Source organism: Isoptericola sp. NPDC055881 (genome assembly GCF_053615895.1).
In genome coordinates this window covers 1-57,671 of sequence record NZ_JBSHCR010000021.1, presented here as the reverse complement: position 1 = coordinate 57,671, position 57,671 = coordinate 1, and the positions used below count along the sequence as shown (strand labels likewise).

The 57,671-nt window shown below is 73.5% G+C and carries 38 protein-coding genes (1 of these 38 running past the window's edge); 26 read left to right on the top strand and 12 right to left on the bottom strand.

The features are described 5' to 3' along the window. The 5 genes from cysN to ACWGKI_RS08825 all read left to right on the top strand — a co-directional run. Positions 1-1,258, top strand: the 3' portion of a protein-coding gene (gene cysN, locus ACWGKI_RS08845; RefSeq protein ID WP_452186317.1) for a sulfate adenylyltransferase subunit CysN. The gene continues 83 nt to the left of window position 1, outside the view; 1,258 of the gene's 1,341 nt are visible here — the last part of the coding sequence; its start codon lies off the left edge, out of view; it ends in the stop codon at positions 1,256-1,258. Positions 1,259-1,278: 20 nt separating this feature from the next. Next, on the top strand, positions 1,279-1,995 hold the full coding sequence (locus tag ACWGKI_RS08840) for a sulfotransferase family 2 domain-containing protein (RefSeq protein ID WP_452186315.1): 717 nt from the start codon (positions 1,279-1,281) through the stop codon (positions 1,993-1,995). Positions 1,996-2,060: 65 nt separating this feature from the next. After that, positions 2,061-5,573 carry a CDP-glycerol glycerophosphotransferase family protein gene (locus ACWGKI_RS08835; RefSeq protein ID WP_452186313.1) on the top strand — a complete coding sequence of 1,171 codons (3,513 nt, stop codon included), beginning with the start codon at positions 2,061-2,063 and terminating at the stop codon, positions 5,571-5,573. A 26-nt stretch (positions 5,574-5,599) separates the two neighbouring features. Continuing rightward, entirely contained in the window at positions 5,600-7,981 is a 2,382-nt protein-coding gene (locus tag ACWGKI_RS08830; RefSeq protein WP_452186311.1) for a polysaccharide pyruvyl transferase family protein, read from the top strand. 124 nt (positions 7,982-8,105) lie between these two features. Further along, positions 8,106-10,484, top strand: coding sequence for a LicD family protein (locus ACWGKI_RS08825; RefSeq protein WP_452186309.1), 2,379 nt, complete (start codon positions 8,106-8,108; stop codon positions 10,482-10,484). A gap of 58 nt (positions 10,485-10,542) precedes the next feature. On the opposite strand, the gene ACWGKI_RS08820 is transcribed toward ACWGKI_RS08825, so the two are convergent. Continuing rightward, on the bottom strand, positions 10,543-12,639 hold the full coding sequence (locus ACWGKI_RS08820; RefSeq protein ID WP_452186307.1) for an acyltransferase family protein: 2,097 nt from the start codon (positions 12,637-12,639) through the stop codon (positions 10,543-10,545). A 241-nt stretch (positions 12,640-12,880) separates the two neighbouring features. On the opposite strand from ACWGKI_RS08820, the gene ACWGKI_RS08815 reads away from it, so the two are divergent. The 6 genes from ACWGKI_RS08815 (at position 12,881) to ACWGKI_RS08790 (ending at position 22,051) form a co-directional block, all read left to right on the top strand. Then, positions 12,881-13,891, top strand: coding sequence for a GT-D fold domain-containing glycosyltransferase (locus ACWGKI_RS08815; protein ID WP_380243523.1), 1,011 nt, complete (start codon positions 12,881-12,883; stop codon positions 13,889-13,891). A gap of 137 nt (positions 13,892-14,028) precedes the next feature. After that, positions 14,029-15,360, top strand: coding sequence for a polysaccharide pyruvyl transferase family protein (locus tag ACWGKI_RS08810; RefSeq protein WP_452186305.1), 1,332 nt, complete (start codon positions 14,029-14,031; stop codon positions 15,358-15,360). 99 nt (positions 15,361-15,459) lie between these two features. Continuing rightward, complete coding sequence (locus ACWGKI_RS08805; protein WP_452186303.1) at positions 15,460-17,520, top strand: acyltransferase family protein; 2,061 nt, start codon at positions 15,460-15,462, stop codon at positions 17,518-17,520. 98 nt (positions 17,521-17,618) lie between these two features. Then, positions 17,619-19,292, top strand: coding sequence for a glycosyltransferase family 61 protein (locus ACWGKI_RS08800; protein WP_452186301.1), 1,674 nt, complete (start codon positions 17,619-17,621; stop codon positions 19,290-19,292). A gap of 111 nt (positions 19,293-19,403) precedes the next feature. After that, complete coding sequence (locus ACWGKI_RS08795; RefSeq protein ID WP_452186299.1) at positions 19,404-20,915, top strand: S8 family peptidase; 1,512 nt, start codon at positions 19,404-19,406, stop codon at positions 20,913-20,915. 161 nt (positions 20,916-21,076) lie between these two features. Beyond that, the gene (locus ACWGKI_RS08790; protein WP_452186297.1) at positions 21,077-22,051 is read left to right on the top strand and encodes a polysaccharide pyruvyl transferase family protein; all 975 of its coding nucleotides are present in this window, start codon (positions 21,077-21,079) and stop codon (positions 22,049-22,051) included. A gap of 9 nt (positions 22,052-22,060) precedes the next feature. On the opposite strand, the gene ACWGKI_RS08785 is transcribed toward ACWGKI_RS08790, so the two are convergent. From ACWGKI_RS08785 to ACWGKI_RS08765, 5 genes are all read right to left on the bottom strand, one after another. Further along, positions 22,061-23,998, bottom strand: coding sequence for a gamma-glutamyltransferase family protein (locus ACWGKI_RS08785; protein ID WP_452186295.1), 1,938 nt, complete (start codon positions 23,996-23,998; stop codon positions 22,061-22,063). Continuing rightward, the gene (locus ACWGKI_RS08780) at positions 23,995-24,687 is read right to left on the bottom strand and encodes a YoaK family protein (protein ID WP_380245510.1); all 693 of its coding nucleotides are present in this window, start codon (positions 24,685-24,687) and stop codon (positions 23,995-23,997) included. Before ACWGKI_RS08780 ends, ACWGKI_RS08785 begins: the two co-directional genes overlap by 4 nt. A 357-nt stretch (positions 24,688-25,044) precedes the next feature. Beyond that, on the bottom strand, positions 25,045-25,968 hold the full coding sequence (locus tag ACWGKI_RS08775) for a glycine betaine ABC transporter substrate-binding protein (RefSeq protein WP_452186293.1): 924 nt from the start codon (positions 25,966-25,968) through the stop codon (positions 25,045-25,047). 62 nt (positions 25,969-26,030) lie between these two features. Further along, positions 26,031-26,912 carry an ABC transporter permease gene (locus ACWGKI_RS08770; protein WP_452186291.1) on the bottom strand — a complete coding sequence of 294 codons (882 nt, stop codon included), beginning with the start codon at positions 26,910-26,912 and terminating at the stop codon, positions 26,031-26,033. After that, complete coding sequence (locus ACWGKI_RS08765; RefSeq protein WP_380244613.1) at positions 26,909-28,237, bottom strand: quaternary amine ABC transporter ATP-binding protein; 1,329 nt, start codon at positions 28,235-28,237, stop codon at positions 26,909-26,911. Before ACWGKI_RS08765 ends, ACWGKI_RS08770 begins: the two co-directional genes overlap by 4 nt. 651 nt (positions 28,238-28,888) lie before the next feature. Here ACWGKI_RS08765 and ACWGKI_RS08760 point away from each other — a divergent pair. The 6 genes from ACWGKI_RS08760 to ACWGKI_RS08735 all read left to right on the top strand — a co-directional run bounded on the left by ACWGKI_RS08760 (position 28,889) and on the right by ACWGKI_RS08735 (position 37,489). After that, positions 28,889-31,186 carry a hypothetical protein gene (locus tag ACWGKI_RS08760; protein WP_452186289.1) on the top strand — a complete coding sequence of 766 codons (2,298 nt, stop codon included), beginning with the start codon at positions 28,889-28,891 and terminating at the stop codon, positions 31,184-31,186. A gap of 241 nt (positions 31,187-31,427) precedes the next feature. Continuing rightward, the gene (locus ACWGKI_RS08755) at positions 31,428-32,057 is read left to right on the top strand and encodes a sunset domain-containing protein (protein WP_380244615.1); all 630 of its coding nucleotides are present in this window, start codon (positions 31,428-31,430) and stop codon (positions 32,055-32,057) included. A gap of 178 nt (positions 32,058-32,235) precedes the next feature. Then, a complete protein-coding gene (gene ahcY, locus ACWGKI_RS08750; protein ID WP_380244616.1) occupies positions 32,236-33,786 on the top strand; it encodes an adenosylhomocysteinase in 1,551 nt (516 codons plus the stop codon). A 91-nt stretch (positions 33,787-33,877) separates the two neighbouring features. Continuing rightward, the gene (locus ACWGKI_RS08745; protein ID WP_380244617.1) at positions 33,878-35,326 is read left to right on the top strand and encodes a sensor histidine kinase; all 1,449 of its coding nucleotides are present in this window, start codon (positions 33,878-33,880) and stop codon (positions 35,324-35,326) included. Then, entirely contained in the window at positions 35,323-36,024 is a 702-nt protein-coding gene (locus ACWGKI_RS08740) for a response regulator transcription factor (RefSeq protein ID WP_452186286.1), read from the top strand. The genes ACWGKI_RS08745 and ACWGKI_RS08740 overlap by 4 nt, the downstream gene beginning before the upstream one ends. Positions 36,025-36,268: 244 nt before the next feature. Then, on the top strand, positions 36,269-37,489 hold the full coding sequence (locus tag ACWGKI_RS08735) for an acyltransferase family protein (protein ID WP_452186284.1): 1,221 nt from the start codon (positions 36,269-36,271) through the stop codon (positions 37,487-37,489). Positions 37,490-37,564: 75 nt separating this feature from the next. Here the strand turns inward: ACWGKI_RS08735 and ACWGKI_RS08730 are convergent, their stop codons facing one another. Next, positions 37,565-38,383: an RDD family protein gene (locus ACWGKI_RS08730; RefSeq protein ID WP_452186325.1), complete on the bottom strand. Its 819-nt coding sequence runs from the start codon at positions 38,381-38,383 to the stop codon at positions 37,565-37,567. Between the two features lie 48 nt (positions 38,384-38,431). On the opposite strand from ACWGKI_RS08730, the gene ACWGKI_RS08725 reads away from it, so the two are divergent. Further along, positions 38,432-39,421: a stage II sporulation protein M gene (locus ACWGKI_RS08725; RefSeq protein WP_380244334.1), complete on the top strand. Its 990-nt coding sequence runs from the start codon at positions 38,432-38,434 to the stop codon at positions 39,419-39,421. 15 nt (positions 39,422-39,436) lie between these two features. On the opposite strand, the gene ACWGKI_RS08720 is transcribed toward ACWGKI_RS08725, so the two are convergent. The 5 genes from ACWGKI_RS08720 to ACWGKI_RS08700 are packed head-to-tail and all read right to left on the bottom strand — an operon-like array spanning position 39,437 to position 45,122. Further along, positions 39,437-40,849 carry a DUF58 domain-containing protein gene (locus ACWGKI_RS08720; protein ID WP_452186282.1) on the bottom strand — a complete coding sequence of 471 codons (1,413 nt, stop codon included), beginning with the start codon at positions 40,847-40,849 and terminating at the stop codon, positions 39,437-39,439. Between the two features lie 13 nt (positions 40,850-40,862). Next, positions 40,863-41,981, bottom strand: coding sequence for an AAA family ATPase (locus ACWGKI_RS08715; RefSeq protein ID WP_452186280.1), 1,119 nt, complete (start codon positions 41,979-41,981; stop codon positions 40,863-40,865). Then, positions 41,978-43,237, bottom strand: a complete 1,260-nt coding sequence (locus ACWGKI_RS08710) for a DUF4350 domain-containing protein (protein ID WP_452186278.1) — start codon at positions 43,235-43,237, stop codon at positions 41,978-41,980. The genes ACWGKI_RS08715 and ACWGKI_RS08710 overlap by 4 nt, the downstream gene beginning before the upstream one ends. After that, positions 43,234-43,920: a DUF4129 domain-containing protein gene (locus tag ACWGKI_RS08705; protein ID WP_380244337.1), complete on the bottom strand. Its 687-nt coding sequence runs from the start codon at positions 43,918-43,920 to the stop codon at positions 43,234-43,236. Before ACWGKI_RS08705 ends, ACWGKI_RS08710 begins: the two co-directional genes overlap by 4 nt. Continuing rightward, positions 43,917-45,122 carry a glycerophosphoryl diester phosphodiesterase membrane domain-containing protein gene (locus ACWGKI_RS08700; protein WP_452186276.1) on the bottom strand — a complete coding sequence of 402 codons (1,206 nt, stop codon included), beginning with the start codon at positions 45,120-45,122 and terminating at the stop codon, positions 43,917-43,919. Before ACWGKI_RS08700 ends, ACWGKI_RS08705 begins: the two co-directional genes overlap by 4 nt. A 178-nt stretch (positions 45,123-45,300) precedes the next feature. Between ACWGKI_RS08700 and mtrA the strand changes: the two genes are divergently transcribed. The 8 genes from mtrA (at position 45,301) to secA (ending at position 57,626) form a co-directional block, all read left to right on the top strand. Then, positions 45,301-45,981 carry an MtrAB system response regulator MtrA gene (gene mtrA, locus ACWGKI_RS08695; RefSeq protein WP_380244339.1) on the top strand — a complete coding sequence of 227 codons (681 nt, stop codon included), beginning with the start codon at positions 45,301-45,303 and terminating at the stop codon, positions 45,979-45,981. Further along, positions 45,968-47,749 carry an MtrAB system histidine kinase MtrB gene (mtrB, locus tag ACWGKI_RS08690; RefSeq protein ID WP_452186273.1) on the top strand — a complete coding sequence of 594 codons (1,782 nt, stop codon included), beginning with the start codon at positions 45,968-45,970 and terminating at the stop codon, positions 47,747-47,749. The genes mtrA and mtrB overlap by 14 nt, the downstream gene beginning before the upstream one ends. Then, positions 47,746-49,473, top strand: a complete 1,728-nt coding sequence (locus tag ACWGKI_RS08685; protein ID WP_452186271.1) for an LpqB family beta-propeller domain-containing protein — start codon at positions 47,746-47,748, stop codon at positions 49,471-49,473. The genes mtrB and ACWGKI_RS08685 overlap by 4 nt, the downstream gene beginning before the upstream one ends. A gap of 111 nt (positions 49,474-49,584) precedes the next feature. Further along, entirely contained in the window at positions 49,585-50,424 is an 840-nt protein-coding gene (locus tag ACWGKI_RS08680) for a ComF family protein (RefSeq protein WP_452186269.1), read from the top strand. A gap of 191 nt (positions 50,425-50,615) precedes the next feature. Beyond that, positions 50,616-51,278 carry a ribosome hibernation-promoting factor, HPF/YfiA family gene (gene hpf, locus ACWGKI_RS08675; RefSeq protein WP_452186268.1) on the top strand — a complete coding sequence of 221 codons (663 nt, stop codon included), beginning with the start codon at positions 50,616-50,618 and terminating at the stop codon, positions 51,276-51,278. A 209-nt stretch (positions 51,279-51,487) separates the two neighbouring features. After that, on the top strand, positions 51,488-52,738 hold the full coding sequence (locus ACWGKI_RS08670; RefSeq protein ID WP_452186266.1) for a winged helix-turn-helix domain-containing protein: 1,251 nt from the start codon (positions 51,488-51,490) through the stop codon (positions 52,736-52,738). A 105-nt stretch (positions 52,739-52,843) separates the two neighbouring features. After that, positions 52,844-54,448: a cation:proton antiporter domain-containing protein gene (locus ACWGKI_RS08665; protein ID WP_452186264.1), complete on the top strand. Its 1,605-nt coding sequence runs from the start codon at positions 52,844-52,846 to the stop codon at positions 54,446-54,448. Positions 54,449-54,692: 244 nt separating this feature from the next. Continuing rightward, positions 54,693-57,626 (top strand): preprotein translocase subunit SecA, encoded by a 2,934-nt coding sequence (gene secA, locus ACWGKI_RS08660; protein ID WP_452186262.1) that lies wholly within the window; start codon positions 54,693-54,695, stop codon positions 57,624-57,626. The last annotated feature ends 45 nt before the right edge of the window (positions 57,627-57,671 follow it).

Here is a 57,671-nt window from a genome sequence, read left to right as displayed (position 1 = left end):
CCTGCTGCGCTTCGCGACCGCGGGTTCCGTGGACGACGGCAAGAGCACCCTCATCGGGCGCCTGCTGTTCGACTCCAAGACGATCTTCGAGGACCAGCTCGAGTCGGTGGAGCAGGTGAGCAAGGACCGCGGGAACGACTACACGGACCTCGCGCTGCTCACCGACGGCCTGCGGGCCGAGCGCGAGCAGGGCATCACGATCGACGTGGCGTACCGCTACTTCGCGACCCCGAAGCGCAAGTTCATCATCGCGGACACCCCGGGCCACATCCAGTACACGCGGAACATGGTCACGGGTGCGTCGACGGCAGACGTCGCCCTGATCCTCGTGGACGCGCGCAAGGGCGTCATCGAGCAGAGCCGCCGGCACACGTTCCTCGCGACGCTGCTGGGCGTGCCGCACATCGTGGTCTGCGTGAACAAGATGGACCTCGTGGACTACTCCGAGGAGGTGTTCGAGAACATCCGCCGCGAGTTCACGGACTTCGCCTCGCGCCTGAACGTGCCCGACCTGACGTTCATCCCGATCTCCGCGCTCGTCGGGGACAACGTCGTGAACCGCAGCGAGAACACGCCATGGTTCGACGGCCGCCCGCTCCTGAGCCACCTCGAGTCCCTGCACGTGGCGAGCGACCGCAACCTCCAGGACGTCCGGTTCCCGGTGCAGTACGTGATCCGGCCCCAGTCCCACGAGGCGCGCGACTACCGCGGCTACGCGGGCACCGTCGCGAGCGGCGTCCTCAAGGCCGGCGACACCGTGCGCGTCCTGCCGTCGGGGCTCGAGACCACCATCGCGGGCATCGACACCGCTGACGGCCCCGTCGAGGAGGCGTACCCGCCCATGTCGGTGACGGTGCGGCTCACCGACGAGATCGACATCTCGCGCGGCGACATGATCTGCCGGCCGAACAACACCCCGGCCGCGCTGCAGGACATCGACGCCCAGATCTGCTGGATGGACGAGTCCGCGCCGCTGGTGCAGGGCAAGAAGTACGCGATCAAGCACACGACCCGGTGGGCGCGTGCCATGGTCAAGGACGTCAAGTACCGCGTGGACGTGAACACGCTGCACCGGGACGAGGAGGCGACCGAGATCCGCCTCAACGAGATCGGCCGGATCCAGCTGCGCGTCACCCAGCCCCTGTTCGTCGACCCCTACCGCCAGAACCGCAGCACGGGCGCGTTCATCCTCGTGGACGAGGCGTCGAACAAGACGGTCGCCGCGGGGATGGTCGGCACCCTGCCGCACTCCTCCTGACGGATCGCGGAGCACGCATCATGCCCGTGTTCACCAAGGACGGCCGCAACGTCCTGTTCATCCACGTGCCGAAGACCGGCGGGTCGTCGGTGGAGGACCACTTCGTCGCGGCCGGCTGGAAGATGTCGTACCACGACGGCCGCATGCAGCGCGGGGCGCCCAACTACCTGCGCCGCTGCACGCCGCAGCACATGCACGGCGAGCTGCTGGCCGAGGTGTTCCGGCTGCACCGGTTCGACGCGGTCTTCGCGGTCGTGCGGGAGCCGGTGGCGCGCTTCCGCTCCGAGTACGTGATGCGGCACAAGCAGGAGCTGTCCACGGACGCGGAGGCCGTCGAGGCGTGGGCCGTCGAGCGGTTCGAGAAGTTCGCGACGAACCCGTACGTCCACGACAACCACATCCGCCCGCAGGCCGAGTTCCTCGTCCCGGGCGCGCAGGTCTACCGGCTCGAGGACGGCCTCACGGCGGCGCTGGAGGACCTCAACGCGCGCCACGACCTCGGCGTGCCCACCGAGGTGCCGCGCGTGCGCACCAGCGAGCGGACGCGCGGGATCGCCAGCCGTGACGTCGAGGTGTCCGCGTCGCTCCGGGCACGCCTGGAGAGGTTCTACGCCGCCGACTTCTGGACGTTCGGGTACGAGGGGACCTCGGTCCCGCCCGACCGGCGGCGCACCCTCGTGCGCCGTGTGGCGTCGCGTGCGTCGCGAGACCTCGCACGCTGGTCCGAGCGCGTCTGACCCTTAGAGTGAGCTGACGCACTGCCGCCCCCGGCGGCGTCCCCGATTCCCGGAACCGTCCTTCCGTGCCCGAACGCGAGCTGATGTCTACCGTGCTGATGAACTTCCTGCGGTCCACCTACCGTCGCCTGCCGGTCTCCTGGCGGGAGCGCGTCACCGAGCTGCGACGCCCGGGCCGCCGGACCCTCGTGTCCGTCGTGGTGCCGGTGTACAACGTCGAGCGGTACGTGGGCGAGTGCCTCGAGTCGATCCTCGCGCAGACGCACCGGCGGCTCGAGGTCGTCGTCGTCGACGACGGCTCGCCCGACGACTCGATCTCGGTGGTGCAGGCGATCGCCGCACGCGACCGGCGGGTGCGGGTGGTGCGCCAGGAGAACGGCGGGCTGGGCGCGGCACGCAACACGGGCGTGCGGCACGCCCGCGGCGCGATGCTGTGCTTCGTCGACTCGGACGACACCGTGCCGCCGAACGCCGTCGAGGCCATGGTGACGTCCCTGACGCGCAGCGGTTCCGACTTCGCGGTCGGCTCCCTGCTGCGCGACACGTCGGGCGGCCGGTACATGCCGCCGTGGGCGCGCAAGCTGCACGACCGCACCCGCACGAGCGTGACGATCGCCGACGAGCCCGACGTGCTCAAGAACGTCTTCGCCTGGACCAAGCTGTTCCGCACCGAGTACTTCCGGCGCGTCGTCGGCGGCTTCCCGGAGGGCCTCTACGAGGACCAGGTGCCGTCGGCGAAGGCGTACCTGCACGGCACGTTCGACGTGCTGGAGGACGTGGTCTGCCACTGGCGGATCCGCGACGACGAGTCGTCGATCACCCAGCAGAAGTCCACGATGCGCGACCTCACCGGCCGGTGGCGGATGCTCGACGAGCTGCACGAGGTGATGCGGGACGCGCCCGCCCCGGTGCGGCAGGCGTGGGAGGCGAAGGTCGTCGGCTTCGACATGCGCCCCTACTACGAGCAGGTGCCGCGCACGGACGACGAGTACTGGTCGTTCCTGCGCACCGAGGTCTGCGGGTTCCTGGACATGGCCGGCTACGAACGGCTCGCCGAGGTCCCGGTGCACGACCGCCTGCTCGCGGCGGCGACGTACCACGGCCTGCGGGACGACGTCACCGAGCTGGTGGCACGCCGTGAGTCGCAGACCTGGAAGGTCCACGGCGTCGTGCGTGACGGCCGTCCCGTCCTCGGTCCCGACTTCCTCGCCGGCCTGGAGCTCCGTCCGGACGGCGTGGTCGACGACCTCACCGTGGACGTCGAGGTCGTGGCGCGGGTGGCCGACGTCGTGCTCGACGACAGCGCGGTGACCGTCGAGGGCAGCGCCTACCTGGCCTTCGTCGACCTCACCGGGACCCGCAGCGAGATCACCGTGGCCGCCGTCTCGCAGCTCGGCCACCGGGTGGAGGCCCGCGTCGAGCGGTTCGCGGACGCGGCGATCGACATGCGCGCGGTGGACCCGTGGAACGACCACGAGGACTCCGGCTTCCGCGTGCGGTTCGACCTGGACGAGCTGCAGTCGCCCCCGTACCGCATCGAGGTGGGTGTCCGGGTGGACGGGGTCGAGCGCACCGCGCCGCTGCCGCTGCCCGACCCGCGGGCGGCGGGGCGCATCCCGACCTTCGGCCCGCTGGACGCCGGCGGCCGGTGGTACCTCGACGCGGCGCCGGAGACGGACGTCCTCGAGCTGCGGCGCATGACGTCGGCGCGCATCCCCGTCGAGGACGTGCGGGTCGTCGGGCGCCGGGTGGAGCTCGTCGTCGCGGGGAGCCTGCCCGCGGTGCGCGCGTGCGTGGCCCGCGCGGGGACGTGGACGGTGCCGGGGACGCGCCGGACCGAGGACGGGCGCGACGTCGTGGTCTTCACGCTGCCCGAGGCGCTCCCCACGGAGGGCCTGCGGACCTGGGGCTTCGCCGCGCGTCCCGCCGGGGGCGGTCGGGAGCAGCGCTTCTCCTGGGTGGAGCCGAGCCGGACGCTCGAGCCGCTCACCCGCGCGGGGGCGCTGGTCGGATCGACCCGGTACGGGAACGTCATGGTCCAGACCGGACCCCTCCTGGGAGAGGTCGAAGAGCTCGACCTGAGCCGCGACGGGCTGCGGGTGCGCGGCTGGGCCGCGGTGTCCAAGGACCTGCCCCGCGAGCGGCTCGCGCTCTCCCTCGTGCACGAGGTGGCGGCCGGGAGCACCGTGCCCCTGGAGCTCGACGCCGACGGCGGGTTCGACGTCGTGCTCCCCGTGGTCGACACCGTGGGCGGCACCCTGTCCAAGACGGTCAACTTCGTCCTGGCGCTCTCGGTCGACGACGTCGTCGCGCGTCCGCGGGCCGGCGTCGGGCTGGTGCGCACGCTGCCCCTCGACCGCACGGACGGCGTGGTGGCGGCGACGGTCACGGCGACCCCGAAGGTCGGGTCGGTGAGCGTGCGGCTGCGCACCGCGCTGGAGGACCGCGACCGCAGCCGGCGCGCGCAGCACCAGCTCTACCTGCGCTACCAGCGCGGGGAGCAGGAGCCGCTGGACGCCGTGCTCCTGGAGTCCTTCGGCGGCCGGTCGGTCGGCGACTCGCCGCTCGCCCTGAGCCGCGAGCTCCACCGGCGCGGCGACGCGCGGCCCCAGTACTGGTCGGTCGCGTGCCTGTCGACGCCGGTCCCGGAGTGGGCCACCCCCGTGCTGCGCTACTCGACGCCGTGGTACGACCTGCTCGAGCGCGCCACCCTGCTGGTCAACAACAACAACTGGCCCTGGTACTTCCGCAAGGGGTCGCACCAGACGTACCTGCAGACGTGGCACGGCACGCCCCTGAAGCGGATCGGCAACGACGTGCCCGGGGCGAACCTCACCCTCACCTACCGCCGCCTCATGGAGCGTGAGGCGCTGACGTGGGACTACCTCCTCGCGCAGAACGAGTACTCCGCGCAGATCTTCCCCGGGGCGTTCGGCTACCCCGGCCCGATCGTCACCCAGGGCTACCCGCGCAACGACTCGCTCGTCGACGACACCGCCGACGCGACGCGCCGGGCCGTGCGCGCACGCCTGGGGCTCGACGACGACGTCCGGGTGCTGCTGTACGCGCCGACCTGGCGGGACAACATCAAGGAGGGCGCGCGGTACGGGCGCGTCGCGTTCCTCGACTTCGACGAGCTGAGCCGGGCGGCCGGGCCGCGGACGGTGGTGCTCTACCGCGGGCACGCGAACACGGCGGGGTCGTCGAGCGACCTGCCGGACGGCGTCATCGACGTGACCCTCCACCCGGACGTCAACGAGCTGATGCTCGCTTCGGACGCCCTGGTCACGGACTACTCGTCGATCATGTTCGACTACGGCGTCCTGCGCCGCCCGATCTACCTCCTGGTGCCGGACCTCGAGCTCTACGGGTCGACGACGCGCGGGTTCTACCGCGACCTGGTCGACGTGGCGCCGGGCCCGTTGTGCGCGGACACCTCGGCGCTGGTGGCTGCCCTGTCGGTGGACCACTGGTCCCTGTGGCGTGCACCGCACGAGAAGTTCGTCGCGGAGTTCGCACCCCGCGACGACGGAGCCGCATCGGCGCGCGTGCTCGACGCGCTCGGCCTGAGCCACTGACCGACCTCCAGCACGGGAGCACAGACATGTCGATCTACCGTTCTGCCCGGGCCCGGCTCGCACAGGAGGCGAAGACGCGCCTCGGTCGTCGCCGTCCCGACACCTTCGGCATGCGCCGGTTCCGTCACCTTCTCGACGAGTACGAGGTCGCGCCGCTCATCGAGGCGGACGGCAAGGTGCCGGTCAACTACTTCACCTACCGCCCGAATTTCGGCGACCTGCTGTCGCCGTGGCTCGTGGAGAAGATGACCGGCCGCGAGGTCGTGGTCGCCAACCGCAAGAAGCTGCACTACGTGGTGATCGGCTCGATCATCAACCAGGCGACGAGCAAGTCGATCGTCTGGGGCAGCGGCACCTACGGCACCGAGGGCAAGGCGGAGGTCTCGCCCCTCGCGCACTACACCGCCGTCCGGGGGCCGCTGACGCGCGCCAAGCTCGGCGCGCACCTGGGGTTCGGCATCGACGTCCCGGAGGTCTACGGCGACCCGGCCCTGCTCCTCCCGCTGTACTACATGCCGGAGGTGCCGGTCACGCACGAGTACGGCGTCGTCGTGCGCTGGAGCGAGCGCCGGTGGGCCGAGGCCGACTTCGGCCCCGGCGTGAAGATGATCGACTTCGCCCGCAGCGACGTCGAGGCGGTGGTGCGCGAGCTGCTCTCGTGCAAGCGGATCGTCACCTCGTCCCTGCACGGCCTGATCGTCGCGGACGCGTACGGCATCCCCAACGCGTGGCTCGCGTCCGACTCTCCGCGTGGCGGCGTCTACAAGTTCTACGACTACTTCGCCTCGGTCGGGAAGTTCCGGCAGCCCCAGACGCTCGACCTCGCCGAGGGCACCGTGACCAAGGAGCGCCTGCGCGACTCCTTGCAGTTCAGCGGGGAGGCGATCAGCTTCGACTACCGCCCGCTGCTCGACGCGTCGCCGTTCTTGCGCCGCAAGAGCCGCGCGGGCGCCGGGTCGGCCCCGCGTCGCGTCGCGCCGGAGGCCTCGACCGGGCTCGCGTCCCAGGCCGGTGTCGCCGAGCTGATCCCCTCGCTGGGCCTCTTCAGCGGCAACGCGGTGAACTACCTCGGCGTCGGGGTGCGCGGCCCGGTCACCGGGATCCGGATGTTCCTCCCGCCGACCCAGGGGCAGATCGACCTGCGCGGCATCGAGCTCTACTCCGGCGGCCGTCGCGTCGCCGTCGACGAGTCGCGCGCGGTCGTCACGCAGAGCTCGAGCGTCCCGCGCCGGGGCGGGCCGGCCAGCCCGTTCGCGATGGGCGGCATCCGCACGCAGCGCGAGACGGGCGCGTGGTGGGCGGTCACGTTCGACGCGCCGGTCGACGTGGAGGAGGTGCGGGTCCTCAACCGCCTCGACGGCTGGGGAGCCCGCGCGCGGGCGCTCACCGTCGCGGTGGCAGGGTTCGACGGCACGTTCGGGCAGGTCCGGTCCGCCAGCTGCGACCGGGTGGTCGCGGAGACGCTGGCGCTCGTCGAGCGGCTCACGGAGCGCACGATCGACGAGGCCGCGCTCTCGTCGCGGGAGGACGCCCGCGCCCTGCGCGGCGAGGTGCTGGCCGAGCTCGCGCGACGCGCAGGGGAGGGGCTCCTCACGTCGGACCGGGAGGAGCAGCGGCTCCTGGCCTCGCTGATCCGCACCCACCGCCTCCCGGACGGGGAGCTCCTGACGGACGACGAGTGGACGCTGCTGGGCCACCTGCTCGCCGCCGAGCGCCTGCGGCTCCCCGCGACGGCGACGTCGATGCGCTCGTTCCACCTGGTCCTCGACTCGCGGACGGCCCTGCGGCGGCTCGAGCTCGAGGTGAACCGGGCCGGGAAGGTGCTCGGCACCCGCCCGGCGGTCCTGTCCCGGCACCGCCTGGTCGACGTCGGCGGGCTGCGGAACCGGTCGGACGACTACGTCGCCGTCATGGAGCGGGCCTCGGCGGTGCTCGAGGAGTGCGGGTACCCGGCGATGCTGGCCTACGGCACGCTGCTCGGCGCGGTCCGGGAACAGGACTTCCTGGCCCACGACGACGACGTCGACATGCTCATCCCGCTGCAGGCCTCCTCCCAGGAGCAGGCGCACGACGTGCTGCGGGACCTGCACGCCTGTCTGCGCGAGAAGGGGTGGAAGGTCAGCCGCCCGAACGAGCACCTGAACTTCCACCTGGGCGACCCGACGACGAAGCTCCACGTCGACGTGTTCCCCCTCCTGGTCGACGGCGAGCGGACGCAGCTGCACATGGAGAAGATGACGCTGCGCCCGGTCCCGACGAGCACCGTCCTCCCGCCCGCCCCGATCACGTTCCACGGTCGCGAGATGCTCGCCCCGGCGGACCCCGAGAGCTTCCTCGCCGAGCGGTACGGGGAGACCTGGTCGACGCCGGACCCGTTCTACGACTGGCCCTGGGCGCTCCGTGACTGACCGGCGCCCCGCGCACGATAGGTTCGTCGCTGAGCTCGCACCGCGCGACGAGGACGCCGCGTCGGTCCGCGTGCTCGACGCGTGTGGCCTGGACAACTGACCGACTCAGCACCGGAGCACAGACATGTCGATCTACCGTTCTGCCCGGGAGCGGCTCGGCCGCGCAGCGGGGAAGGCTCGCGCCGGCCGCGGGCGGCCGGACCCCGTCGCCGAGCTGCGTTCGCGCCGGCTCCTCGACGACTACGAGGTCGCCGCGGACCTGGTCCTGGCCGACGGCAAGGTGCCGGTCAACTACTTCACGTTCCGCCCCAGCTTCGGCGACGCGCTGTCGCCGTGGCTGGTGGGCCGCCTCACCGGCCGGGCGACGAAGGTCGCGGACCGGACCCGGCCGCACTACGCCGTCATCGGCTCGGTGATCAGCCAGGGCACCGACGAGACGATCTTCTGGGGTACCGGCGCCTACGGGACGGAGGACGTGACGGAGGTGCCCGCCGGGGCGGCGTACACCGCGGTCCGCGGGCCACTGACGCGCGCCAAGCTGTCGGCGTCGAAGGGCTTCGGCATCCCCGTGCCTGCCGTCTACGGCGACCCCGCGCTGCTCCTCCCGCTGGTCCACGCCCCGCAGGGGCCCGTGACGCACGACTACGGGGTGGTCGTCAGCGGCACCGAGCGACGCTGGGCGGAGGCGACGTACGGACCCGGTGTCCTGCTGATCGACGCCGGTCGGGTCGACGTCGAGGCGGTGCTCCGCGACCTCCTGTCGTGCCGGCGGATCGTGTCGTCGGTGCTGCACGGGCTGGTCGTCGCCGACGCCTACGGCATCCCGAACGCGTGGCTCGAGTCGGACGCGCCCCGGGGCGGCGCGTTCCCCTTCCACGACTACTTCGGCGGCGTCCAGAAGCTGCGCGCGCCCCACCGGTTCGACCCGGCGGCGCAGCCCGTGACACGAGAGCTCCTCGAAGAGGTCTTCACCTTCTCGGACGAGGCGATCCGGTTCGACCACCGGGCGTTCCTCGACGCCAGCCCGCTCCTGCACCGCACGGGTGCGCCGCGCCGGCGCGCCGAGCGGCTGCCGCGCCGGGAGCCGAGCGACCTGCTCCGGCAGGGCGGCACCCGCCGGCTGCTCCCGTCGCTGGGGTACTTCGGTGGCATCGGGGCCAACTACCTGCCGGTCCGGTTCGCGGGTCCCGTGTCGGAGATCCGGTTCTCCCTCCCGCGCGACGGGCAGCGACAGCTCGACCTGCGCGGGCTGGAGCTCTTCCGCCGCGGCAAGCGGGTGGAGGTCGACCTCGCGACGGCGACGGTGGCCCAGAGCTCGGACGTGACGAAGGACGACCGCTCGCCGTTCGGGCTCGGCGGCATCCGCACCGCGCGGGAGACGGGCCCGTGGTGGACCGTCCGGTTCGACACGCCCGTGGACGCCGACGAGGTGCGGGTCTTCAACCGGCTCGACGGGTACGGCGTCCGCACCCGCGCCCTGAGCGTGGCGGTCGGCCGCGCGGACGCCGGCCCCGACCTCGTCGTCACGGTGGACTCCGACCGGGTGGTGCGCCAGACCCTGGAGCTGCTGTCGCGCCTGACCGGGCAGCCGGTCGACGAGTCCGTGCTCGCGTCGCCGGAGGCCGCCGGCACGGCACGGGCCGAGGTGCTCGCGCGGCTGGCGCAGAGGGCCCGCGAGGGGCTCCTGACGACGGACGCCACGGAGCAGCGCCTGCTCGCGTCCCTGCTGCCGACGGACCGGCTCGGCGACGACGAGGCCCTCTCGGACGACGAGTGGGCCCTGCTGGGCCACCTGCTGGCGGCGGAGCGGTACCGGGCGCCGGGCACGGCGACGTCGATGCGCGCGTTCCAGTTCGTCCTGCGCTCCAAGGCGGACCTGCACCGGCTCGGCGACGAGGTCAACCGTGCGGGCGAGGTGCTCGGCGCACCGCGGGCGGTGCTCACCCGGCACGGCATCGTGGACGTGGGCGGGCTCCGCGAGCAGTCGGACGGCTACATCGCGACCATCGAGCACGCGGCGGAGGTGCTCGAGGCCTGCGGCTACCCGACGATGCTGGCCTACGGCACGCTGCTGGGCGCGGTGCGCGAGGGCGACTTCCTCGCGCACGACGACGACGTCGACCTCATGGTCCCGCTGCAGGCCGCGGACCGGGCCGAGGGCGAGCCGCTGCTCGCCGACCTCCGCCGGAGCCTGCAGGAGAAGGGCTGGCGGGTCTCGCGGCCCAACTCCTACACGAACTTCCACCTGCACGACCCGCAGACCAAGCTCCACGTCGACGTGTTCCCGCTGTTCGTGGACGGCGCGACGACGTCCTTGCACATGGAGAAGATGCAGCTCCGGACGATCGACACGGACATCGTCCTGCCCCCGCGGACCCTGACGTTCAAGGGCCACGAGCTGCTGGTGCCCGCCCGCCCGGAGGCGTTCCTCGCGGAGCGCTACGGCGACGGCTGGTCCGTGGCCGACCCGTTCTACGACTGGCCGTGGGCGCTGCGCGACTGACGCGGCGCGGCGGGCACGACGCCCAGGCCGGCCAGGCCGGCCAGCACGGTCATGCGGGTCAGTCGAGCGCGCCGGCCGCGCGCAGCTCGCGCAGCACGTACGGCGACATCGTCTTGGTGTACGTCGTCGTGAGGTGGCTGTTGTCGCGGTACACGTTGACGCCGCCGATGACGGACGGGCAGGTCGTCTCGAGGCAGTAGTAGTCCGTCAGGTCGACGAACTTCGCGCCCCGCACCTCCCGCGCCGTGGCGGCGAAGGTCTCGGGGAACGGGAACGCCTTCTTGCGCGTCGTGTCGCAGCTGTCCGGCTCGATCACGTCGAGCTTCTCCAGGCACCGCGACGGGCCCGTGGGGTGGTACGGGTTGTCCGACAGCCCCACGATCGGCACGCCCTTCGCGGCGACCGGGCGCCAGGCCGCCGCCATCTCGTCGCGCTGCTGGTCGGCGTCGCCGGAGAGCATCTTGAGGTAGCCGGTCGTGACGACGAGGTCGATGTTGTCCGCGTGGTCCAGGAGCCACGGCTGCAGCTGGTCCTTCCACGTCTCGCACGTCGAGGACCGCAGCGGGTTGTCGTAGTTCATGGTCCCGGTGGTCCAGGCGCAGGTGGCCTTGAGCTGGGGCGTGAGGCTGATCGTGCCCTCCTGCGCCATCGCGATGAAGGCGGGGAGCATGGCGCGCGCGTGCGAGTCGCCGATGAGGACGACGTGCGGGACCTTCGGGTCGTCCACGGGCCCGAACGAGCACTCCTTGAGGCGGTCCTCGTCGCCGTCCACCCAGCAGTCGGGGTAGTTCGCGAAGTCGCGGCCGACGGCCTCGGGCGCGGGGACGAGCATGCCGTCCAGGTCGGGGTTCTCGCACGGCTTCTCGGGGTCCATCGACCCGGCGCCGAAGCACGGCGGCATGTCCGCGACGAGCCGGGCCGCGAGCTCCTCCTCCTGCTGCGCGCGATGGTCCGCGACGGCCAGCCCGGCACCCGCGACGAGGGCGAGCACGGCGGCGGTCGCGGCCGTGAGCCCGAGCGCACGACCGGTGCGCTGCAGGCCCCAGCGGTGGGTGAACCGGAAGGTGTCCTCGACGTACCGCTTCGTGACGGCCGACAGGAGCACGACGGCGACCAGCAGGACGACGCGCTCCACGAGGCCGGGGGTGTGCCCGACCACGTACGGGAGGATCACGATCGCGGGCCAGTGCCACAGGTACAGGGAGTACGAGACCTCGCCGGTGTACTGCACGGGGCGCCAGCGCATCAGCGGGGACGGGCTGAGGCGCGCGGAGGGCGTACCGGCCCAGATGACGGCGAGCGTGGCCACGACGGGCAGCACGGCGGCGGTGCCGGGGAACGGGGTCCGGGAGCTGTAGACGAGGCCGCACGCCGCGATCGCGGCGAGCCCGGCCCAGCTGACCAGGGAGCGCCATCGCCCGCTCACCGCCGGGACGGCCGTCCGCGCGAGGACGACGGCGAGGAGGGCTCCGGCGCCGAACTGCCAGGCACGGGTCGTGGTGACGAAGTAGGCGGACGAGGGGTTGGAGGTCGTGAGCCACAGGGACCAGCCGAAGGACGCGAGCGTCGCGGCGGCGAGCACGGCGCCCGTCATGCCGCGTCGCGAGCGGCCGCCGCGTGCCGCGAGCAGGGTGGCGAGCAGCACGAGCACCGGCCACACGAGGTAGAACTGCTCCTCGGCCGAGAGCGACCAGTAGTGCTGGACGGGCGACGGCGCGTTCTCCGCGGCCAGGTAGTCGACCGAGTCCGCCGCGAGGACCCAGTTCTCGACGTAGAGGGTGGCCCCGATCGCCTCACGGAACCACTGCTGCCACTGCGTCATGGGGACGACGAGGAGCGTCACCACCACCGACACCGCGATGACCAGGTAGGCGGCGGGCAGGAGGCGGCGCGCGCGTCGCGCCCAGAACCTCCCGAGGGCCACGGTGCCGGTGGTCTCGACCTCCCGCAGGAGGTGGCCGGTGATCAGGAAGCCCGAGATCACGAAGAAGACGTCGACGCCGACGTACCCGCCGGGGAGGCGTCCGGGCCAGAAGTGGAACAGCACCACCATCAGCACGGCGAGGGCGCGCAGCGCCTGGACCTCGTACCGCAGGACCTTCGCCGGGGGGTGGGGGGCGGTCACGCGCCCGGGTGCGTCGAGCGTCTGGCTCATGGCCGAGAACCCGTGCGGCGGGGCGTGCAGGAGGGCGTCAGAGCCACGGGAGAGAGCCTTCGTCGGGGTACAGGGCCAACGGACCATGCTAACCGCGGCAGAGCCGGGGGGTTCGCGCACGACCGGTGAGAGGACGGCACCCGGGCGGGTCCCCGGGGGGACCACCTTGCCCTGTCCTCCCGGGCAGCCTAGATTCCAGCACCAGAGAGAGGGAAGGGAAGTCGTGGCAACGGAGACGGGAATGGGCGGACCGCGCCGATGGGTGCAGGCGGCCCGGCGCGCGGCGGCAGATCTGGGGCGCTCGGCCGCCGCGGCGGAGAAGCAGGTCAAGGTCGCGCAGGCGGCCGCGCGGGCGGCCGAGAGCTCCGCCACCAGGACGCAGAAGCAGCTGCAGACGATGGCGAAGGCGCTCCGGGCGCAGTCGGTGCTCCTGGAGAAGGTCCGGGCGGAGTCGGCCCGGAACGCCGACGAGCTGCGCACGCTGCGGATCGCGACGACGGCACCGACGATGAAGGACGTGCACGCCTTCGTCGCGGCGCGCCAGATGAGCTACCGGGAGACGCTCACGGCCCTGGCCGAGGGCGAGGCGAGCTTCGCGCGGTTCGGTGACGGTGAGCTGCGCCTCATGGTCGACCCGTTCTACAAGCTGGGCTTCCAGGTCAACAGCCGCGAGCTGAGGGAGTCGCTCCGCGACGTGCTGGGGCGCCCGCGGGACGGGCTGCTCGTCGGATGGCCGCGGGCGTTCTGGACCGCGCACAACACGATGATGTGGTCCGTCATCTGGGACGAGGTCCAGCCGATCCTGCCCGCGGAGGTCCGGTTCGGGAACAGCCACGTCTCCCGCCCCGACTGCTTCCAGGCGCTGCGGGAGGAGGCGGTCGAGCTGTGGCGGCAGGTGTGGGCCGGCAAGCGGGTCGCCATCGTGACCGGCCGCGGGTCGCGCTTCGACCTCGTCCCGCAGCTGTTCGACAACCTCGCAGGGCACGAGTTCGTGTACTCGGAGCCGCGCAACGCGTTCGCCGACCTGGACCGGCTGGTGGACGACGTCCGCAACCGTCCCGGCGTCGACCTGTGCCTGGTCGCGCTCGGCCCCGCGGGCACGGTCCTCGCCGGGCGCCTCGCGGAGGCCGGGGTCCGCACCATCGACGTCGGGCACATCTCCAACAGCTACGCGAACGTCTTCGAGGGGCAGCCGCACCCGGAGAAGGTCCCTCCGGTGCGCGTCGCGCAGCCGGACCCGCTGGGCGCCTGACGTCCTCGAGCGGGGCAGGGGACCGGTCCGCGGGCCGGGGACGGTCCCGTCGGGCGTGCCATCCGCAGTAGAGTGCGCGGCACCGCGCGTCGCACCCCGGCGGGCGGGCCCCCCGAAGGACTTGAGGAAGTGTGTTGATGTCCCAGACGCCGAGCGCGATGCTCGAGAAGGAGCTGACGCGTCTCCTGGCCGACGGCCCCCGCGCCGTCGTGCGTGCGCGCCCGGACGGATGCTCCGTCGTCGCCGGGACGTCGCCCGACGAGTGGGAGGTGCAGGTCGTCCTGGCGGACGGCGCCGCGACGACGACGGTGACCGGCGCGAGCACCGTGAGCCGGCGAGCGCTGCGCAACGCCCTGATCGGCAAGGCCCCGCTGCTCGCCGAGCCGGTCCAGCACCACGTGCTGGGTCGCAGCCCGGTCCGGGACTCGCCCCGGCGGGCCGAGCTGGCCGAGGTCGCCACCCTCGTCGTGCGCTGGGTGCGGTGGCTGGACGGCGCCGTACGACGCACACCCGCCAAGGGCGTGAAGGTCGCGGCCCTCGAGAAGGGGCAGGTCCCCGTCTTCTGGTGGGACGAGCGGTCGAACTTCGGTGACGCGATCGGCCCGTGGCTGGTGCAGCGGATCTCGGGGATGGAGCCGGTCAACGCCCGGCGCCAGCGGCACCTGCGGCCCGCGCTCTACAGCGTGGGGTCGATCTTCCGGTCCATCGACCGGCCCGACGTGGACGTGTGGGGCACGGGGCTGATGGACCCGCTCGGGGGCGCGACCCTCGAGCGGCTCGGCGGCCGGAAGAACGTCCGGGTGCACGCGGTCCGTGGCCGCCGCACCCGCGAGGAGCTCGTGACGAAGCTCGGCTGGGACGTCCCGGAGGTGTACGGCGACCCGGGCCTGCTGCTGCCCCGCTTCTACCAGCCCGCCGCACCCGGCCCTGGCCCGCGCGCCAAGGTGGCCTTCGTGCCGCACTACGCGCACCAGCAGTACCTCGGCGACGACCCGACGACCGGCGTCACGGTCGTGGACGTCTCGCAGAGCCTGGAGCGGGTCGTCGACCAGATCGCGTCCGCGGACGTGTGCGTGTCGACGTCGCTGCACGGCGTCATCGTGGCGCAGGCGTACGAGGTGCCGTGGGTCTGGCTCCGGGTGTCGGACCACCCGCTGGGCGGCGACATGTTCAAGTTCGAGGACTTCTTCTCGACCCTGGAGGAGTCCCGGGTCGCGACGCACGACGTCCTCGCCGAGGACCTCGCGGCGCTCGACCTCGTCGCCCTGGGTGGCGACGCGACCCTGCCCGACCTGACGATCTCGCTCGACGCGCTCCTGGACGCGTTCCCCGTGCCGCCGAGGCCTGGTGCCGGACGGCCGTTCGAGCTGCCGCCCCTGCCGGAGCCGGCAGCCCGGCCGCGGGGGCGCGCCGGCCGGGGTCTCGGCCGGCTGACCGCCGGCGTCCGACGGCGCCTGGCGCGCCGGTAGCCGGACGCGCCGGGCGGGGCAGCCGGGCGTAGCGTGTCGGGGCCCGTCTGGGCCCGGTCGATCGACGAGAGGACAGGTGTGCTGGAGAGCGCTCAGGCCGTGACTCAGAGCGCGGGCACGAAGGCGTCGCCCGGGCGGGAGGCGCGGACCGACATCCAGGCGCTGCGCGCGGTCGCGGTCGCCGCCGTGGTGGCATACCACCTGTGGCCGGGAAGGCTGCCGGGCGGGTTCGTCGGCGTCGACGTCTTCTTCGTCATCTCCGGCTTCCTCATCACGTCCCACCTGCTCCGTCGCCCGCCGCGGCACGGCCGCGACCTCCGCGACTTCTGGGCGCGACGGGTCCGCCGGCTGCTGCCCGCCTCGTTCCTCGTCCTCCTGGTGACCGCGGCGGCGACGTTCCTCCTGGCGCCGAGCACGATGTGGGCCGGGACCCTGCGGGAGATCGGCGCGTCGGCCCTCTACGTCGAGAACTGGTCGCTGGCCGCCTCGTCCGTGGACTACCTCGGGGCGGAGGCCGCCGCCTCGCCGGTGCAGCACTACTGGTCCCTGTCGGTCGAGGAGCAGTTCTACCTGCTGTGGCCCCTGGTGCTGACCCTGGTCGCCTGGTGGACCGCGCGCCGCGGCGGGAACCTCGTGCGGCGCGCGTCGATCGCCATCTCCGTGATCGTCGTCGTGTCGTTCGGGTGGTCCGTCGTGGCGACGGCGCTCCGCCCGGCGAGCGCGTACTTCGTGACCCCCACGCGGCTCTGGGAGCTCGGCGTCGGTGCGCTCCTGGCGACGGTGACGGTCCGGCTCGCGCCGCGCTGGCGCACCCCGGTGGCCTGGCTCGGCCTCGCGATGATCCTGGCCGCCGTCCTGACCTACACGGGCAAGCTCCCGTTCCCGGGCTACACCGCCGCGCTCCCGGTCGTCGGGTGCGCGCTCGTCATCGCCGCAGGGTGCGACCGCACGCGGTGGTCGCCCCGGCAGCTCGGTGACCTGCGGCCGGTGCAGTGGCTGGGTGACGTCTCGTACTCCGTGTACCTGTGGCACTGGCCGCTGGTCGTGCTGGTGCCCTTCGCCCTCGGGCACAACCCCGGGCTCCTCGCCCGGGTCGGCGTCCTCGCGGGCGCGCTCGCGCTCGCCGCGGTCACGAAGCCGTTCGTCGAGGACCGGTTCCGGCGCGGTCGCCCCGGTGCCGGGTCGGGGCGCGCGGTCGTGGTGGCCCTGGCGGCGTCGGCGCTCATCGGCGGGGCGGCCCTCGGCGGGTCCGTCGCGCTGCAGGCGCGGGTCGACGCGAACATCGCGCAGGCTGCGCAGGCCGCGCACGGACCCTGCGTCGGCGCGGCCGCACTGGCCCCGGGGGCGGACTGCGACGTCACGGGCGACGGCGACCTCCTCCTCGACCCGGCCGAGGCGGCGGACGACAAGCCCAGCGCGTACGCGGACGGCTGCTGGGAGTCCCCGCCGTTCGACGGCACGGCGACGTGCCACTACGGCGATCCCGACGCCGGCACCCGGGTCGCGCTGATCGGCAACTCGCACGCGGGTAACCTGTTGCCGCCCCTGCAGGAGCTGGCCGAGAAGCACGACTGGTCGCTCACCACGTTCGTCGCGTCGCGGTGCCCCACCTCGGACGCCCGCTGGCAGATCGGCACCGCGCAGGACGCCGAGGGGTGCTACGCCTGGGGGCAGCGCGTCCTGGACGAGGTCCGGGACGGCGGGTTCGACCTCGTCGTGACGTCCCAGCTGACGCCGTACGCCGCGGCGGACACCGCCCCCGCGGACAACGACGCGGCCGTCGCGCAGGGGTACACGCGATACCTCGAGGACCTCGCCGCGACGGGCGCGCCGGCCCTCGTCGTGCGCGACATGCCGTACCCGAAGCACACGATCCCCTCGGTGCCGAACTGCCTCGCCGAGGCGTCGTCGCCCGACGAGTGTGCCGGGCCCCGGTCGAAGTGGCTCCCGCCCGACCCTCTGTACGACGCGGCGAAGGCCCTCGACGACCCGGCGGTGTCGACCCTCGACCTCACCGGGTTCACCTGCACGAAGGACGTCTGCCCGGCCGTGGTCGGGGACCTCGTGGTCTACTTCGACGCCTCGCACCTGACCGCGACGTTCTCGCGGACGCTCGCGCCCTACCTCGAGCCGGCGGTCGCCTCCGGCCTGCGGCCGTAGGGGGCGCGCCGGTCTCCCGGCGCGCCGTCCGCGGACGTGACCCGTGGCGGGCACGTACGCATACTGGGACCTCGCGACCCCTGCGCGAGGAGACCGCCGTGGCACCTGACCCCTCGGACGACGCGCGCGCCCCAGACGCCGGCCGCAGGCGCCGCGTCGCGGTCATCGCGGACGACGTGCCTCCCGACGAGCTGCGCGCCCTCCTCGCGCCCTACCGCGAGGACGACCTGCTCGTCATCGCCCCGACGTGGCACGACGAGTGGCACCTGGACGGGGTGCACCACCGGTTCCTGCGGTGGGACGAGGAGGCGAACCCGCACTGGCACCTCCAGGTCCACGGACCGGTCGACCGGGTCGTCGACACGCGGTACCGGTGGCCGCGGGACCACGAGGCGGCGATGCGCCGGCTGCTCTTCCACCTCACGCCGGGGGGCGAGTACGTGATCCCCCGGTCGGCCCTGCGGGGGTACAAGAAGGGCAACCCGCTCGAGGTCCGGCTCGCGGCGTTCTCCCGCGCCCTCTCGGAGGGCGAGCCGGGCGGCGACCGTCCCGAGCTGTCCCGCGCGGTGGCCGAGGTGCGCCAGGATCCCGGCGAGATCGTGGTGCGCAAGCAGGGCAGGCACTACCTCAAGCTCACCGACGAGTGGGCCGACCGGATGCTGTCGACGCGCGCCTTGCAGGACACGACGGTGCACGAGCTCGCGCGGCTGCCGGCCCAGCGGTTCGCGTCGCACACCACGATCGAGTCGCACGGGGCGTCCAAGCCGTTGCGCGGGCTCGACCCGACGGTCGACGTGCCGCCGCTGCACCTGCGGCACTACAGCGGCCGCGTGGGGCTGGTCAGCCACGCCCTGACCTTCACCGCGAACGAGATCCTGCCCGACTCGTTCCGCCACCACCTGTCGAACACCCGCAACCGGCGCCTGGTCGACGCGAACGCGAGCTTCGCGCGCATCCCGGACCGTGCCCGCCCGACCGAGGACCTGCCGGGGTCGTACTACCTGCTCGACTCCGAGAACTCCGGGCACTACGGCCACCTCATGACCGAGGTCATCTCCCGGCTCTGGGGGTGGGACCAGGCGAAGCAGGACGACCCGGACCTCAAGGCGATCTTCCGGCTGCGGTATGCGGGGGAGCGGGACCCCGCCCTGGAGCGCACGGTCTTCACGGCCTACGGCATCGCGGCCGAGGACGTCGTAGCGGTCGACCACCCCGTGTACCTCGAGTCGATGTACGCGGCGACCCCGATGTTCCACAACGCGCGGCCTTACTACGTGCACCCGGAGATCCGCGCCGTGTGGCGGCGGATCCGGGACGGTCTGACGGCGGAGCCCGGGCCCACCTGGGACCGCGTGTTCGCCTCGCGGCGGGACACGCTCGGGAACCGCAGGTGCCTCAACCGGCCCGACGTGGAGGACTACTTCGCCCGGGCGGGCTTCGAGGTCGTCTACCCCGAGGACTACTCGCTCGGCCGGCAGGCGGCGATCTTCGCGAACGCGCGGGTCGTCGCCGGGTTCGGCGGGTCGGCGATGTTCAACGCGATCTTCGCGGAGCGGCTGGAGCACATGATCGTGCTCACCCAGGAGGCTTACACGGCCCGCAACGAGGTGCTCGTCGCGCTCCCGCTCGGCGTGCGGCTGCACTATCTCTGGAACCCGCCGCGGGTCCGGCACCCCGAGGGCGGGTGGTCCAAGGAGGCGTACAAGTCCGACTGGTCGTTCGACTTCTCGCGGCACAGGCGGACGCTGAAGCGGCTGGTGCGCTCGCTCTGACCCGGGGCCGCCTCCTGGTCGATGTGGTTCACCTCACATTCAGCGCGCTCTCGATCTACTGTCACCCTGACGGCCGCCGTCGTGGCGGCCGCGCCTCACGAAGGGGAGACCATGAGCATGCGCACCACCCATCGCGCGCGTCTGGTTGCCGTCGGAGCCACCGCAGCCCTCCTGCTCGCGGGCGTCGGCAGTGCCGCCGTCGCCAGCGACACCGCCGCCGAACCGCCGTCCACCCCGGTCCCGGTCGTCACGCCCGACGGCCAGACCTTCTCGTACGTCGTCAATGCCAAGCACGCCAACCCGGGCCAGACGCGGCTCGCCGAACGGGCCGTCGTCGCTGCCGGCGGGGTGGTCGTCCAGTCCTGGCCGGAGATCGGCGTGGTCGTCGCGCACTCCGCGCACGCGAGCTTCCGGACCGACGTGGTGCGGCGCGCGAGCGGTCACGCCGTCGAGTCCGTCGGCCTGACGCGGACCGTGCCGGTCTCCGAGAGCACGCCGCCGGCGGTCGCCGACGTGCCGGGTGCCAAGGGCGGGCCGTGGAAGTCCGCGGTGACGAAGAAGCCGGGCGCCGAGGTCGGCGGCGACGACGCCGCGACCGCCGTCCCGGACCCGGGCGAGGCCACCCAGTGGGACATGGCGATGATCAAGGCGGACCAGGCGATCGAGATCAACCCCGGTTCGCCTGACGTGCTGGTCGGCGTGCTCGACTCGGGCATCGACGCCACCCACCCCGACCTGGCGACCCAGGTCGACACCGCGGCGTCGGTGAACTGCACGACGGCCGGGCGTCCGGACACGTCGCCCACGGGCTGGCTGCCCACGACGTCGGACCACGGCACCCACGTGGCCGGCACGATCGCGGCGGCGGACAACGGCCTCGGCATCGTCGGTGTCGCGCCCGGCGTGAAGATGGCGTCGGTCAAGGTCGTCAACGACGACGGCTTCATCTACCCGGAGTACGCCGTCTGCGGATTCGTCTGGGCCGGCCTGCACGGCATGGACGTCACCAACAACTCGTACTACATCGACCCGTTCATGTACTGGTGCGAGGACCAGCCCGACCAGGCGGCCGTCAAGGAGGCCGTGCGCCGGGCGATCGACTTCTCCACCGACCGGGGCGCCGTGCACGCGGCGGCCGCGGGCAACGCGTCCACCGACCTGGCGAACAACACGCAGGACACGTCGAGCCCCAACGACTCGACCCCGGTGGACCGCACCATCAACTCCGGCTGCGAGGACATCCCGACGGAGGCGGACGGCGTCGTGACGGTCTCGTCGGTGACCCGCACGGGCGCGCTGAGCTCGTTCTCCAACCGGGGGCTCGGCAAGATCGACGTCGCCGCTCCCGGCAGCGCGATCGTCTCCACCGAGCTGAACGGCACGTGGGACACCAAGAGCGGGACGTCGATGGCGTCGCCGCACGTGGCCGGCGTGCTCGCGCTCATGAAGTCGGCGCACCCCGACTGGACGCCGGCGATGCTCGAGCAGGCCGTGCGCGCCCAGGCGGACGACCGGCCCTGCGGCACGACGCCGGTCGGGCCGGCGTGCGTCGGCACGCCCGAGGAGAACTCGTTCTTCGGGGACGGCATGGTTGACGCACTCGACGCGGTGACGCTGGGCTGAGCGCCGCCGCACTGGATCAGCGCGACGGCCCGTCGGAGCAGGTCTCCGGCGGGCCGTCGCGTGCTCCCGTCGTGCGTGCCGTTCGGTCTCGGCGGTGGGCGACGATATCCGTGTAGTCTGATCGGACTTATACGAAAATCGACCGAAGCATCGGAGCGCACATGCCGACCTCCTCCTCCGTCCGAGCCCGACTCGCCGAGGTGGCGCGGTCCGGCCTCGGCCGCCGAGCGCCGGACGCCCCCGGCGGCCGCTCCTCGCGTCGTCTGCTCGACGACTACGAGGTGGCAGACCTCATCGAGACGGACGGCACGGTGCCGCTCAACTACTTCACCTACCGGCCCAACTTCGGCGACCTCCTGTCGCCGTGGCTCGTGCGGCAGATGACGGGCAGGAAGGTGGCGGTCGCCGACCGGAAGAAGCCGCACTACATGGTGATCGGCTCGATCATCAGCCAGGCGACCGCGGGCTCCGTCGTCTGGGGCAGCGGTACCTACGGCACCGAGGGCAGGGCCGAGGTGTCGCCGGACGCGCAATACACCGCGGTCCGCGGGCCCCTGACCCGGGCCAAGCTCGGTGCGTCCAAGGGCTTCGGCATCGACGTGCCCGAGGTCTACGGCGACCCCGCCCTGCTGCTCCCGCTGTACTACCGGCCGAAGGTGCCCGTCACGCACGAGTACGGGGTGGCGGTCCGGTGGAGCGAGCGCCGCTGGGCGCGGGCGACGTTCGGGCCAGGCGTGAAGCTCATCGACTTCGCGCGCGGGGACGTCGAGGCGGTCGTCCGCGAGCTCCTCTCGTGCCGGCGGATCGTCACGTCGTCCCTGCACGGGCTCATCGTCTCGGACGCCTACGGCATCCCCAACGCCTGGCTGGCCTCCGGCTCGCCGCGCGGCGGCGTGTTCAAGTTCTACGACTACTTCGCCTCGGTGGAGAAGTTCCGCAGCCCGCAGCGCTTCGACCTCGCCGCCGGTCCCGTCACCGGCGAGCGGCTGCGCGACTCGTTGGCGTTCGGTGCCGAACGGATCGAGTACGACTACCGTCCGCTGCTCGACGCGTCCCCGTTCCTGCGGCGCAGGACGAGCGCGCGTCCGCCGACGGCCGAGCCCGCTCCCGGGCTGCTGGCGGGTGCCCGCTCGTAACGGTCGGATTCAGCGGCCGGCGGCGTACCCCTGCGCGCCGCGCGGGTTCGCGGCCGCGCCCAGCACGCCGGTGGCGGGGTCGCGCGTGACGGCGCTGAGCCGCCCGAGCGCCCAGTCGCCGGCGAGCGTGAGCGCGTGGCCGCGCTCCGCCAGGCCGGCGAGGACGTCGGCGCCCAGCCGGTCCTCGACGACGGCGCCGCCGGGCGTCCAGGTGCGCGGCCAGAAGGAGCCGGGGGCGGACGTGGTGTGCAGGGCGGGGGCGTCGATCGCCTCCTGCGGGGTGTAGCCGCCGACCAGCACCCGGAGCAGGAACGCGAGCTGCCACTGGTCCTGCTGGTCGCCCCCGGGCGACCCGCACGCGAGCACGGGGGCGCCGTCGCGCAGGACGAGCGTGGGGGTGAGCGTCGTGCGCGGCCGCCGACCTGGCTCCAGGCGGGACGGCGACGCCTCGTCGAGCCACGTCATCTGCAGGCGAGTGCCGAGCGCGAACCCGAGGCCGGGAACCGTGGGGGAGGACTGCAGCCAGCCGCCCGACGGCGTCGCGCTGATCATGTTGCCCCAGCGGTCCACGACGTCCAGGTGGCACGTGTCGCCGCGGGTCGCGCCCGTGGCGTCCGTCTCCAGGCCGTCCCCGTTCAGCGGTGCGGTCCCCACGGCAGCCGGCACGACGACGGTCGGCTCGCCGATCCCGGCGGTCGCGCCGCCGGTCGGCGCGCCGGGGAGCGCGGCGGCGGGCACGTTCGTCGCGTAGGTGGTGCGCAGCGGGGGGACGGCGGGCGTCGGGCGGCCTGGCACGTCGCCGGGACGCACGTCGTGCGACGCACGGTCCCCGATCAGGGCCCGGCGCTCCGCGGCATACCCGGGGGAGAGCAGCACGTCGAGGGGCACCCCGCCGTCGTCGCCGCGCGGGTCGCCGCGCGGGTCTCCGTGCAGGTCTCCGTACCAGGTGTCGCGGTCGGCGAGCGCGAGCTTGAGCGCCTCCAGCACGGTGTGCGCGCCGAGCTCGGTCGACGGGTCGAGCCGCGCGTCGTCGAACCCGTCGAGGATGCGCAGCGCCTCCAGCAGGGCGGGGCCCTGCCCCCAGGCGGCGGTCTTGGCCACCGTGTACCCACGGAAGTCGATCGTCGCCGCGTCCTCGAAGGTGGCCTCGAACCCGGCGACGTCCGCGGCCGTGAGCACGCCGGCGTGGTCGCGGCCGTCGGCGTGGCGGTGGGGCGTGCGCACGAACTCCTCGACCGCCTGGCCGACGACGGTGCGCCACGCGGTACGGGCGGCGTCGACGGCGCCGCCCCGGTCGGCTCCGGTCGCGGCCGCGTCCCGCTCCGCCGTCGTGACCTGCTCGAGGACGGCGGCCAGCTCCGGGTTCGTGACGAGCTCGCCGGGCCGCGGGGCTCGTCCGTCCGGGAGCCAGCGCGCCGCGGAGGTGGGCCAGTGGTCGCGGAACAGCTCGGACACCCCGTCGATCGTGCGGCACACGGCGGCGAGCACCGGGTGGCCGTCGCGCGCGTAGCCGAGCGCGGGGGCGAGGACGTCCGCCACGGTCCAGGTGCCGTGGTCGCGCAGCAGCAGGAGCCAGGCGTCGACCGCGCCGGGCACCGCCGCGGCGAGCGCGCCCGAGCCGGGGACGAGGTCCAGTCCCTCCACGTCGCGGTAGTGCGCGATCGTGGCGCCCGCGGGTGCGGGGCCCTGCCCGACCAGCACGCGCGGCCGGCCGGGGTCGTCCGCCGTCGCGAGGATCGCCGTCAGGTCCCCGCCGGGCCCGTTGAGGTGCGGCTCCACCACGTGCAGCACGAACGCGCCGGCCACCGCCGCGTCGAAGGCGTTCCCGCCCCGTTCGAGCACGGACTGTGCGCTCGCGCTCGCGAGCCAGTGGGTGGAGGCGACCATCCCGAACGTGCCGCGCAGGTCGGGCCGCGTCGGGTGGGGGGTCGGGGGGACGAACGTCATCGGGCTTCCTCCGTGGTGTGTCCGAGGGCGGCGACGAGGAGCGTGAGCACGGCGCTGACGGCCACGCCCCACGCCAGGTGGACCTGCAGCAGCAGGGCGCCGACGGCGGCGCCCGCGCAGATGAGGGCGATCGCGGTGAGGCGTCGCCCGGCGTGCTTGCCGGAACCTCCGGCGAGCCGCGAGTCGGCCGCGAGGCCGGTGATGGTCGAGGTGACGACGACGGTCGTGACGTCCTTGACCGACAGGTGCCGCGCCGTCGCGGCCTGCGTGCCCATCGCGAGCGCGAGCAGCCCCGTGACGGTGAGCTGCACGGCGTGCGGCAGGTCGTCCTCGGCGACGACGAGCAGCACGGTGATGGCGGCCAGGAGCGTCCCCACCGTGGCGAGGAGCCCGGTGGTGCGGGCCGTCCAGCCCACCTGCACGGGCCGCAGCACCACGCCGGCCAGCGCGGCCCCGGCCATGAACGTGCCGAGGGCGAGCAGCGGACCCGTGACCGGCAGGTCGTCCCCGCCGGCCAGCGCCATCCCGAGGATCACGACGTTGCCCGTCATGTTCCCGGTGAAGACGCGGTCCAGGCCGAGGTAGCCGACCGCGTCGGCGATGCCGGTCGAGAACGTCAGGGCGAGCATGAGGACCAGGTGCAGCCGGTCGCGGTCGTGGCCGAGCGGACCGAGGAGGGGGCGGGGCACCATGTCACCGTACAGACCGCCACCGCCAGCACGAGGTAGTTCACGCCGAGCCGAGGTAGTAGCGCGAGCGCCGAGGTAGTAACGCGAGCGCCGAGGTAGTCGAGGTCGAGCCGAGGTAGTTCAGGCCGCGCCGAGGTAGTCGAGATGGAGCCGAGGTAGTAGCGCGAGCGCCGAGGTAGTCACGCGAGCGCCGAGGTAGTGCGCGTCCGGCTGGGCACGCACTACCTCGGCGGTTCGGTGACTACCTCGGCGGTTCGGTGACTACCTCGGCGGTCCGGTGACTACCTCGGCGGTTCGGTGACTACCTCGGCGGTTCGGTGACTACCTCGGCAGGTGGGTGACTACCTCGGCGAGGGGTCACTTCGCGGCGGAGCCGGCGGTGACCTGGTCGACGAAGTCCGGGTTCGCCTTGAGCCACGCGTCGACGGCGGCCTCCGGGTCGTCCTTGTACTGGTCGTCGTTGAACATGAGGTTCTCGAGCGAGAACAGCTGGTCGTCGTCGAGCGTGAAGTTCTTCAGCCAGCCGGCCAGCTCGGGGTAGCGGTCGGCGAAGTCGCCGGCGCCGTAGGTGTGGATCTGCTCCGCGTCGCCCATGACGCCCTCGGGGTCCTCGAGGTCGCGGATCGGGAACTCGTCGTAGGCCCAGTGCGGGCGCCACAGCGTGACGGCGATGTTGTCGCCCTTGTCGACGGCACCCTTGAGCTCGGCGAGCATCGCGGGGGTCGAGGAGATGGTGTAGTCGAGGTCCTCCAGCCCGTAGGTCGGGATGGCGTCCTCCTTGGTGACCTTGGTGAGGCCGGCGCCGGCCTCGATGCCCACCAGCTTGTTGCCGTAGTCGTCCGCGTACTTCGCCAGGTCGCCGATGGTCTTGGCAGGCGAGTCCTCGTTCACGGCGATGGTGAGCTTGGCGTCGTCGTACCAGGTGCCGAGGTCGGAGATGTCGTCGCCGAACTTCTCCACGTAGCTGGCGTGCGTCAGCGGCAGCCAGGTGTCGAAGAGCACGTCCATGTCGCCACCGGCGAGGCCGGTGAAGACCACGCCGATGTCGGCGGTCTTCGTCTCGACGTCGTAGCCCTTCTCGTCGAGCACCTTGGCCCAGAGGTTGGAGACGGCGATGCCCTCGTCCCAGCCGGACGGGATGCCGATCGTGATCTCCTTCTCGTCGCCCGAGCCGGTGCTCGAGCCGCCGTCGTCGTCCGACGCGCAGGCGGTGAGGGTGACGGCGAGGGCGAGGGTGCCGCCGACGGCGGCGGCGCGGCGGGTGTGTCGTCCGAGATTCATGGATGGTCCTTCCTGAAGGTGCCCGTGCGGCGCGGCCGCCGCACGGGCGAGGGGCGGGAGGGTCAGCGCGAGGCCTTGAGCGCCTTGGCGACCGGCGAGCGGTCCGCGAGGGCGGAGGTGACGCGGTCGAGGTAGATCGCGAGGAACACGACCGCGAGGCCGGCCTCGAAACCGAGGGCGATGTCGACGCTCGACAGGGCGCCCACGACGTCGCCGCCGAGGCCGCCCGCGCCGACCATGCCGGAGATCACGACCATCGACAGGGCCAGCATGATCACCTGGTTGACGCCCGCCATGATGGTGGGCATCGCCAGCGGGATCTGGATCTGGCGCAGGATGCGGCGGTCGGTGGAGCCGAACGCGCGGCCGGCCTCCACCACCTCGGAGTCGACCTGGCGGATGCCGAGCTCCGTGAACCGGACCCCGGGGGCCAGGGCGAACACGATGGTCGCGATGATGCCGGGCACGGGGCCGGTGAGGAAGATGACGACCGTCGGGATCAGGTAGACGAAGGCGGGCATCGTCTGCATGAAGTCGAGGATCGGCCGCACGACGCGCGAGACGTGCTCGTTGCGCGCCGACCAGATCCCGAGCGGGATGCCGATCAGGAGCGCCACGACCGACGCGAGCAGCACGAGCGCCAGGGAGTCCATGGCGTTGTCCCACTGGTCCATCGAGGCGATGAGCACGAAGCCGATCAGCGAGCCGAGAGCGAGCTTCCACCCGCGCGCCCAGAACGCGATCGCGGCGAGCACGAGGGCCACGACGAAGAACGGCGGGGTGCTGAGCACCCAGTCCAGACCGTCGTAGATCGTCTCGAAGAAGGTCTTGACGGCGTCGAAGAGCGGGTCGAAGGTGTCGGTGACCCAGTCGATCGCGGTCTCGATCCAGTCGCCGACCGGGATGCGGGGCACGAGGGTGTCGGTGGTGGCGGCGGCGATCATGCCGGGGCTCCTTCGGTCGTCCCGGCGGGTTCGTCGTCGGCCGGTGCCTGTCGCGACATCTCCTGCGTCTTCTCCGGCGTGGAGACGTTGCCGTTGTCGACGGCCTCCCCGGCCATGGCCTCGAGCAGCGTCACGCGCGGCACGACGCCGACGAGGCGACCCTCGTCGTCGACCACCGCGAGCGGCACGGCGGACTCCGCGGCCGGCGCGAACAGCTCGGCGATCGGAGTGTCCTGGTGCACCGACGTCACGTCGGCGTCGATGAGGCCGGCGAGCTTCTCGACGCCCTCCTTGGTGGCGCGCACGGCGTCGTCGGCGCGGACCAGGCCCTTGAGCACGCGGCGGCGGTCGACGGCGAACGCGCCCGACACCTCGGCCTCGCGCATCTCGCGAGCCGCCTGGCGGGGCCCTCCGCCGGCAGGCACCGTGAGGCGCGGGCGCTGCATGACGGTCGAGGCGGTGAGCACGCGCGCCCGGTCGACGTCCGCGACGAACTTCTCGACGTACGAGTTCGCCGGGTCGGACAGGATCTGCTCGGCCGTGCCGATCTGCACGATGCGGCCGTCGCGCATGACGGCGATCCGGTCGCCCAGGTGCATGGCCTCGTTGAGGTCGTGCGTGATGAAGACGATCGTCTTGCCGAGCTTCTCCTGGAGCTCCAGGAGCTGCTCCTGCATCTCGGAGCGGATGAGCGGGTCGAGGGCGCTGAACGCCTCGTCCATCAGCAGCACGTCCGTGTCGGCCGCGAGGGCGCGGGCCAGCCCGACGCGCTGGCGCATGCCGCCAGAGAGCTGGGAGGGCAGGGAGTCCTGCCAGCCGGAGAGGCCGACCAGGTCGAGCGCCTGCCGTGCCTTCTCCTGCCGCTCCGTCTTCCCGACGCCCTGGATCTCCAGGGGGTACGCGGCGTTGTCGAGCACCGTGCGGTGCGGCAGCAGCGCGAAGTGCTGGAAGACCATGCTCACCCGGGTGCGACGCAGCTCGCGCAGGCGCTTGCCGTCCACGGTCGCGAGGTTGGCGTCCCCGAGGAGGACGTCGCCCGCGGTCGGGGTCCACAGGCCGTTGAGCATGCGGATCAGCGTCGACTTCCCGGAGCCGGAGAGGCCCATGACGACGAAGATCTCGCCGGGGGCCACGTCGAAGGACGCGTCGATCACGGCGGCGGTCCCGTGGTTCTTGACCTCGTCACGCGTCGCGCCTGCCTGGAGGCGGCGCACCGCCTCGGCGGGCTTGGGACCGAAGACCTTGTAGACGCCTCGCACCGAGACCGCGGGGGTCACCGCGGGCGTCTCGGCGGGCGTTGTGGTGGTACTGCTGTCTCCCGACATACGGGCAGGGCTCGCCACCTTCCATCACGTTCGGATGTACCCACGGTTCGCCGGGCGGTGCGTCGAGCACCGGTCACGGGTTCCCGTGCTTCCGCGGTTCCGGTGGGCACAAGGGCATCAAGCACCCTCCTATGCCGACGGGTGCCGTGGCGAACCGAGAAGGTGCGTCCGATCTGCGGGGTTATTCCTTGTTGTCCTGGGGATTCACTGCCTTTTGGCTGGTCAGCACACTGCACTGATCGTTACCTGAATGTGATCTACAGCGTGACGCCCGTCACAATTCAGGCGCCAAGAGTGTGGCGCGGGCCACGATCCGGCAGGTCTGGCAGGAATGTCCCTGGTGAAGAGAGGACCAAAAAAACGCAAGATCTACGTCTATCACGGTCACGACCGGGGCGGGTTCGCGCCCGCCACGGCGGCGGCGCAGCACCGTCGCGGCCCGGGTGAAATCCGCTCCGGGAGCGGGTGAAAAAATTGCCCCGGGCGGGACCTGGTCCCCAGAAGGGTGCCCCGGGCCTCATACTCGGCGCAGCACCGCCAGAGCCCGCCCGACGCGCGCCGCGGCGACCGGCACTGACGCCGACGTGGCCCCGTGGCCGTGCCTCACCCTCGCCGGCCGACCCCTCGGCCGGCACGAGTCCCGGAGGACCCGTGGAACTTGTCCTGCCCGTCCGCGCGCGACACCGCGCGCGGACGACGGCGCTCGTCGCCGCCCTCTCCCTCGTGGTCGCGCCGCTGGTGGTCGCGCCCGCCGCGGTCGCCGCGACCGACCCCTCGCCCACCGGCCAGGTCGCCGTCGAGCAGCCCGAAGACCCGACGTCGCCCACCACCGCGACCGACGTCGTCGCGCCCGCACCCGAGCAGCTCACGCTGACGGGCACGCTGCGCGTCGGCGAGCAGGTCTCCGTGGACCCGCGAGCGGACCTCTGGACGCCCGCGGGCGCCGAGCTGGCCTACTCCTACCGCTGGCTCGCCGACGACCAGGAGCTCGCGGGGCAGGACGGCACCCTGGTCGTCCCTCCGGACGCCGTCGGACGGGTGCTGAGCGTCGAGATCACCGGGACGGCGCCTGACGGTGCCTCGTCCGCGTCGGTCGTCGTGCCGGCCGCCGCCGCCGTCGCGCCCGGCGTGATCACCCCCGGGGAGCTCGGGATCACCGGCGACCCTCGGGTCGGCGAGTCGCTCACCGCGGTGGCGGGGGCCTGGGCCCCGGCGGTCCAGCCCACGTTCGAGTGGCGCCGTGGTGACGTCGTCGTCAGCACGGGCGACACCTACGTGCCCGTCGTGGACGACCTCGGCAGCCCCCTCACCGTCGTCGCGAGCGGCACGGCCGAGGGCTACGAGCCCGCCACCGTCACGGCGACGACCGCCGCCGTGACGGCCGGGACGATCGCCGGCGACGCGCCGGCCCTGTCGGGCACGGTCCGCGTCGGCAGCCGCATCACGGTCGTGCCGGGGCAGTGGCCCGCCGACGCGACCCTCACCTACCGCTGGACCGTCGCGCGGGCGACCGGCACCGCGACCGTCGCGACCACGGCGTCCTACACGCCGACGGCGGACGACCGCGGCAGGCTCCTGACGGTCGCGGTCACCGGCACGCGCCCGGGCTACGAGACCACGCGGACCACCACGCCCGTGACCGTCGGGGCCGGCGTCCTCACCGCTCCCACGCCGACGCTGTCGGGCACCGTCCGTGTGGGCTCCAAGGTGACGGCCCACCGGGGCACCTGGACGTCCGGCACCGCCGTGACCTACCGCTGGTACGCCTCGGGCGCGGCGATCTCGGGGGCGACGGCGTCGACGTACACCCCCACCGCCGCCGTCAAGGGCAAGAACCTCACGGTCCGCGTCACCGGCACCAAGGCGGGCTACACCACGACGTACCGCACGAGCGCCGCCACCAGGGTCGCAGCCGGGGTCCTGACCGCGCCGCGGCCGAGGATCAGCGGCACCGTCCGCGTCGGCGCCAAGGTCTCTGTCGCGAAGGGGACCTGGAAGCCGTCGGCGTCCACCTACCGCTACCAGTGGCGGGTCAACGGCACGAAGATCCGGTGGGCGACGAGGTCGACCTACACGCTGCCGTCGAAGTACGCGGGCAAGAAGCTCACCGTGACCGTCACCGGGAGCCGCGCGGGCTACACGACGAGGTCGGTGACCAGCGCGGCGTCGACCGTGCTGCGGGTGTACTCGAAGACGTCCGCACCCAAGATCTCGGGCAGCGCACGCGTCGGCTCCACCCTCAAGGTGAGCAGCCGTGGCACGTGGACGCCGGCACCGTCGTCGTGGCGCTACCAGTGGCGGGCGAACGGCACGCCCATCAAGGGCGCCACGCGGTCGTCGATCAAGCTCGCGGGCGCACAGTACGGCAAGCGGATCTCCGTCACGATCAAGGGCGTCCGGTCGGGTTACTACCCCACCGCGCGCACCTCCGGGGCGACCGCACGCGTGACCGTGCCCGCACCGGTGCTGACCAAGAACGGCGTCTACAAGGTCGGCACCCAGATCAAGGCGGGCACGTACGTGGCGCCCGGGTCCTCGTCGGGCTGCGTGGTCAAGCGTCTCGACGGGTCCAAGAAGATGGTCTGGGCGGGGCTCACCTACGGGCAGACGATCGTGACCGTCCGGAGCACCGACAAGTACTTCTCCACCACCGGCTGCGGCACCTGGCGGCGGTACGCGGCCTACGGGGCGGTGCGGACGTCGACGCCCGCCGACGGCATCTACAAGGTCGGCACCGCCGGCGGCCAGCTGAAGCCCGGGCTCTACCGCACGGCCGGCCCGGCCTTCTCCGACGACGTCTGCTACGTCGCCGCGCTCAACGGCTTCGCCATGACGCACGCCGCGATCGACGAGTCCACCGAGTTCACCGGCGGCGGCTACTGGCGGGTCCTGCCCGGCGACGTCGGTTTCGAGGCGTACGGCTGCTCCTGGTGGCGCGTGTCGAACTGAGCGGGGGAGGGCGGCGCGCCGGCCGTGCCGGGAGCGCCGCCCTCCTGGGTGCGGCGAAGATCACCCGGGCCACACCGGGTGAAGTCGGGCGACGACGGATCAGGCACGGGCGGAGCGCTCACATACTTGACGCGCGACACCATCGCCCCGGCGGACGTCCCGTCGACGTCCGTCCGCCGGTCGGACCGGTGTCGTACACCGCACCTGCCGACCATCCGTCGGCGCACCCCAGGAGAAGCCCGTGAAGCAGACCTCGCCCGCGCGTCGTGGCGGCCGCCTCGCCGCGATCGTCACGACCGTGACGCTGCTGGCGGCACCGCTCGCCGTCGTCCCCGCCACGCTCGCTGCGCCGACGGCGGCCGCGGTCACCACCCAGGTGACGATCAAGAAGATCGGCACCAAGACCGCTCCGTACCAGAGGAAGGTGACCGTCCGGCCTCGCGTGTCCGCCACGGGCCACGTCTCCGTGAGGTCCAAGACGCTCACGGTGAAGAAGTCCGGCACGACGGTCGCCAAGAACAAGAAGGCCGTCGCGCTGAAGGCGGGCACCTACCGCGTGACGACGCGGGTCGCGTACAAGACGTACCGGCTCACGTCGTCGCGAGCGAAGGTCTGGTCCGCGACGAAGGTCAGGACGAAGACGCAGACCCTTCTCGTCAGGCAGGGCAAGAAGCCGTCGCGCACCACGCCCGTCAGCGAGTACAACTGCCCCAGCTGGGCGCCGATCAAGGGCAACCAGACGACGTCGCACTCGACGGACTGGATCTACCACGTGCCGGGCGGCCGGTACTACAAGGTGACGAAGCCGGAGGAGTGCTTCACCACCGAGGCCGCAGCGCGGAACGCGGGCTACCGCAAGTCCAAGCTCTGACGCTCGCGTCCCTCGTGCACGAGGCCGGCACCCTCGCGGGTGCCGGCCTCGCTGCGTCCCTGGCGCGCCGCGGACTACCCTGGGTGCTGGCCCGCCGTCGACGACGGCCGCGGAGCCACGCGCAGACGGGAGCCCCCAGCGCGACCGACATGAACCCGAGACGTCCAGGAGGGCGACCATGTCCACGACCGCTGAGGCACCCGGCACCACCGGCTTCGACGAGGCCCCCGGCCGCTACAAGGTGCGCTCCCTCGCCCTCGCGGAGGCAGGACGGCACCAGATCCGGCTCGCCGAGCACGAGATGCCCGGCCTGATGGCCCTGCGCGCCGAGTTCGGCGAGGAGCAGCCGCTGGCCGGTGCCCGCATCGCCGGCTCGCTGCACATGACGGTGCAGACCGCCGTCCTCATCGAGACGCTCGTGGCGCTCGGCGCCGAGGTCCGGTGGGCCAGCTGCAACATCTTCAGCACGCAGGACGAGGCCGCGGCCGCGATCGCCGTCGGCCCGCACGGCACCCCGGCCGACCCGCAGGGCGTGCCCGTCTTCGCCTGGAAGGGCGAGAGCCTCGAGGAGTACTGGGACTGCACCGAGCAGATCCTGGTGTGGCCGGGCACGCAGGACGGCACGGAGAACGGCCAGGGCGGCCCCAACCTGATCCTCGACGACGGTGGCGACGCCACGATGCTCGTGCACCTGGGGCTGCAGTACGAGCGCGCGGGCGTCGTGCCGCCCGACACGCTGCCTGGCGAGCCCGACCACACCCACGAGATGAACGTGGTGCGCGGCGTGCTGCGCCGGGCGCTCGAGTCCGACCCCCTGCGCTGGACGACGGTCGCGCAGAGCATCGGCGGCGTCACGGAGGAGACGACGACGGGCGTGCACCGGCTCTACCACCTCGCGGAGGCGGGCGAGCTGATCTTCCCGGCGATCAACGTGAACGACTCGGTGACGAAGTCCAAGTTCGACAACAAGTACGGCATCCGCCACTCGCTGCCGGACGGCATCAACCGCGCCACCGACATCCTCATCGGCGGCAAGGTCGCGTTCGTCTGCGGGTACGGCGACGTCGGCAAGGGCGCGGCGGAGGCGTTCCGCGGCCAGGGCGCCCGCGTCATCGTGTCCGAGGTGGACCCGATCTGCGCGCTGCAGGCCGCGATGGACGGCTTCCAGGTGGCGCGGCTCGACGACGTGGTCGGCGAGGTCGACTTCGTCATCACGACCACCGGGAACAAGGACGTCGTGCGCGTCGAGCACATGCTCGCGCTCAAGGACAAGGCCGTCGTCGGCAACATCGGGCACTTCGACAACGAGATCGACATGGCCGGGCTCGCGGCCGTGCCGGGCGTCGTGAAGACCGAGATCAAGCCGCAGGTGCACGAGTGGACGCTGCCCGCCGCGGACGGGCGCCGCGAGCGGTCGATCATCGTGCTGTCGGAGGGCCGCCTGCTCAACCTGGGCAACGCGACCGGCCACCCGTCGTTCGTCATGTCGAACTCGTTCGCCAACCAGGTGATCGGGCAGATCGAGCTGTTCGTCGACATGGCGCGCCCCGCCGACGAGCGCCAGTACGAGCGCCAGGTCTACCGCCTGCCCAAGGTGCTCGACGAGAAGGTCGCGCGCCTCCACCTCGACGCCCTCGGCGTGCGGCTCACCGAGCTGAGCAAGGAGCAGGCCGAGTACCTCGGCGTGCCGGTCGAGGGCCCGTACAAGGCGGACCACTACCGCTACTGACGGGCGCCCGTCCCGGCACGGGGGACATCCCCCGTGCCGGCGGGCGGCGGTCCGGGTACCGGTGCGGCGCCGTCGGCGGCAGGCTGGAAGCATGACCAGCATGACGTCCACCGACGGCCCCGCCCCGGAGACCGCCGCGCCCCGCACGACGGAGCAGGCTCCGGCGTCCCCGCGCGCCACGGCCGGCGCGCCGCCGTTCCTGCTCGCGCCCTTCGACGGCCGCACCTGGCGCGCCTACGGCTTCCTGTGGCTCGCGCTACTGCTGGCGCCGTTCGCGTTCACGTACGCGATCTTCACCGTGTCCTTCATGGCGGGCATCGCGGTCACGGTCGTGGGCCTGTTCGTGGCGGGCGGCGTGCTCGTCGGGGCGCGCGGCTGGGGCTCGATGTACCGCCGGATGGCGGTGCGCTATCTCGGCGTCGAGATCGCGGAGCCGGCGCCGCGCACGCCGCGCCGCGGCTTCTGGCGCCGCCTCGGCGGGATGCTCGGCGACGCGACGGCCTGGCGCGCCCTGCTGTACATGTTCCTCACGTTCCCGCTCGCGATCGTGTCGTTCGTCGTGAGCACGACGCTCCTCGCCGTCGCCCTCGGCGGGATGACCCACTGGTTCTGGTCGCGCTGGCTGCCGCTGCAGCAGGCGGGAGACGGCACCTGGCACCGGGGGGCGTCCTTCGGCACCGACTGGTTCGTGGACACGCCGTCGCGCCAGCTCCTGCTCGTGGCCGGCGGGGTGGTGCTGCTGTACCTCTGGCCGCAGGTGCAGTCCCTGTTCGCCGGCCTGTTCCGGCTGCTGGCGGTCGGCCTGCTCAGCCCCACGAAGGCCAGCATGCGGGTCGCCTACGCCGAGCGGGCCCGGGCGGTCACGGTCGAGGACGCGGACGAGCGCCTGCGCCGCATCGAGCGCGACCTGCACGACGGCACCCAGGCGCACCTGGTCGCCGTGGCCATGCAGATCGGCGAGGCGCGCGAGCTGCTGCGCGACGGTGCGAACGGCGTCGACACGGCCGAGCTCGCCGCCGTCCTGGAGACGGCGCACTCCAGCACGAAGGACACGTTGGCGGAGCTGCGGGAGCTCGCGCGAGGCATCCGTCCCCCCGCGCTGGACGCCGGGCTCGCCGTCGCCCTGGAGACCCTCGCCGCGCGCGCCGCCCTGCCCGTGCGTGTGCACGCCGTCGGGCTCGACGCGGCGAACCTACCGCCGAGCGTCACGGCCATCTCGTACTTCGCGGTGGCGGAGCTCGTCGCCAACGCGACCAAGCACGCCCGCGCCACCGGCGTGGACGTCGTCGCCGGCGTGGAGCCGGTCGCCGACGCCGCCACGGGTGCGGCGGTGCGCGCCCTCGTGCTGCGGGTGCACGACGACGGCGTGGGCGGTGCCGCCGTGCGCGCCCCGGACGCCTCGGGCCGTGGCAGCGGCCTCGCCGGCCTGACCGACCGCCTCTCCGGCGTGGACGGCACGCTCGCGGTGGTCAGTCCCGCGGGAGGGCCTACGGTGATCACCGTGACCATCCCGCTGCCTGCCCCGGCCCCCGCCCGATGACGGCCGACGGTCCCGCCGGGTCGCGCGGTCTGCGCGTCGTCGTCGCCGAGGACTCCGCCATCCTGCGCGACGGCCTCGTCGCGCTGCTGTCCCGCCGCGGGTTCGACGTCGTCGCGGCCGTGCCCGACGGCGACGCCCTGGTGCGCGAGGTGACGACGCTCGCCGCTGCGGGTGCGCTGCCCGACGTCCTCGTCGCGGACATCCGTATGCCCCCGTCCCACACGGACGAGGGCCTGCGTGCCGCGGAGGCCTTGCGGGCCGCCCACCCGGGGCTGCCGGTGCTGGTGTTCTCGCAGTGGGTCGAGACGCGCTACGCGTCGCGCCTGCTCGAGGGCGACCCGCGCGGGGTCGGCTACCTCCTCAAGGACCGGGTGGCCGACGTCGGGGACTTCGTCGCCGCCCTCGGGCGCGTGGCCGCGGGGGAGACCGTCCTGGACCCGGAGGTGGTGCGTCAGCTCATGGGCGCGCACCGCTCGCCGGAGGACGGTGTGGCGCGCCTGACGCCCCGCGAGAAGGAGGTGCTCGAGCTGATGGCGCAGGGCCGCTCCAACGGCGCCATCGCCGAGTCGCTGTTCCTGTCCTACGGGGCGGTGGAGAAGAACGTGGCCGCGATCTTCACGAAGCTCGACCTGGCGCAGGACTCGGCCGACCATCGGCGCGTGCGCGCCGTGCTGCGGTACCTCGGCGTCGACGCCTGACCGGCGACCTGTCAGAGCCAGGTGCGGGTATACCCCGCCCTGGCTCTGACAACGTGCGTGCGCGCCGACCTGTCAGAACCACGGGCGGCCATAGCAGGTCCTGGCTCTGACAACTCTGGGCGGGGGACGTCCCCCGCACCGACGCGGGGGAGACGCCGCGCGCGGCGGGGGTCAGGCCCATGTCGGACGACGTCGCAGGTCACGAGGCTGAGGGGGTCCCTCTCGCCGAGCCTCAGGAGCCACCGTGGCCGTCCTCGACGCCCCCGCCCCACCCGTCCCGACCGCGCCGCCGATCGCCACGCGGCCCCGTCCCGCCACGCCGGCCGCCCCGCTCCGGGCGCGCCGCCGCAGCACCCCGCGTGACCCGTTCGTCGACGTCGTCCGGGCGATCGGCACCGTCGGCGTGGTGCTGCTGCACTGGCTGATGGCGGAGGCGGCGTGGGACGGCCGCACGCTGCACGTCGGCAACGCCCTCGGCCACGGCGCCGGCTGGCTGGTGACCTGGCTCCAGCCGCTCGCCCTCCTCTTCTTCGCCGCCGGCGCCTCCGCCGGGTACCAGCGCGGCACGACGGCGACCGCCGGCCGTGGCTGGGCCGGCGCCGTCGTCGCCCGGCTGCGGGCGATCGCGCGGCCCGTCGGCGCGTTCGCCGGAGCGTGGGCGCTCGCGGTCGCCGCGCTGCTCGCCCTCGGCGTGCCCGACGACGCGGTCTGGCGGATGGCGCGGATGGCGCCGCAGCTGCTGTGGTTCCTCGGCGTGTGGGTGGTGCTCATGGCGCTGACGCCGCTGTTCCGGGCCGCGTGGGAGCGCTGGCGCTGGGGCGCGCTCGGCGCGGCCGTGGCGCTGCCGCTGGCCGTCGACGCGCTGCGTTTCGGCCTGCCGAACGACGTCACCGCCGGACTCGCCTGGGCCAACGTGCTCCTCGCGTGGGCGGCTCCGTACCTCGCCGGGGTCGCGTACGCCGCTGAACGCGGTGCCCCGCACCGCCCGGCGCACCCCCGCGGCCCTCGGGGCGGCCGGCTGCTGCTCGCCGCCGGCGCCGTCGCCGCCGTGGCCGGGATGGCCGTGCTCGTGGCGGTCGGCCCGTACCCGCCGAGCATGATCGGCATGCCCGGCGACAAGATCTCCAACCTCGGCCCGCCCACGGCACCCGTCGTCCTGCACGCCGTCGCGCAGGTCTGCCTCGTCCTGCTGTTCCGTGCGTCGCTGGTGCGCCGGGCCGGCACCGCTGCCGGTCAGCGCGTCGTCGGGGCGCTGGCGCGCCGGTCGATGACGGTCTACCTGTGGCACCTCACGGCGATGTTCGCCGTCGTCGGCGTCGCGCTCCTCGGCCTCGGGCAGCAGCTGCCGGTCGCCTGGGGCGCGGACTGGTGGGCGTCGCGGCCGGTCTGGTTCGCGGCCTTCCTGCTGACGCTGCTCGGGCTCGTGCGCCTCTTCGGCCGGTTCGAGGACCGCCCTCGCCGCTAGCTGTGGGTACGAAGAAGGTCAGAATTCGGCGACGAATTCTGACCTTCTTCGTACCCACAGCGACTCGGGGTCGGGTCAGCGGGGCGGGTCGGGGACGGCGTAGGGGAGGCGGTGCAGCGTGGCGGCGCGGGCCTCGGCCCGCTCCTGCTCCGCGCGCCCGCGCTCCAGCTCACGGTCGCGTCGTTCGTGCAGGACGGCGTGGAGGAAGGCCTCGGCGGGCGTCCCGAGCGGTGGCCCGGGCGCCACCAGCGGCTCGACGCGGCCCGCCAGCTCGTCGGCGAGGCTCGCCCGCGACGCCGGGGCGAGGCGCGGTGCACGGTCGAGGAACTGCCGGGCGGCGAGCGCCAGGCCGTCGGGCAGGCGTCGGATGTCGGCCGTGCGCGCCCACCCCGCGAGCTCGGGCGGCATCCCGAGCGGCACGGACCAGCCGCGCCCGCCGCGCACGCGGATGACGTAGGTGCCGGCCATCAGGTCACCCAGCCGCTTGCCGCGCGAGTTCGACAGCGACGCGATCATCGCGACGCTGCCGACCGTCAGCCACAGCTCGCCGATGCCCACCAGTGCGCGCACGAGCGCGTGCCGGAAGCGCACCGGCCCGCCGTCGTCGCGCACCACACGCAGTCCCGTGACCAGCTTGCCCAGGGACCTGCCGCGCGTCAGCGTCTCGACCGTCACCGGCAGCACGACCATCACCAGGACGGCCACGACCACGCCCGCGACGGCGGCCCACTGCTCGTCGATCTGGACGTCCTGGAGGGCGACCACCACGAGGAGGGCGATCCCGACGACCACGAGCGCCGTGAGGTCGAGCAGCGCCGCGAGCGCGCGGCTGACGAAGGACGCCGGGCGCGCGTCGAGCACCACGCCCTCGCCGATGACGATCCCGTCGTGCATGTGCATCTCCCGCTCGTTCGACCTGTCCCGTGTGGAAGGGTATCGACCGTGGACCTCGACGCCTTCACCGCCGTGCACAGCCCGCAGTGGGACCGGCTGCGGCAGCTCACCCGCAAGCGGCGGCTCGACGGCGCGGAGGCGGACGAGCTCGTGCGCCTCTACCAGGCGGTGGCCACCCACCTGTCCACGGTGCGGTCGGCCGCGCCGGACCCGGTGCTCGTCACCCGGCTGTCCGATCTGCTCAGCCGCGCCCGGGTCCGCGTCGCGGGCACGCACGAGCCGGCGTGGCGGGACGTCGTGCGGTTCGTCGTGGTGACCGTGCCCGCCGCCCTGTACCGGGTGCGGTGGTGGACCCTCGGCGTCGTCGTCGTGTGCCTCGCGCTCGCCCTCGTGGCCGGGTACCGCGTGGCCACCGACCCGGACGCCCTCGCGGCCATGGGCACGCCGGCGGAGCGGGAGGCGTACGTGCACGACGCGTTCGCCTCCTACTACGACCCGGGCGCGTCGTTCGCCGCCATGGTCTGGACCAACAACGCGTGGATCGCCGCGCAGTGCGTGGGCCTCGGCATCACCGGCGTGTGGCCGGCGTTCGTGCTGGTGCAGAACGCCGTCGGCGTGGGCGCCACGGGCGGGATGATGGCCGCCTACGGCGAGCTGGACCTGTTCCTGCAGCTCATCGCGCCGCACGGGCTGCTGGAGCTCACCGCGGTGTTCGTCGCCGGTGCGGCGGGGCTCAAGCTCTTCTGGACGGCGGTGTCGCCCGGGCCGCGGCCGCGCAGCGTCGCGCTCGGACAGGAGGGTCGCGCGCTCGTGACCGTCGCCGTCGGGCTGGCGGGGGCGCTCGCGGTGTCGGGGCTGATCGAGGGGTACGTCACCGGCTCCACGCTGCCGTGGTGGCTCAAGATCGCCGTCGGGGCGGTCGCGCTCGCCGCGTTCTGGGTCTACGTGGTCGTGCTGGGGCGCCGCGCCACGGCGGCGGGCCTCACCGGGGACCTCGATGCCGACCGTGCGGGCGAGGTCGTGCCGACCGCCGGCTGACCCGCGACGACCCGGTCAGAGCCGGCCGGCGGCCTTGAGCGCCAGGTAGGTGTCGGCGAGGCGGGGCGCGAGGTCGTCGGGGAGCGCCTCGACCACCTCCGCGCCGTGCTGCCGCAGCACCGCCGCGACGGCGGCGCGCTCCAGGTCCGCGCGGGCCGCTGCGGCGGCGTCGTACACGGCGGCCGACGACGACCGGTCGGCGCGCAGCCCGGCGGCGTCCGCGTCGGCGACCGCGGCCACGACCACCTGGTGCGTGCCCGACAGCCGGTCGACCACGGGGAGGAGCCCGGTCTCGACGGCTGCCGGGTCCAGCGACGTCAGCAGCACCACCAGGGAGCGCTGGGACACGCGCTGGCGCACCTGGCCGACGAGACCCGGCCAGTCCGTCTCCAGCAGCGCGGGCTCGACGACGGCGAGCGACTCGGCGAGCGCAGGCAGCAGCCGCGGGCCGGAGGCCCCGGCGACGCGGGCGCGCAGCGCGCGGTCGTAGGCAAGCACCTGGACCCGGTCGCCCGCGCGGTCGGTGAGCGCCGCGAGGAGCAGCGCCGCCTCGATGCTCGCCTCCAGCCTGGTCCCGCCGAGAGTGGGCGCGGGGTCCGGGACCTCGGCCGCTGGCGCGGCGGGGGCGTCGACCGGTGGGGCAGACGTCCCGATGCGTGCCGCAGACGTCCGGCCGGTGTCGAGCACGATCAGCACGCGCCGGTCGCGCTCCGGCCGCCACGTGCGCACGACGACGTCGCCGCGCCGCGCGGTGGCGCGCCAGTCGATCGAGCGCACGTCGTCACCCACCACGTACTCGCGCAGCGAGTCGAACTCCGTCCCCTCGCCGCGGACCTGGACCGCGGCCCGGCCGTCCATCTCGCGCAGGCGCGCCAGGCGGGAGGGCAGGTGGCGGCGGCTCGCGAACTCGGGCAGCACGCGCAGGTGCCCGGGCACGGGGATCGGGGCCTGCCGGGCGGCGACACGCAGCGGCCCGTACGACCGGATCGTCACGGCGCCGGCGGCGCGGTCCCCGCGCCGGGTGGGGTGCAGCGGGGTGCGCACGCGCCCGGACTCCCCGGCCGGGAGGTCGACCTCGTGCCTCGCCGAGCGCGCCTCCAGGGGCTCGCCCGCGGCGGCGCCCTCGGTCCGCACGACGGCGTCGGGGACGAGCGACGGCGGCCACGCGTCCCGGACCAGGGCGCGCAGGCGGCGCCGGCTCGTGTTGGTGAGGACGAGCTCGGAGCGGGTGGTGACGCCGAGCCGTACCGACCGCGGCACCCGGCGCTGGATCGCGACGGCGCGCGGTGAGGCGGCGAGCGCGACGTCGGCGGCGCACACCGCCACCACGACCAGCGTCCACACCACGACCGTCCCCGGCACGGGGAACAGGACCACCGGGACCACCCCGAGCGCCGCCAGGACGACGGCGCGCCACGTCAACGCCATGTCGGCTCGCCGCTCAGCGGGGGACGGGAACGGTCGCGAGCACGCTGGTGAGCACGCTCTCGGCGGTGACCCCTTCGAGCTCCGCCTCGGGCCGGAGCTGGACGCGGTGGCGCAGCGTGGGGTGCGCGAGCGCCTTGACGTCGTCGGGGGTGACGTACGAGCGCCCCGAGAGCCAGGCCCAGGCGCGGGACGTCGCGAGCAGCGCCGTGGCGCCGCGCGGCGACACCCCGAGCGACAGGGAGGGGGAGCGGCGGGTGGCTCGGCACAGGTCGACGGCGTAGCCGAGCACCTCGGGTGCGACCTGGACCTGGCGCACCTCGGCCCGGGCGGCGGCGAGCTCTGCGGACCCGGCGACGGGCCGGACGCCTGCCGCGTGCAGGTCCCGCGGGTCGAAGCCGGCGGCGTGCCGGGCGAGGACCTCGATCTCCTGCTCCCGCTCGGGCACCGGGAGCACCACCTTGAGCAGGAAGCGGTCCAGCTGGGCTTCCGGCAGCGGATAGGTGCCCTCCTGCTCGACCGGGTTCTGGGTCGCGATCACGAGGAACGGGTCGGGCAGCGGCCGGGGCGTGCCGTCCACGGAGACCTGGCGCTCCTCCATCGCCTCCAGCAGCGACGCCTGCGTCTTCGGGGGCGTGCGGTTGATCTCGTCCGCGAGCAGCAGGTTCGTGAAGACCGGGCCCTCGCGGAACGAGAACTGGGCGGTGCGAGCGTCGTACACCAGGGAGCCGGTGACGTCCCCGGGCATGAGGTCGGGGGTGAACTGGACACGCTTGGTGGACAGGTCCAGGGACTGCCCGAGCGCGCGCACCAGCAGCGTCTTCGCGACCCCGGGCACGCCCTCGAGCAGCACGTGGCCCGTGCACAGCAGGGCGATGAGCAGGCTCGTCACCGCGGAGTCCTGACCCACCACGGCCTTGCCCACCTCGGTGCGGACCCCCGCGAGCGCGGAGCGCAGCTCCACGGACGGCGCCACCGGAGCGGCAGGCGGAGCGGCAGGCGGGGCGGCAGGCGGGTCAGCCGCCGGGGTCTCGGCAGGCGCCGGGGACGGAGCCGGTGCAGGCGGGGCGACGGGTGCAGGTGTCGCGGTCGGCGGGACCGGGGCGGCCTGCGGGTTCTCGTCGGGGGTCGTCACGATCGGTGGACCTCGCTCTCCAGGGTGTCGAGCCGGCGCGCGAGCTCCGCCAGCGCGTCGTCGTCGGGGGGTGGGGGACCGTACAGCAGGTCGGCCACGTCGTGGGCGGACCGCCCGGTGGCGCGGGAGACGGCGTCGGTGAGGGACGTCGGGTCGGCGGACCGGGGGACACCCAGGCGGCGCGCGACGACGTCGGCGGTCGAGGCACGCAGGCCCGCGGCCGCGTGCCCGCGGGACCGCGCGCGCCGGTAGAGGCGGCCGCGGCCGCGCGTGGTCTCGGTGGCGCGCACGACGACGGGCAGCTCCTCGGCGACCAGCGGGCCGAGCCGCCGCGCGCGCCACACCGCGGCGACGACCACGACGAGCAGCGCCCACAGGCCGACGACGCCGGCCCAGGGCGGCAGCACGGACCCGGCGGACGGGGACGTGTCGCCGCTCGCGCTGGTGTCCAGAGGGTCGGGGACGAGCCACACCAGCTTCTCGTGCGCGCCGAGCAGACCCAGCGCGAGGGCCGCGTTCCCGTCCTCGAGGACCATGTCGTTGCGGACGAACGACGGGTCGTCGACGGCCGTGACGGTCCGGGTCCCGCCCGGCGTCGGGCGCTCGACCTGTGCGAGCGCGGCGCGGTCGTCGACGACCCAGCAGAGGGTGACGTCCCGCGTCGCGGTCGGGTCGGCCGCGAGCCCCGAGACGAGCTGCAGCGCGCCCGCTCGCTGGGCGACCGGGAGGTCGCACCCGGGCGCGAACGGGTAGCCCGAGGTGGCGGGGGCCTGCACGCGTCCCACGTCGCCGTCGGTGGCGGCGCCCACGAGGGTGTCGTCGGCGCCGAGCAGCACGAGGTCGGCCTCCACCCCGGCGAGGGCGTGGGCCTGCTCGGGCAGCAGCAACGACGGCGTCACGAGGAGGGTGGTGCCCGGCCCGGCGGCCGACACGGCATCGGCGACGTGCGTGACGTGCTCGACGTCGACCCCCTGGTCCCCGAGCACCTGCGCCACCGCGCGCGCGCCGCCGGGGCCGGGGTTGTCGGGGGAGTACGGGGTGCTCGAGGTGACGGGCCTGGTGACCGCGAGCACCGCGACCACGAGGAGGAGCACGCCGATCACCAGCACCGCCCAGCGCGCGCGTCGCCAGCGGCGGGCCGCACGGCTCCGGGCGGTCGTGCCGTCGCCCCTGACGACGGCCGGCGTGGTCGCGTCGGGGGTCTCGCGGGCGGCGTCCGCCGTCCCCGGTGCGGGCAGGTCCGTGCCGACGGTCATGGTGCGGGCACCCCGCTCGTCGGCACGGCGAGCGGCGCGGGCCGCAGGTCGCCCACGCGTGCGTCGAGGTCGCGCAGGCGCCGGTCGTCCTCCGGGCCGGCGGGGAGGGTGCCGTAGCAGACGTCGTCGAAGAGGCCGGCCGCGCGGTGCAGCTCCTCGGCCACCTCGGGCAGCCGGGACCCGGCGTCGTGCGAGGCCTCCTGCGCGGTGCGGCCCGGGCGTTCGTCGATCACGACACGCTCCTCGAGCGACCGCACCAGGGCGCGGAAGCGGTCCAGCACGGCGGCCGACCAGTCCCCGCGTGCGGCGGCCGCGTCCGCGTCGGCGCGCAGCTGGGCGGCGGTCCGGCCGTCGTCGTCGAGCACGACGGCGGAGCGCCGCCCCCGTCGCGTCAGGCGGACGGGTCCGGCCACCCACCAGGCGATCGCCGCGACGAGGACGACGACCACGACGACGACGAACGCGAGCGGGAACCGGCCCGTCCCGAGCGTCAGCCCGTCGAAGAGGTCGCTGAACCAGCGCAGCAGGCGTTCGAGGAGCGACGGCGAGGTCGAGTACTCGGAGCGCGACAGCTCTTCCAGGAGCCAGCGGTGCGCCGTCTCGCGGTCGGGGTCGACGGGCACGCCGACGGGCAGGTGGCCCGCGGCGACGGCCCCGGGCAGCACCGCCGACGCGCCGGTCACGCGAGCATGCCGGGCGGCGGCCCCGGCGGGGTGCCGGGGCGCCCGCCGTCGGGGGCCTGCGCCGCGGCGGCGAGCTGCACGTCCAGGCCCTCACGGCGCATGCGCACGTCGATGTACAGCAGCGCCACCACCGACGCCGTGAAGATCGTGGTGATGGCCGTGCTGATGATGATCGACAGGATGCTGGCCACGACCGTCGACGCGCCCATGACCTGGGTGCTCTCGCTCGTCCCGCCGATGGCGGCGGCGATGGCCGTGATGGGGTAGGTGATGAGGTTCGCGGCGATGCTGATGATGATCGACGCGAGCAGGTAGATGCCGAACAGGCGCCAGAACGACCCGCGGGTCAGGCGCCACGCGCGACCGATCGTGGAGCCCAGGCCGCGCCCTTCGAGCGCGAGCGCGGGGGCGACGAGACCGACCCGCACCCCGAGCCACACGAACGCCGCCACCAGCGCGAGGGCGAGCAGCGCGACGAGCCCGACGGTGCCGCCGACCGAGGAGTCGCCCAGGGCTGCCACGACGACGGCGATCACGACGACCCACGCACCGGCCAGCACGAGCGACGCGAGCGTGCGCAGCAGGGCCCAGCCGATCAGCACCCCGACGCGACCCCGCAGGCGGGTCCACACCTGACCGAGGGTCTGCTTGCGCCCGATCACCGACTGGCTCACGGACACCGTGAGGATGCCCTCGACCACCGGCTGCGCGAGGAGGATCGTCAGCCCGGTGCCGAGCCCCGTCGCCACGACCTGCGCGTACACGCTGTCCAGGCCCATCTCGGCGAGCTCGGGGTCGGTCTCCGCGAGGGACGAGAACGAGGAGGACAGGGAGGGCACGATGAGCTGCGCGACGAGCACGCCGAGCACCGTGGCGACCAGCAGCACGAGCGTCGCCGCGCCGAGCATCACCTTGGGGTTGTGCCGGATCGCCGAGAAGGCGCCGTCGTAGATCTCGCCGAGCGTCAGCGGCCGCAGCGGCACGATCCCCGGCTTCAGGGCCGCGGCGCCGTACGGGCCGGGCGCGCCGCCGGGCGGTCGGCCGTACTGCGGTCCGTACCCGCCCTGCCCGTACTGCCCGTACTGGGGTCCGCCCTGCCCCTGCGGGGGCACGGGGGGCTGCGGCGCGCGCTGGCCGTACCGCGGGGGCTCGGAGGCCTCGCCCCAGCCGGACGGCGGCGGGGGCTGGTCGGGCGTGGTCATCGCGGCCTCCCGGGCTGCAGGGCGGTCGGGTCGTCGACCGGCGGTGTCGACGGACGGGTGGGTGGTGCAGGACGTGCGGCCGGGCGTGACGCCGGTCGCACCGACCCTAGTACGCGGGGCGGGGCTCGCTCACGCGGCTCTCCACAGGAAGTCGCGCCGGACCTGGCATCATGGGCCCATGAAGTCCCGTGTCCTGGTGGTCGACGACGACACTGCGCTGTCGGAGATGATCGGCATCGTCCTGAAGTCCGAGGGCTTCGAGCCCACGTTCTGTGCCGACGGCGACGGCGCGCTCGTCGCGTTCCGCGACGAGCAGCCCGACCTCGTGCTCCTCGATCTCATGCTGCCCGGCAAGGACGGGATCGAGGTCGCCCGCGAGATCCGTGCCGAGTCGGGCGTGCCGATCATCATGCTGACGGCGAAGACGGACACGGTCGACATCGTCCTCGGCCTCGAGTCCGGCGCGGACGACTACGTGACCAAGCCCTTCAAGCCGAAGGAGCTCGTCGCACGCATCCGGGCGCGGCTGCGCCGCACGGACGAGCCCGGCCCGGAGCGCCTGCGCGTCGGCGACGTCGAGATCGACGTCACCGGGCACAACGTGGTGCGCGACGGCGAGCGCATCAGCCTCACCCCGCTCGAGTTCGACCTGCTCGTCGCCCTGGCCCGCAAGCCCTGGCAGGTCTTCACGCGCGAGGTGCTGCTGGAGAAGGTCTGGGGCTACCGGCACAGCGCCGACACGCGCCTGGTCAACGTGCACGTGCAGCGTCTGCGCTCGAAGGTCGAGCGCGACCCGGAGAACCCGACGGTCGTGCTGACCGTGCGGGGCGTGGGCTACAAGGCCGGTGCCCCGCGCTGAGCCCGCCGTGCGCCGCGTCCGCCGGACGTGGCGGCGGTGGCGCGCGTGGACCGTCTCGCGGACGCGGTACGTGGTCCGCCGCTGGCGGTCGTCGCTCCAGCTGCGGGTGGTGACGTCCGGCCTCGCGCTGGGCGTCGTGGCCGTCGCCCTGCTCGGCCTCTACCTGTCGGTCTCGATCCGCGACGGGCTCTTCGAGCAGCGCGTCGACCGCATCGAGCGCGAGAACGCCTCGATGACCGAGCAGGTGCGCACGTCCTTCTCGAACTCGCCGGCGACGTCGACCTCCGACCTGCAGCTCCTGCTGGCGCAGATGGTGCGGACCCTCGACGCGAGCGCCTCCAGCGCGCAGGACTTCCTCTTCCTCAACGCGCCGGACCAGTCCCAGCGGCTGGCCGACACGGGGACGCAGCCGGGCCTCAAGTCGATCATCAGCGAGAGCCTGCGCACCGCGACGCGTGCCACCGACGGCCAGGTGCTGCAGTCCGTGCAGATCCCCGGCGAGTACACGGACTCCGAGACGCCCGAGCCCGGTGTCGTCGTCGGGTCCACCGTCGAGGTCCCGTCCATCGGCACCTACGAGCTGTACGCCGTCTACTCGCTGCAGGCCGAGCAGGAGACCCTCTCGTTCGTGCAACGCACCCTCGGGGTCGGAGCCCTCGCGATCCTCGCGCTCCTCGGGGTCCTGACGTGGGTGGTGACGCGACAGACCGTCGCGCCGGTGCGGCGCGCGGCCACGGTCGCGTCCCGGCTGGCCGACGGCCATCTCGACGAGCGGCTCCCCGACGCCAAGGGCCAGGACGAGATGGCGACGCTCACCCGCACGTTCAACGAGATGGCCGCGAACCTCGAGGACCAGATCGCGCGGATGGAGGAGCTGTCGGCCGCGCAGCGTCGCTTCGTGTCGGACGTCTCGCACGAGCTGCGCACCCCGCTGACCACGATCCGGATGGCGGGCGAGGTCATCCACGCGTCGCGCGACGACCTGGACCCGGCCGCCCGTCGCTCGGCCGAGCTGCTGTACGCACAGCTGGACCGCTTCGAGGTGCTGCTCACCGACCTGCTGGAGATCAGCCGCTTCGACGCGGGCGCGGCGGTGCTGGACGTCGAGCAGCGCGACCTGCGCGACATCGTCACCTCGGTCGCGGACGCGTCGATGCCGCTCGCGGAGACCAAGCACGTCTTCCTGTCGGTGACGCTCCCGGACGAGCCGGCGACCGCCGACGTGGACCCGCGTCGCGTGGAGCGCATCGTGCGCAACCTGGTCGTGAACGCCGTCGAGCACGCCGAGGGCAAGCCCGTCGAGGTCACGGTGGGCTTCGACCACGCCGCGGTCGCGGTGGTGGTGCGCGACCACGGGGTAGGCCTGTCGCACGACGAGATCGAACGGGTCTTCCACCGCTTCTGGCGCGCCGACCCCGCCCGCGCGCGCACCACCGGCGGGACCGGCCTCGGCCTCGCGATCTCGCTCGAGGACGCCCGGCTGCACGCGGGCTGGCTCGAGGCGTGGGGGCGGCCCGGCGAGGGGGCGAGCTTCCGTCTCACGCTGCCGCGCCGTGCGGGGATCCGCCTGGAGCGCTCGCCGCTGCCGCTGGAGGGCCCCTCGAAGGGCGTGTCGGCGCCGCCCACCGGCCAGCTGCCGGTGGTGAACCCGCCCACCGGCCCCACGCCCACCGCCATCCCCGAGCTCGGGGTGGTCGACGTCGACGGCGTGGACATCGTCCACGCGCCCGTCCCGCAGCTCCGGCCGGACGACGAGGAGGACCGATGACGACCGCAGGAACCGCCCGTCGCCGCTCGCGCGCGGCCGCCAGCCTGGTCGCGGCCGTCGTCGTGCTCGTCGTGACGGTCGCGTGCGCGCGCATCCCGACCGACGGACCGGTGCGCGACGGCGACACCCAGCTGGAGAACCTCAGCGAGATCGGCTACATCCCCGCCGGGCCGACGGCCGGGTCCAGCCCCGACCAGATCGTGCAGGGCTTCCTCGGCGTCGCCCAGCTCGGCCCGACGTCGAGCACGTCCTTCGCGGTCGCGCAGGAGTACCTCACCGACCCGGCGTGGGAGGGGTGGGACCGGTACGCGCGGGTGCTCGTGCTGGCGGAGGACCCGCAGCTGGAGCCTGTGGACGTGCCCGAGGACGCCACGGAGGCGACCGTCACCGCATCCGTGCAGGTGGTCGCGACCCTCGACGACCGTGGCATGTACACCGAGGAGTCGAAGCCGTACACGTACGACGTGGACTTCGGGCTCACCCGGGCAGCAGGGGGCGAGTGGCGCATCTCCCAGCTCGAGGACGGCCTGATGCTGCCGTCGGCGTTCTTCAGCCAGGCGTTCCACCCCACGACGCTCTACTTCCCGACCCCCGACCTCACGTGGTGGGTGCCGGACGTGCGCTGGTTCCCGCGGCAGACGTGGCGCACCGACGCGACCAGCGAGATCCTGGCCGGCCCGCCCGAGTGGCTCCAGGACTCCACGACGACCGTCATCCCCGAGGGCACCGCTCTCGCGATCGACGCGGTGACGGTGACCGACGACGGCACCATCGAGGTCAGCCTCACCTCCACCATCGCGCAGGCCAGCGCCGAGGACCGCTCGCTCGCCGTCGCGCAGCTGCAGGCCACGCTCGCCGAGGGGGACGGGCGCACCGTCGCCCTGTCGGAGGGCAACACCCCCCTCACCACGACCGGCACCACCACGCTGTCCATGCCGCGGACGAACGGGGACGCGCTCGCCGTCACCGACGGCCACCTGGCACGCGTCGTCGGACGTGAGCTGACCGGGCTCACGCAGCCGGTGTCGCTCGCCGGCGTCACCCCCACGGCGCTCGCGATGGGCTCGGACGACGATCCCGTCGTGGTGCGCGACGACGCCCAGGGCATCGTCCGCATGTCCGGCGACGGCGCCCCGTCCGTCCTCATCCCCGGCGGTGGCCTGGTCCCCCCGTCGGTCGACCGGTTCGACGCGGTGTGGAGCGCGCGAGGTTCCCGGATCACGATCGCGCTCGCCTCGGGCGCCGTGCGCACGCTGGACGTGGACTGGCTCTCGTCGCGCACCGTCGAGTCGGTGCGGGTGTCTCCGGAGGGCGCACGGGTGGCCGTCGTGAGCTCCGGGCCCAGCGGGCGCCTCGTGCACGTCGCGGGCGTGGTGCGCGACGCCGACAACGTCCCGACCGGGCTCTCGGCGCCCGTGCAGGTGGGTGCCTCGGTCCGGCAGGTCACGCAGGCCGTCTGGCAGGACGAGGCGACCCTCGCGCTCGTCGGCCGGGAGTCGGACGGCGACGGCGCGGTGTTCCAGGCCGGCGTGGGCGGGCTGTCCGGGCAGGGCGGCCTGTCGCGGGCGCTTGCCGGGGTCACCGACCCGCGCTGGGTGACCGCGTCCGTGGGCACCGGTGCGGTGCTCGCCATCGACGGTGACGGCACGCTCTACTCGCGCCAGACCTCCGCGCTCTGGTCGATGGTGTCCGACGACGTCGACCTGGTGGCCTACCCCGGCTGACAGGACGGTGCTGCGTCGCGGGCGGCGTGGACGCTGCCCCCAGGTCGGCGTCGTCCCCAGACGGGCGACGGGTCGTGTCCCCCGGGTGCCCGCACCACGGACGCTGGAGGCATGAGCCCGCCGTCCGCCGCCCTGTCGCAGCTTCCTGGTCCCCGCGCGGACGCCGTCGTCCCCGCGTGGCTGCGCGAGCTGGCCCGGCTGGTCGTCCCGGTGTCGTGCCCCGGCTGCGGCACCCTCGACGTCCCCTGGTGCGCGGCCTGCGGGACGCTGCTGGACGGCACGCCCGAGCGGGCAGAGGCGTCCGCGCCGCGCCTCGACCGCCTGGACGGGGTGTCTCCGCTGCCGGTCTGGGCGCTCGCCGCGTACGCCGGCCCGGTGCGGGAGCTCGTGGTCGCGTGGAAGGACCGCGACCGCACGGACCTCGACCGGCTGCTCGCCCCGCGCGTCCGAGCCGCGGCCCGTGGGGTCGCCGCCCAGGTCGCCGCCGCTGCCGGCGGCGGCCCCGTGCTCGTGGTCGGCGCCCCGTCCGCACCGGCCTCCCGGCGGGCGCGCGGGCGCGACCACGTCCAGGTCCTCGCCCGGGCGGCGGCAGCCGGCCTGCACGACGCCGGGATGCCGGCGGTCGCCGTGCCGGCGCTGCGCCGCCGCGGCCGAGGGCGGGACCAGGTGGGCCTCGGCGCGCGCGCCCGGGCGCGGAACCTCCACGGCATGCTGACCGTGCGCCGCGCCGTGCTCGAGCGGTACGGCGGGAGCCCGGCACCGGTCCTCCTCGTCGACGACGTCCTCACCACCGGCTCCACCCTGGCGGCCGCGGAGCGGGCGCTCGAGAGCGTCGGCGCGGCGGTGGTCGCCGCCCTGGTCGTGGCCGCGACACCGCCGCCCGGGTCCGTCGCTGGACCGGCCCGGGGTCTCCCCGCGCCCCCGGTATACCTCGTGGGCGGGAGGGGTTAGCCTGAGGGTCCCACGCGGGTGAACAGCCCCGAGACCTCGGTCCGGGACGTTTTTCCGTGCGACCCACGAGCGGTCCGGACCGAGCGTCCGGCGACCCGGGAGGTGGTGCCGAACACGGCGCCCCACGGGGTGCCCAGACCGGAATTCGGGGCCGCTCGCGAGGTGGCCTCACGACGAAGTGGAGCAACACGATGGAGATCGTCGTCGTCGGCAGGCACACGGAGGTGGCGGACAGGTTCCGCCGTCACGTGGAGGACAAGCTGAACAAGGTGACCCAGCTCGCACCGGCTGCACGCCGGGTGGACGTGGAGGTGACCCGGGAGAACAACCCGAGGCTCTCCGAGGTCCGCGAGCGCGTGGAGCTGACCGTGCGCGACAAGGGTCCCGTGATCCGCGCGGAAGCCGCAGCGGACGACCGGTTCGGCGCCCTCGACATCGCGTTGGACAAGCTGACGGAGAGGTTGCGCCGCGCGCGCGACCGCCGCAAGGACCACCGCCGCCGTGCCAACGACGTCCTCCCGGCCGTCGACGTCCGCACCTACGACCAGGTCGCGGCGACCGAGACGGTCGCGCCCACGCCGGCGCCCGTCGCTCTGGCCGAGCCCGGCGACGCCATCGAGCAGCAGCTCGGCGACTCGCCGGTCGTCATCCGGCGCAAGCTGCACCACGCCGAGCCCATGACTGTGGACGACGCGGTCTACCAGATGGAGATGGTGGGGCACGACTTCTTCCTCTTCATCGACAAGGAGACCGCTCGCCCCTCGGCCGTCTACCGGCGTCGGGGCTGGACCTACGGCGTCATCGAGCTCGACTCCAAGGTCGGCGGGGTGGAACCGGTCACCGAGCTGACGTGACGCCCTAGCCGGATCTCGGTGTGGTCCGGAGCCGGTCGAGGCCTTCGTCGCGCGGACGGATACGTCCCCGCGACGAACGCCTCGACCGGCTCTCCCATGCACGCCTGCCCAGGTCGTGGTCGCCCCGCCAGCGTGCTCGTGGGGAATGGGTAGTGAGAAGGGTGGGCACGAGGACGTGTCCTGTCGGTGGGGGTCGGCAGGATGGGCGGGTGGACTCCCTCTCGCTCGCGCAGGCTCGTCGCGTCGCCCTCGGGGCCCAGGGGCTGCACCGGCCGCGACCGGACCCGGCGACCGGTCCCGACGGCGTCGGCGGCGTGACGATGCGCCGGGCGATGGCGACCGTGGACCGGCTCAACCTGCTGCAGATCGACTCCGTGAACGTCCTGGCGCGGGCGCACCTGGTGCCGCTGTACTCACGGCTCGGGCCGTACGACGTGGGGCTGCTCGACCGGGCCGCGGGCAAGGCGCCCCGCCGGCTCGTCGAGACCTGGGCGCACGTCGCGTCCTACGTGCCCGCCGAGACGTACCCGCTGCTCGAGTGGCGTCGGCGCAACTACCTCGACGAGGCGTGGGGGACGATCGCCGGTGCGCCGCTGGCGCACGCCGCGGAGCTCGACCTCGTGCGGCGGATGGTCGCCGAGCGCGGCCCCGTGACGGCGCGCGAGATCCACGACGAGCTGGTCGCGACCGGGCGGTCCGGTCCGCGCTCGCGCGAGGAGTGGGGCTGGAACTGGACGATGGCCAAGCGCTGCCTCGAGTTCCTGTTCTTCACCGGCGAGGTCATGTCCGCCCGGCGGAACACGGCGTTCGAGCGCTGCTACGACCTCCCCGAGCGGGTGCTGCCCGCCGCGGTGCGCGCGGCGACTCCCGTCCCGGACGACGAGGCGGTGCGCCGGCTGCTCGAGCTCGGGGCGCGGGCGCACGGCGTCGGCACCCTCCGCTGCTTCGCCGACTACTTCCGTCTGCGCGGGCCCGCCGTGCGCCGCGCGCACGCCGAGCTCGTCGAGGACGGCGTCCTGGAGCCCGTCGAGGTGCGCGGCTGGGGCGAGCGCACCTTCCGGCACCGCGACGCGCGGCTGCCACGCCGTGCCGAGGCCCGCACGCTGCTCAGCCCGTTCGACCCGCTGGTGTGGGAGCGGCGCCGGCTCGAGGCGCTCTTCGACGTGTACTACCGGATCGAGATCTACGTGCCCGCGCCGAAGCGGGTGCTCGGTTACTACGTGCTGCCGTTCCTCGACGGGGACGCGATCACCGCGTTCGTCGACCTCAAGGCCGACCGGCAGGCCGGGGTGCTGCGGGTGCAGTCCGCGCACCCCACCGCCCACGCCGGGCCCGGCACCGCCGCCGCCCTCGGTGCCGAGCTGGCCGTCCTCGCGGGGTGGCTCGGTCTGGAGACCACCGCGGTGACGCCCGCCGGGGAGCTCGCGCCCGCGCTCGCGGACGTGGTGCGCGCGGCCTGACCCGGCGCCACGTCGGCGGCGCTGGTAGGACGCTCGTAGGATCGGCGCACCACGACGTCGCGGCGCCGGCGTCGGGCTCGGATCGGGACCACGTCAGGAGCGCTGATGGCCACGGCCGTGCTGTACCTCGCCGCCGCGCTCGTGGGCGGGCTGGCGGCAACCCTGCTGCGCCTCCCGCCGCTGGTGGGGTTTCTCGCAGCCGGGTTCGCGCTGGGGGCCACCGGTGCACCCGAGCTCCCCGGGCTGGAGACGGTCGCGGAGCTCGGGGTGGCGCTGCTGCTGTTCGCCATCGGGCTGAAGCTCGACGTCCGGTCCCTGCTGCGCCCCGAGATCTGGCTCACCACCCTCGTGCACCTGGTCCTGACCGTCGCGGTGGCCGTCGGCTTCCTCGGCCTGCTCGCCGTGGTCGGCCTCCGGCTGCTCGCCGACGAGTCGTTCGGCTCGCTCGCCCTGGTGGGCCTCGCGCTGTCGTTCTCCTCGACGGTGTTCGTGGTCAAGGTGCTGGAGGACCGCTCGGACGCGACCGCGCTCTACGGACGCATCGCCGTCGGCGTGCTCGTGGTGCAGGACGTCGTCGCCGTCGTCTTCCTCGCCGTGTCCACCGGCGAGCCCCCGAGCCCGTGGGCCTTCGCCCTGCTCGCCCTCGTGCCGGGCGCGTGGGTGCTGCGCCGGGTGTGGGACCGAGCCGGCCACGGCGAGCTCCAGGCGTTGTTCGGCGCGTTCGTCGCCCTCGTGCCCGGCTTCTGGCTCTTCGAGCTGGCAGGCCTGTCGGGGGACCTGGGCGCGCTCGTGATGGGAGCGCTGCTCGCGGGGCACCCGCAGGCGACCGAGCTGTCCCGCTCGTTGTTGACGGTGAAGGACCTGGCGCTCGTCGCCTTCTTCCTGCAGATCGGGCTGCACGGCATGCCCGCGCCGGTCGACGTGGCGATCGCGCTCCTGCTGCTGCTCATGCTGCCCCTCCAGGTAGCCGTGTACGCCCTGCTCCTGTGGCTGATGCGCCTGCGGCGGCGCACGTCGTTCCTCGCCGGGCTCGCGCTGGGCAACTTCTCCGAGTTCGGCATCATCGTCGTGGCGTTCGGCGCGACGTCCGGCCTGCTCGACGAGGAGTGGACGGTGATCGTCTCGCTCGCGGTCGCCGCCAGCTTCGTCGTCTCCGCGATCGTCAACCGGCGGGGCGTCGAGCTGGCCACCCGGCTCACCACCCTCCTGCCGCGCCGTGCCGCAGACAAGCTGCACCCGGACGACCGGCCGGTCGACATCGGCCGGGCCGACGCCGTGGTGCTCGGCCTCGGCCGTGTGGGCTCGGCCACGTACCGCCGGCTGCGCGACGTCCACGGCCTGTCCGTCATGGGGGTGGAGCACGACCGGACGCGGGTGGCCGCGCTGCTGGACGAGGGGATCGCCGTCGTGCCCGCCGACGCCACGGACACCGAGTTCTGGGCGCGGGTCAAGAGTGCCGGCCGGGTGCGCCTCGCCGTGCTCGCCATGCCCTTCCACAAGGCGAACCTCATCGCGCTCGCGCGGCTGCGGGCGGCGGGCTTCGACGGCCGGGTGGCGGCGATCGCGCGGTACGACGCGGACGCCGTCGAGCTGCGCCGGCACGGGGCCGACGCGGTCTTCCACCTGTACGGGGCTGCGGGCGCGGAGCTGGCCGACCGTGCGGCCGCCGACCTCGCTCCCGGGTCGGACGCCGAGCGCGAGACGCTGTGAGCGGGCGAACGGCCCCGTCTCCCCGGCGCGCCGGGGCCAGACGCCCGCCCACAGCGTCTCGGAGGAGGCGGGTCGCCGTTCGTCCGTCGCGAACCCGCACCGCTATCTCAGGTGATCGGCCTAGGATGGCTCCGGTGTGACCCAGGTGACGGCGCGGACGAGCGATCCTCTGCCACCCGTCGTCCGTCGGTCGCGCCGCACGGTCCCGGACAACCCCGGGGCGCCACCGACCCTGGAGTACTGCGTGCCTGCGATCCTCGAGAAGGTCCTGCGTTTTGGCGAGGGCCGAATTCTCAAGAAGCTCACCAGCCTGGCCGAGCAGGTCAACCGGCTCGAGCCCAGCTTCGAGGAGCTGAGCGACGCCGAGCTGCACGAGGAGACCGACCGGTTCAAGGAGCGGCTCGCGCACGGGGCGAGCCTCGACGAGCTGCTCCCGGAGGCGTTCGCCGCCGTCCGCGAGGCCGCACGCCGGACCCTGGGGCAGCGGCACTTCGACGTGCAGCTCATGGGCGGCGCCGCCCTGCACCTCGGCAACATCGCCGAGATGAAGACCGGTGAGGGCAAGACGCTGGTCGCGACGACCGCCGCCTACCTCAACGCGCTCGAGGGCAAGGGCGTGCACGTCATCACGACCAACGACTTCCTCGCGAAGTACCAGGGCGACCTCATGGGTCGCGTCTACCGCTTCCTCGGCATGACCACGGGCGTCATCATCTCCGGCCAGTCGCCCGAGGAGCGCCGCCGGCAGTACGCGGCCGACATCACCTACGGGACGAACAACGAGTTCGGCTTCGACTACCTGCGCGACAACATGGCGTGGTCGCCGGACGACCTGGTCCAGCGCGGGCACCACTTCGCCATCGTCGACGAGGTGGACTCGATCCTCATCGACGAGGCCCGCACGCCGCTCATCATCTCGGGCCCCGCCTCGGGCGACGCCAACCGGTGGTACACCGAGTTCGCGAAGGTCGTCCGCCGCCTGACGGTCGACGTCGACTACGAGGTCGACGAGAAGAAGAAGACGGTCGGCGTGCTCGAGCCCGGCATCGAGAAGATCGAGGACTACCTCGGGATCGACAACCTCTACGAGTCGCTCAACACGCCGCTGATCGGATTCCTCAACAACGCCATCAAGGCGAAGGAGCTGTTCAAGCGCGACAAGGACTACGTCGTGCTGAACGGCGAGGTCATGATCGTCGACGAGCACACCGGCCGTATCCTCGCCGGCCGCCGCTACAACGAGGGCATGCACCAGGCCATCGAGGCCAAGGAGGGCGTGCAGATCAAGGCGGAGAACCAGACGCTCGCCACGATCACGCTGCAGAACTACTTCCGGCTCTACGCCAAGCTCTCCGGGATGACCGGTACGGCCGAGACCGAGGCCGCCGAGTTCCAGGGCACGTACAAGCTCGGCGTCGTGCCCATCCCGACCAACCGGCCGATGGTGCGCATGGACCAGGCCGACCTCGTCTACAAGAACGAGGAGGGCAAGTTCAACGCCGTCGTCGAGGACATCGTCGAGCGGCACGCCAAGGGCCAGCCGGTGCTGGTCGGCACCACGAGCGTCGAGAAGTCGGAGCTGCTCTCTGGCCTGCTCAAGCGGGCCGGCGTCCCGCACAGCGTGCTGAACGCGAAGGAGCACGAGCGCGAGGCGTCCGTCGTCGCGCAGGCGGGCCGCAAGGGCGCCGTCACCGTCGCGACCAACATGGCCGGCCGCGGTACCGACATCATGCTCGGCGGCAACGCCGAGTTCCTGGCTGTCACCGAGATGGCCGAGCGCGGGCTCGACGCCGCCGAGGACCCGGAGGCGTACGAGGCCGCCTGGCCCGACGTCCTCGAGAAGGCCAAGGAGGCCGTGAGCACGGAGCACGAGGAGGTCACCGACCTCGGCGGCCTGTACGTGCTCGGCACGGAGCGCCACGAGTCGCGCCGCATCGACAACCAGCTGCGTGGTCGGTCCGGGCGTCAGGGCGACCCGGGCGAGTCCCGGTTCTACCTGTCGATGCAGGACGACCTGATGCGCCTGTTCAACTCGGGTCTCGCGTCGTCCATGATGGACCGCGCCGGGTTCCCCGACGACATGCCGCTCGAGTCGAAGATGGTGACCCGCGGCATCCAGAGCGCCCAGTCGCAGGTCGAGGCCCGCAACTTCGAGATCCGCAAGAACGTGCTCAAGTACGACGACGTGCTGTCCCGGCAGCGTTCCGTCATCTACGCCGAGCGCAAGCGGGTCCTGGAGGGCGAGGACCTCGAGGACCAGGTGCAGCACTTCCTCACGGACGTCGTGACGGCGTACGTCGAGGGGGCCACCTCCGAGGGCAACCCGGAGGCGTGGGACCTGGACGCGCTGTGGACCGCGCTGAAGTCGGTCTACCCGGTCACGATCACGCCTGAGGACGTGGTCGAGGAGGCCGGCGGCGTCGGCCGGCTCACGCACGAGATGATCCTCGAGGAGCTGCTCTCGGACGCCCGCGTGGCGTACGAGGCGCGCGAGGAGTCCCTCGGCGAGGCCGCGATGCGCCAGCTCGAGCGGCGCGTGGTGCTCTCCGTCCTGGACCGCAAGTGGCGCGAGCACCTGTACGAGATGGACTACCTCAAGGAGGGCATCGGGCTGCGCGCGATGGCGCAGCGCGACCCGCTGGTCGAGTACCAGCGGGAGGGCTTCCTGCTCTTCCAGGCCATGACCGAGGCCATCAAGGAGGAGTCCGTCGGGTTCTTGTTCAACCTCGAGGTGCAGGTGCAGCAGCCTGGCGCGCAGGGTGGGCCCGTGATCTCTGCCGCGAGCGCGGCGGCAGCCGCGCAGTCCGGCGCCGGCCAGCTGGTCGGTGCCGGCGCCGCCGAGGCGTCCCCCGTGGTGGAGGCGGCGCCGGTCGCCGAGCCCGAGGCGCCTGCGGAGCCCGAGGCGGCCCCGGAGCCTGCTGCGGCCGAGGCCGAGCCGGTGCTCGTGGCCAAGGGTCTCGAGGCACCCGCCCCGCAGCGGCTGTCCTACTCCGCGCCCAGCGAGGACGGCTCGACCACGACGACGGGTGGCGCCACGCGCCGGTCGCGCCGCGAGCTGCACGGCGAGGCGACCGCGGCCACCGGCGACGGGCGGACGTTCCCGGGCACCCCCCGCAACGCCCAGTGCCCCTGCGGCTCGGGCAAGAAGTACAAGGTGTGCCACGGCATCAACGAGTGAGCCGCTCGACCTGAGACGCCGGAGCCCCGGCCCGCACCTGCGGGC

Coding starts and splice junctions, on each gene's coding strand:
- ACWGKI_RS08700 (WP_452186276.1), bottom strand. CDS start 45,122: ATGACCACGCCCGACCAGCCCCCGCCGCCGTCCGGCTGGGGCGAGGCC.
- ACWGKI_RS08765 (WP_380244613.1), bottom strand. CDS start 28,237: ATGTCGGGAGACAGCAGTACCACCACAACGCCCGCCGAGACGCCCGCG.
- ACWGKI_RS08710 (WP_452186278.1), bottom strand. CDS start 43,237: ATGACCGTCGGCACGGACCTGCCCGCACCGGGGACGGCGGACGCCGCC.
- ACWGKI_RS08730 (WP_452186325.1), bottom strand. CDS start 38,383: ATGCACGACGGGATCGTCATCGGCGAGGGCGTGGTGCTCGACGCGCGC.
- ACWGKI_RS08720 (WP_452186282.1), bottom strand. CDS start 40,849: ATGGCGTTGACGTGGCGCGCCGTCGTCCTGGCGGCGCTCGGGGTGGTC.
- ACWGKI_RS08825 (WP_452186309.1), top strand. CDS start 8,106: ATGTCGATCTACCGTTCTGCCCGGGAGCGGCTCGGCCGCGCAGCGGGG.
- ACWGKI_RS08745 (WP_380244617.1), top strand. CDS start 33,878: ATGACCAGCATGACGTCCACCGACGGCCCCGCCCCGGAGACCGCCGCG.
- ACWGKI_RS08820 (WP_452186307.1), bottom strand. CDS start 12,639: ATGAGCCAGACGCTCGACGCACCCGGGCGCGTGACCGCCCCCCACCCC.
- ACWGKI_RS08795 (WP_452186299.1), top strand. CDS start 19,404: ATGAGCATGCGCACCACCCATCGCGCGCGTCTGGTTGCCGTCGGAGCC.
- ACWGKI_RS08680 (WP_452186269.1), top strand. CDS start 49,585: ATGAGCCCGCCGTCCGCCGCCCTGTCGCAGCTTCCTGGTCCCCGCGCG.
- ACWGKI_RS08770 (WP_452186291.1), bottom strand. CDS start 26,912: ATGATCGCCGCCGCCACCACCGACACCCTCGTGCCCCGCATCCCGGTC.
- hpf (WP_452186268.1), top strand. CDS start 50,616: ATGGAGATCGTCGTCGTCGGCAGGCACACGGAGGTGGCGGACAGGTTC.
- ACWGKI_RS08775 (WP_452186293.1), bottom strand. CDS start 25,968: ATGAATCTCGGACGACACACCCGCCGCGCCGCCGCCGTCGGCGGCACC.
- ACWGKI_RS08810 (WP_452186305.1), top strand. CDS start 14,029: ATGTCCCAGACGCCGAGCGCGATGCTCGAGAAGGAGCTGACGCGTCTC.
- ACWGKI_RS08685 (WP_452186271.1), top strand. CDS start 47,746: ATGACGACCGCAGGAACCGCCCGTCGCCGCTCGCGCGCGGCCGCCAGC.
- mtrA (WP_380244339.1), top strand. CDS start 45,301: ATGAAGTCCCGTGTCCTGGTGGTCGACGACGACACTGCGCTGTCGGAG.
- ACWGKI_RS08815 (WP_380243523.1), top strand. CDS start 12,881: ATGGGCGGACCGCGCCGATGGGTGCAGGCGGCCCGGCGCGCGGCGGCA.
- ACWGKI_RS08840 (WP_452186315.1), top strand. CDS start 1,279: ATGCCCGTGTTCACCAAGGACGGCCGCAACGTCCTGTTCATCCACGTG.
- ACWGKI_RS08665 (WP_452186264.1), top strand. CDS start 52,844: ATGGCCACGGCCGTGCTGTACCTCGCCGCCGCGCTCGTGGGCGGGCTG.
- ACWGKI_RS08785 (WP_452186295.1), bottom strand. CDS start 23,998: ATGACGTTCGTCCCCCCGACCCCCCACCCGACGCGGCCCGACCTGCGC.
- ACWGKI_RS08790 (WP_452186297.1), top strand. CDS start 21,077: ATGCCGACCTCCTCCTCCGTCCGAGCCCGACTCGCCGAGGTGGCGCGG.
- ACWGKI_RS08740 (WP_452186286.1), top strand. CDS start 35,323: ATGACGGCCGACGGTCCCGCCGGGTCGCGCGGTCTGCGCGTCGTCGTC.
- ACWGKI_RS08830 (WP_452186311.1), top strand. CDS start 5,600: ATGTCGATCTACCGTTCTGCCCGGGCCCGGCTCGCACAGGAGGCGAAG.
- ahcY (WP_380244616.1), top strand. CDS start 32,236: ATGTCCACGACCGCTGAGGCACCCGGCACCACCGGCTTCGACGAGGCC.